General features: G+C 65.3%; 48 protein-coding genes (1 of these 48 only partly in view). 26 read left to right on the top strand and 22 right to left on the bottom strand.

What is annotated here, in order from left to right; all coding sequences use genetic code 11:
* From eno to B447_RS08695, 7 genes are all read left to right on the top strand, one after another.
* Positions 1-1,108: the 3' portion of a phosphopyruvate hydratase gene (gene eno, locus B447_RS08725; protein ID WP_002938814.1), read on the top strand. It extends 176 nt beyond the left edge of the window; the window shows 1,108 of its 1,284 coding nt (coding positions 177-1,284); the start codon falls outside the window, past its left edge; it ends in the stop codon at positions 1,106-1,108.
* Between the two features lie 126 nt (positions 1,109-1,234).
* Positions 1,235-2,560, top strand: coding sequence for an NAD(P)/FAD-dependent oxidoreductase (locus tag B447_RS08720; protein ID WP_002938810.1), 1,326 nt, complete (start codon positions 1,235-1,237; stop codon positions 2,558-2,560).
* Positions 2,561-2,781: 221 nt separating this feature from the next.
* Positions 2,782-4,026 (top strand): ROK family transcriptional regulator, encoded by a 1,245-nt coding sequence (locus B447_RS08715; protein WP_002938807.1) that lies wholly within the window; start codon positions 2,782-2,784, stop codon positions 4,024-4,026.
* Complete coding sequence (locus tag B447_RS08710; protein ID WP_002938804.1) at positions 4,019-5,584, top strand: sugar ABC transporter ATP-binding protein; 1,566 nt, start codon at positions 4,019-4,021, stop codon at positions 5,582-5,584. Before B447_RS08715 ends, B447_RS08710 begins: the two co-directional genes overlap by 8 nt.
* 59 nt (positions 5,585-5,643) lie before the next feature.
* Positions 5,644-6,627, top strand: coding sequence for an ABC transporter permease subunit (locus tag B447_RS08705; RefSeq protein WP_002938803.1), 984 nt, complete (start codon positions 5,644-5,646; stop codon positions 6,625-6,627).
* Between the two features lie 103 nt (positions 6,628-6,730).
* On the top strand, positions 6,731-7,663 hold the full coding sequence (locus tag B447_RS08700; protein ID WP_002938802.1) for an ABC transporter substrate-binding protein: 933 nt from the start codon (positions 6,731-6,733) through the stop codon (positions 7,661-7,663).
* A gap of 143 nt (positions 7,664-7,806) precedes the next feature.
* Complete coding sequence (locus tag B447_RS08695) at positions 7,807-8,739, top strand: carbohydrate kinase family protein (protein WP_002938800.1); 933 nt, start codon at positions 7,807-7,809, stop codon at positions 8,737-8,739.
* A 101-nt stretch (positions 8,740-8,840) separates the two neighbouring features.
* On the opposite strand, the gene B447_RS08690 is transcribed toward B447_RS08695, so the two are convergent.
* The gene (locus B447_RS08690) at positions 8,841-9,908 is read right to left on the bottom strand and encodes an oxidoreductase (RefSeq protein WP_002938799.1); all 1,068 of its coding nucleotides are present in this window, start codon (positions 9,906-9,908) and stop codon (positions 8,841-8,843) included.
* Entirely contained in the window at positions 9,901-10,500 is a 600-nt protein-coding gene (locus B447_RS08685) for a hypothetical protein (protein WP_002938796.1), read from the bottom strand. Before B447_RS08685 ends, B447_RS08690 begins: the two co-directional genes overlap by 8 nt.
* Before the next feature lie 592 nt (positions 10,501-11,092).
* Between B447_RS08685 and B447_RS22525 the strand changes: the two genes are divergently transcribed.
* Together B447_RS22525 and B447_RS08675 are read left to right on the top strand one after the other, a co-directional pair.
* Complete coding sequence (locus B447_RS22525) at positions 11,093-11,398, top strand: hypothetical protein (protein WP_002938795.1); 306 nt, start codon at positions 11,093-11,095, stop codon at positions 11,396-11,398.
* A 435-nt stretch (positions 11,399-11,833) separates the two neighbouring features.
* Positions 11,834-12,298, top strand: a complete 465-nt coding sequence (locus B447_RS08675; RefSeq protein ID WP_002938794.1) for a DUF1178 family protein — start codon at positions 11,834-11,836, stop codon at positions 12,296-12,298.
* Positions 12,299-12,317: 19 nt separating this feature from the next.
* On the opposite strand, the gene B447_RS08670 is transcribed toward B447_RS08675, so the two are convergent.
* From B447_RS08670 to azu, 12 genes are all read right to left on the bottom strand, one after another.
* Positions 12,318-13,481 (bottom strand): alkaline phosphatase family protein, encoded by a 1,164-nt coding sequence (locus B447_RS08670; protein WP_083491434.1) that lies wholly within the window; start codon positions 13,479-13,481, stop codon positions 12,318-12,320.
* Positions 13,482-13,620: 139 nt separating this feature from the next.
* Complete coding sequence (locus B447_RS08665; RefSeq protein WP_002938792.1) at positions 13,621-16,716, bottom strand: efflux RND transporter permease subunit; 3,096 nt, start codon at positions 16,714-16,716, stop codon at positions 13,621-13,623.
* Positions 16,713-19,865, bottom strand: a complete 3,153-nt coding sequence (locus B447_RS08660) for an efflux RND transporter permease subunit (protein ID WP_002938791.1) — start codon at positions 19,863-19,865, stop codon at positions 16,713-16,715. Before B447_RS08660 ends, B447_RS08665 begins: the two co-directional genes overlap by 4 nt.
* On the bottom strand, positions 19,862-21,007 hold the full coding sequence (locus tag B447_RS08655; RefSeq protein ID WP_002938788.1) for an efflux RND transporter periplasmic adaptor subunit: 1,146 nt from the start codon (positions 21,005-21,007) through the stop codon (positions 19,862-19,864). The genes B447_RS08660 and B447_RS08655 overlap by 4 nt, the downstream gene beginning before the upstream one ends.
* A 20-nt stretch (positions 21,008-21,027) precedes the next feature.
* Positions 21,028-21,618, bottom strand: coding sequence for a Fur family transcriptional regulator (locus tag B447_RS21795; RefSeq protein ID WP_002938786.1), 591 nt, complete (start codon positions 21,616-21,618; stop codon positions 21,028-21,030).
* Positions 21,619-21,644: 26 nt separating this feature from the next.
* A complete protein-coding gene (locus B447_RS08645; protein WP_002938784.1) occupies positions 21,645-22,475 on the bottom strand; it encodes a DUF3325 domain-containing protein in 831 nt (276 codons plus the stop codon).
* Positions 22,475-22,774, bottom strand: coding sequence for a DUF3649 domain-containing protein (locus B447_RS08640; RefSeq protein WP_002938781.1), 300 nt, complete (start codon positions 22,772-22,774; stop codon positions 22,475-22,477). Before B447_RS08640 ends, B447_RS08645 begins: the two co-directional genes overlap by 1 nt.
* A complete protein-coding gene (locus B447_RS08635) occupies positions 22,771-24,375 on the bottom strand; it encodes a PepSY-associated TM helix domain-containing protein (protein WP_002938775.1) in 1,605 nt (534 codons plus the stop codon). The genes B447_RS08640 and B447_RS08635 overlap by 4 nt, the downstream gene beginning before the upstream one ends.
* A gap of 256 nt (positions 24,376-24,631) precedes the next feature.
* Positions 24,632-27,085: a TonB-dependent receptor gene (locus tag B447_RS08630; RefSeq protein WP_002938772.1), complete on the bottom strand. Its 2,454-nt coding sequence runs from the start codon at positions 27,083-27,085 to the stop codon at positions 24,632-24,634.
* Positions 27,086-27,154: 69 nt separating this feature from the next.
* Positions 27,155-28,213: a FecR family protein gene (locus B447_RS08625; protein ID WP_002938771.1), complete on the bottom strand. Its 1,059-nt coding sequence runs from the start codon at positions 28,211-28,213 to the stop codon at positions 27,155-27,157.
* A complete protein-coding gene (locus B447_RS08620) occupies positions 28,206-28,763 on the bottom strand; it encodes a sigma-70 family RNA polymerase sigma factor (RefSeq protein ID WP_232431591.1) in 558 nt (185 codons plus the stop codon). Before B447_RS08620 ends, B447_RS08625 begins: the two co-directional genes overlap by 8 nt.
* Positions 28,764-28,924: 161 nt before the next feature.
* On the bottom strand, positions 28,925-29,368 hold the full coding sequence (azu, locus tag B447_RS08615; RefSeq protein WP_002938767.1) for an azurin: 444 nt from the start codon (positions 29,366-29,368) through the stop codon (positions 28,925-28,927).
* A gap of 151 nt (positions 29,369-29,519) precedes the next feature.
* Here azu and B447_RS08610 point away from each other — a divergent pair, with 151 nt between their 5' ends.
* The 16 genes from B447_RS08610 (at position 29,520) to B447_RS08530 (ending at position 50,065) form a co-directional block, all read left to right on the top strand.
* The gene (locus tag B447_RS08610; RefSeq protein WP_002938766.1) at positions 29,520-29,912 is read left to right on the top strand and encodes a DUF423 domain-containing protein; all 393 of its coding nucleotides are present in this window, start codon (positions 29,520-29,522) and stop codon (positions 29,910-29,912) included.
* 187 nt (positions 29,913-30,099) lie between these two features.
* Positions 30,100-30,597, top strand: coding sequence for a sigma-70 family RNA polymerase sigma factor (locus tag B447_RS08605; RefSeq protein ID WP_002938765.1), 498 nt, complete (start codon positions 30,100-30,102; stop codon positions 30,595-30,597).
* Complete coding sequence (locus B447_RS08600; RefSeq protein WP_002938760.1) at positions 30,598-31,647, top strand: FecR domain-containing protein; 1,050 nt, start codon at positions 30,598-30,600, stop codon at positions 31,645-31,647.
* Between the two features lie 91 nt (positions 31,648-31,738).
* Positions 31,739-34,000 (top strand): TonB-dependent receptor, encoded by a 2,262-nt coding sequence (locus B447_RS08595; RefSeq protein ID WP_037982565.1) that lies wholly within the window; start codon positions 31,739-31,741, stop codon positions 33,998-34,000.
* 225 nt (positions 34,001-34,225) lie between these two features.
* Positions 34,226-34,735 carry a sigma-70 family RNA polymerase sigma factor gene (locus tag B447_RS08590; protein WP_002938750.1) on the top strand — a complete coding sequence of 170 codons (510 nt, stop codon included), beginning with the start codon at positions 34,226-34,228 and terminating at the stop codon, positions 34,733-34,735.
* Complete coding sequence (locus tag B447_RS08585; RefSeq protein ID WP_002938745.1) at positions 34,732-35,757, top strand: FecR domain-containing protein; 1,026 nt, start codon at positions 34,732-34,734, stop codon at positions 35,755-35,757. Before B447_RS08590 ends, B447_RS08585 begins: the two co-directional genes overlap by 4 nt.
* 116 nt (positions 35,758-35,873) lie before the next feature.
* The gene (locus tag B447_RS08580) at positions 35,874-38,300 is read left to right on the top strand and encodes a TonB-dependent siderophore receptor (RefSeq protein WP_002938744.1); all 2,427 of its coding nucleotides are present in this window, start codon (positions 35,874-35,876) and stop codon (positions 38,298-38,300) included.
* 195 nt (positions 38,301-38,495) lie between these two features.
* On the top strand, positions 38,496-39,038 hold the full coding sequence (locus B447_RS08575; protein ID WP_037982563.1) for a sigma-70 family RNA polymerase sigma factor: 543 nt from the start codon (positions 38,496-38,498) through the stop codon (positions 39,036-39,038).
* On the top strand, positions 39,035-40,036 hold the full coding sequence (locus B447_RS08570; protein ID WP_002938740.1) for a FecR family protein: 1,002 nt from the start codon (positions 39,035-39,037) through the stop codon (positions 40,034-40,036). The genes B447_RS08575 and B447_RS08570 overlap by 4 nt, the downstream gene beginning before the upstream one ends.
* 292 nt (positions 40,037-40,328) lie before the next feature.
* Positions 40,329-42,758, top strand: coding sequence for a TonB-dependent siderophore receptor (locus tag B447_RS08565; protein ID WP_002938738.1), 2,430 nt, complete (start codon positions 40,329-40,331; stop codon positions 42,756-42,758).
* Positions 42,759-43,410: 652 nt separating this feature from the next.
* Positions 43,411-43,932, top strand: coding sequence for a sigma-70 family RNA polymerase sigma factor (locus B447_RS08555; RefSeq protein ID WP_002938735.1), 522 nt, complete (start codon positions 43,411-43,413; stop codon positions 43,930-43,932).
* Positions 43,933-43,948: 16 nt separating this feature from the next.
* Complete coding sequence (locus B447_RS08550) at positions 43,949-44,959, top strand: FecR domain-containing protein (protein WP_037982585.1); 1,011 nt, start codon at positions 43,949-43,951, stop codon at positions 44,957-44,959.
* A 144-nt stretch (positions 44,960-45,103) separates the two neighbouring features.
* Positions 45,104-47,497: a TonB-dependent siderophore receptor gene (locus B447_RS08545; RefSeq protein WP_232431590.1), complete on the top strand. Its 2,394-nt coding sequence runs from the start codon at positions 45,104-45,106 to the stop codon at positions 47,495-47,497.
* Positions 47,498-47,800: 303 nt separating this feature from the next.
* The gene (locus tag B447_RS22965; RefSeq protein ID WP_051018777.1) at positions 47,801-48,697 is read left to right on the top strand and encodes an energy transducer TonB; all 897 of its coding nucleotides are present in this window, start codon (positions 47,801-47,803) and stop codon (positions 48,695-48,697) included.
* A 130-nt stretch (positions 48,698-48,827) separates the two neighbouring features.
* Positions 48,828-49,649: a MotA/TolQ/ExbB proton channel family protein gene (locus tag B447_RS08535; protein ID WP_269745243.1), complete on the top strand. Its 822-nt coding sequence runs from the start codon at positions 48,828-48,830 to the stop codon at positions 49,647-49,649.
* On the top strand, positions 49,649-50,065 hold the full coding sequence (locus tag B447_RS08530; protein ID WP_002938730.1) for an ExbD/TolR family protein: 417 nt from the start codon (positions 49,649-49,651) through the stop codon (positions 50,063-50,065). The genes B447_RS08535 and B447_RS08530 overlap by 1 nt, the downstream gene beginning before the upstream one ends.
* A gap of 65 nt (positions 50,066-50,130) precedes the next feature.
* Here the strand turns inward: B447_RS08530 and B447_RS08525 are convergent, their stop codons facing one another.
* The 8 genes from B447_RS08525 to B447_RS08490 form a co-directional block, all read right to left on the bottom strand.
* Entirely contained in the window at positions 50,131-51,018 is an 888-nt protein-coding gene (locus B447_RS08525; protein ID WP_002938728.1) for a metal ABC transporter solute-binding protein, Zn/Mn family, read from the bottom strand.
* On the bottom strand, positions 51,015-51,914 hold the full coding sequence (locus B447_RS08520; RefSeq protein WP_002938727.1) for a metal ABC transporter permease: 900 nt from the start codon (positions 51,912-51,914) through the stop codon (positions 51,015-51,017). The genes B447_RS08525 and B447_RS08520 overlap by 4 nt, the downstream gene beginning before the upstream one ends.
* Entirely contained in the window at positions 51,911-52,663 is a 753-nt protein-coding gene (locus B447_RS08515; RefSeq protein WP_002938722.1) for a metal ABC transporter ATP-binding protein, read from the bottom strand. The genes B447_RS08520 and B447_RS08515 overlap by 4 nt, the downstream gene beginning before the upstream one ends.
* Positions 52,660-53,604, bottom strand: a complete 945-nt coding sequence (locus tag B447_RS08510; protein ID WP_002938721.1) for a metal ABC transporter solute-binding protein, Zn/Mn family — start codon at positions 53,602-53,604, stop codon at positions 52,660-52,662. The genes B447_RS08515 and B447_RS08510 overlap by 4 nt, the downstream gene beginning before the upstream one ends.
* Positions 53,605-53,680: 76 nt before the next feature.
* A complete protein-coding gene (locus B447_RS08505) occupies positions 53,681-54,250 on the bottom strand; it encodes a DUF6162 family protein (RefSeq protein WP_002938720.1) in 570 nt (189 codons plus the stop codon).
* A complete protein-coding gene (locus B447_RS08500; protein ID WP_002938719.1) occupies positions 54,250-54,576 on the bottom strand; it encodes a hypothetical protein in 327 nt (108 codons plus the stop codon). The genes B447_RS08505 and B447_RS08500 overlap by 1 nt, the downstream gene beginning before the upstream one ends.
* The gene (locus tag B447_RS08495; protein WP_002938718.1) at positions 54,573-55,127 is read right to left on the bottom strand and encodes a hypothetical protein; all 555 of its coding nucleotides are present in this window, start codon (positions 55,125-55,127) and stop codon (positions 54,573-54,575) included. Before B447_RS08495 ends, B447_RS08500 begins: the two co-directional genes overlap by 4 nt.
* On the bottom strand, positions 55,124-56,332 hold the full coding sequence (locus B447_RS08490; protein ID WP_198291762.1) for a PepSY-associated TM helix domain-containing protein: 1,209 nt from the start codon (positions 56,330-56,332) through the stop codon (positions 55,124-55,126). The genes B447_RS08495 and B447_RS08490 overlap by 4 nt, the downstream gene beginning before the upstream one ends.
* 336 nt (positions 56,333-56,668) lie before the next feature.
* Between B447_RS08490 and B447_RS08485 the strand changes: the two genes are divergently transcribed.
* A complete protein-coding gene (locus B447_RS08485; RefSeq protein WP_002938716.1) occupies positions 56,669-57,667 on the top strand; it encodes an SGNH/GDSL hydrolase family protein in 999 nt (332 codons plus the stop codon).
* The last annotated feature ends 4 nt before the right edge of the window (positions 57,668-57,671 follow it).

Raw genomic sequence — 57,671 nt, 5'->3', positions numbered from 1 at the left:
CGGCGGCAAGGGCGTGCTGAAGGCGCTCGGCCACATCGAAGGGCCCATCGCCGCTGCGCTCAAGGGCCGCGACGCCAGCGACCAGGCCGCCATCGACCGCCTATTGTGCGAGCTCGACGGCAGCGCCGACAAGTCCGCCCTCGGCGCCAACGCGCTGCTCGCGGTGTCGATGGCGAGCGCCCACGCCGGTGCCGCCGCGCGCGGCCTGCCGCTCTACCGTCACGTCGGCCACGCCGAGCGCGGCTTCGTGCTGCCTGTGCCGCTGATGAACGTGATGAATGGCGGCGCGCACGCCAACAACAGCCTGGACGTGCAGGAATGCATGATCGTGCCGCACGGTTTCGCGCGCTTCGGCGACGCGCTGCGCGCCGGCGTCGGCGTCTTCCATGCCCTGCGCAAGCTACTCGACGGCCGTGGCCTGCCCACCTCGGTGGGCGACGAGGGCGGCTTTGCCCCCAACGTCGCCGGGACCCGGGAGGCCCTCGACCTGATCCTCGCCGCGATCGAACTCGCCGGCTACAAGGCGGGCGGCGAGATCTCGCTCGCGCTCGACTGTGCCGCGTCCGAGTTCCACCACGACGGCCGCTACCGCCTCGACGGCGAGGGTGCCAACTACAGTCGCGCCGAGTTCGTCGGCTATCTCGCCGAGCTGGTCAACGACTATCCGATCATCAGCATCGAGGATGGCATGGCCGAGGACGACTGGACCGGCTGGGGCTGCCTCACCGACCGCCTCGGCCGCCGCACCCAGCTCGTCGGCGACGATCTCTTCGTCACCAACACCGCGATCCTGGCCGAAGGGATCGACAAGGGCATCGCCAACGCCATTCTGATCAAGCCGAACCAGATCGGTACGCTCAGCGAGACCCTGGCGGCGATGGAGATGGCGCGCAAGGCGGGCTATGCCTCGATCGTGTCGCACCGCTCGGGCGAGACCGGCGACACCACCATCGCCGACCTCGCGGTGGCCACCGCCTGCGGCCAGATCAAGACCGGCTCGGCCAGCCGCTCGGACCGCGTCGAGAAGTACAACCGCCTGCTCGCGATCGAACGCGAGCTCGGCGCCGACGCCCGCTTCGCCGGCTCGCAGGCCTTCGTCGCGCGCTGAACGCGCACAACCGTTTCCTCCCTTGGTCCGGCCCCGCCTGGTCTCCCTTCCCAATCCCCGGGGCCGGACCTTCTTTTTGCACCCCCAGACGGCGTACGCTGAACGCCGTTCAAGGATCCAGGCACCATGGCGCACCCGACCCCAGACCGACCCCATCGCATCGTCATCGTCGGCGGCGGTGCCGGCGGCCTCGAACTCGCCACCCGACTCGGGCGCAGGCACGGCAGCAAGGGCGAGATCGAGGTTGTGCTCGTCGACCGCACCCGTACCCACATGTGGAAGCCGCTGCTGCATGCGGTCGCCGCCGGCAGCCTCAACATCCACGAAGAGCAGATCGACTTCCTCTACCAGGCGCGCTGGAACGGCTTCACCTACTGCCGCGGGCCGATGACCGGTCTCGACCGCGCAGCGCGCCAGATCGTCGTCGGCGAGGTGCGCGGCGACGACGGCGACCTGGTGCTGCCCGAGCGTCGGCTGGCCTACGACACGCTGGTGCTCGCCGTGGGCTCGCTGTCCAATGACTTCGGCACGCCCGGCGTCGCCGAGCATGCCTACAAGCTCGACGCGGCCTGGGAGGCCCACCTCTTCCACCGCAAGCTGGTCAACGCCTGCTTTGCCGCCGACCACAGCCTGCCCGGCGCCGACGGCCGGCTCGACATCGTCATCGTCGGCGCCGGTGCCACCGGCGTCGAGCTGGCGGCCGAGCTGCACAACACCACCCGCATGCTGGCCGGCTACGGCCTGCGCAACATCGACCCCGAGCGCCATATCCGCATCCGCCTGATCGAGGCCGGCCCGCGCATCCTGCCCGGACTGTCGGAGCCGCTGTCGGCCGCCGTCGCCGGTGTGCTGAGCGACCTCGGCGTGAGCATCGATACCGGGGTCAAGGTCACCGCGGTGACGCCCACCACCGTGCACACCGCCGATGGCGCAGAGTTTCCCGCCAACCTGGTCGTGTGGGCAGCCGGCATCCGCGCGCCCGCCTTTCTGCACGCGCTCGACGGCCTGGAATGCGACCGCATCGACCGCCTGGTGGTCGACGACTGCCTGCGTACGACCGTGGACAAGAACATCTTCGCCTTCGGCGACTGCGCCGCCGCACCCTGGAACGGCGGCCCCACCTGCCTGCCGCCACGTGCCCAGGTCGCCCACCAGCAGGCCGGCCACCTCGCCCGCGTGCTGCCCCCGCGCTTGCACGGCAAAGCCCCCCTGCCCTTTCGCTATCGCGACCAAGGCTCGCTGGTCTCGCTCGGCCGTCACCACACGCTGGGCAACCTGATGGGCTTCATCCGCGGCAAGGGCATCCGCATCGAGGGCATGGTGGCGAGCCTGATGTACTGGTCGCTGTATCGCAGCCACCTGATCGCCCTGCACGGTTTCTGGAAGACCGCAGTCGACACCCTCACCGGCTGGCTGCGCCGCCAGACCGACCCCCATGTGAAGCTGCACTAACGCCAACATCAGGGGGATAGGTCCATTCCCGGCCGGCCCACAATCCCGGCGTCCCCGCGCACCACCTGGCCACCTCACACCGACGCCAACTCCGTCCTAAAGCATTTAAATCCAGTTTCTTTACTAAACCTTCTTGACAGTCTAATCGAAAGACACTTTAATAAACCTAGTTGATTTATTAATAGACAAGCAAGAGCCTTTCGGGGTCGGGAGGAGTCAGGATGGACACGAACCAAGACGGACGCGGCGCGGGTACGATGGGTCTGCGCCGCCCGAACGACCGCCGCCTGTTCCAGCTGCTGCACCGCCTGGGCGAAGCCTCGAAGGCCGAGCTCGCGCGCCGCACCCAGCTCACCAGCACGGCAGTCGGCACCATCATCCAGGTGCTCGAGCAGGAAGGCCTGGTCACACCCACCGGGCGCCGCATCGAGGGCCAGCGCGGCCAGCCCGCCACCCTGGTGAGCATCAACTCAAAGGGCGCCTTCGGCATCGGCGTGCGCCTCGACCGCGACGCGATCGAGACCATCCTGGTCGACCTCGGCGGCGACATCATCGGCCGCCGGGTGCACGACTGCCTGCTGCCCGCCCCCGCCGATGCGCTCGCGCTGGTGGTGAAGGACATCACCGCCCTGCTCTCCCCGCTCGGGGCCGAGGAGCGAGCCCGCGTCGCCGGCGTCGGTGTCGCCCAGCCCTACAACCTCGGCGCCTGGCTCGGCGAACTCGGCCTCGACAACCCAAGCTTCGCCGAGTGGGACCGCTTCGACTTCGGCGCCGCACTCGAGCACGCCGCCGGCCTGCCAGTGTATGCCGAGAACGACGGCAACGCCGCCGCGATCGCCGAGCTGTTCTATGGCTGCGGCCGCAAGTACGACGACTTCCTGTACGTATTCATGGGCCCGGCGATCGGTGCCGGCATCGCCCTCGGCGGCACCTGCGTGCGCGGCGTCAGCGGCAACGCCGGCGACATCGCAGTGATGCCGGTGCCGGCGAGCCGCCTGCCCTCGGCGCCTGCGCCGACGGGCAAATGGACGATGCTGCTGGCACGTGCTTCGCTCAATGCGCTGGTACGCCACCTGCGCTGGCACGGCGAGCAGCTCGACACCCATGTCGATCTCGGCCCCTTCATCCGCGACGGCCATCCGGCGGTGGATGAATGGCTGCAGGACTGCGTCGATGCGCTCGCGCCAGCCGTGCGCTCCGCGCACGCCATGCTCGACGTGCCGGTGGTAGTGCTCGATGCCGACGTCGATTTCGGCCTGATCGAGCGCCTGCGCGAGGCGCTCGCCCGCGAACTGCGCGACACCGCTCCCGAGGCGCGCGGCGTGCCCGACATCGTGCGCGGCACCTTCGGCAGCGACGCCGGCGCGATCGGTGCCGCCAGCCTACCGATGTTCTTCAATTTCTCGCCACGCTCCGAGGTGCTGAACAGCGGCAACCGCGTAAACGAGGAGGCGCAACATGCCTGAGCATAAGGACAAGGCCCCAGTGCTGGAGATGCGCGGCATCTCCAAGACCTTCCCTGGCGTGCGCGCACTGAACGAGGTATCGCTGACGCTGTATCCGGGCGAAGTGCATTCGCTTATGGGCGAGAACGGCGCCGGCAAATCGACGCTGATGAAGATCCTGTCGGGCGCCTACACCGCCGACGCCGGCGGCGAGATCCGCATCGGCGGCCAAGCGTTCACCATCGCCGGCCCGCAGTCGGCACGCGAGCAGGGCGTCGCGGTGATCTACCAGGAGCTCGCGCTGTGCCCCAGCCTCACCGTGGCCGAGAACATCTACCTCGGTCGCGAGCTGCGCCACGGCCTTCGCGTGGCGCGGCGCGAGATGGAAACCGCGTGCACCGGCATCCTCGAACGCCTGGGCGCCGGATTCCGCGCCACCACCCTAGTCGACACGCTGTCGATCGCCGAGCGCCAGCTGGTCGAGATCGCCCGCGCACTCGAGGCGAAAGCACGCATACTGGTGATGGACGAGCCAACCACGCCGCTATCGTCTCGCGAGACCGACCGCCTGTTCGCGCTCATCCGCCAGCTGCGCGCCGAGGGCATGGCGATTGTCTACGTCAGCCACCGCATGGCAGAGATCTACGAGCTGTCCGACCGCGTCAGCGTGCTGCGCGACGGCACCTACGTCGGTACGCTCGAGCGCGCCGAGCTGTCCGCCGACCGCTTGGTGCAGATGATGGTGGGACGCGACATCTCCGGCTTTTACAGGAAGGAACACGCGCCCTACGACCCCGGCCACGTGGTGCTGTCGGTGCGCGAAATGCGCGACCGCCACGACGGCGGTCGGGTCAAGGGATGCGGCTTCGACCTGCACGCGGGCGAGGTGCTCGGCATCGCTGGCCTGGTCGGCGCCGGCCGGACCGAACTGGCGCGCCTGATCTTCGGCGCCGACGAGCGCGTCGCCGGTGCGGTTTGCATCGAGGGCACGCCGGTGGCGATCCGCACGCCGCTCGACGCGATCCAGGCCGGCATGGCTTACCTCACCGAGGACCGCAAGGGCCGCGGCCTCTTCCTCGACATGAGCGTGGGCGACAACATCAACACCTGCGCCTGCTCGAGCGACGCCCGCGGCTTCGGCGTGCTCGACCTGGTGCGCGGTCGCAGGCGCGCCGTCGACGCGATCCGCGAGCTGGCGATCAAGGTGCCCAGCCCCAAGGTCAATGTCGGCGCGCTGTCGGGCGGCAACCAGCAGAAGGTGCTGCTGTCGCGCCTGCTCGAGATCCACCCCAAGGTACTGATCCTCGACGAACCCACGCGTGGGGTGGACATCGGTGCCAAGTCCGAGATCTACCGCATCATCAACGCGCTCGCCCGCCGTGGCGTGGGCGTCATCGTGATCTCGAGCGAGCTGCCCGAGGTGGTCGGCACCGCCGACCGCGTGCTGGTGATGCGCGAAGGCGAGATTGTCGGCGAGCTCGGCGGCCGCTCCGGCCGCAGCATCACCCAGGAATCCATCATCGAACTTGCCACCGGCGCCGGAAGCGGCACGGCAGACCCCCTGCGCGTAGCAGCCTGAGCCGCGCCCACGCCCACGAACACGAACACGAACACGAAAAGAGAACCAGGAGACCCATCATGACTTCAACCGCCCTGGGCGCAACCGCCGCCAACCCCCGCGAGCAGTTCCAGTCCCTGATGCGCGCGGTCGGCATGCTGCCCGTGCTGATCCTGCTGATGATCGGTTTCGGGCTGATCGCCGAGTCCTTCTTCACCGTGCAGAACTTCTCGATCATCGCCCAGCAGGCCTCGATCAACATCGTGCTCGCGGCCGGCATGACCTTCGTCATTCTCACCGGAGGCATCGACCTGTCGGTGGGCTCCATCCTCGCCGCGGCCGCGGTGGTGGCGCTGATCGTGTCCGGCATCCCCGACATCGGCATGCTCGGCATTGCCGCCGCGCTGCTCACCGGCCTGATCTTCGGCCTCATCAATGGCGGCCTGATCGCCTTCCTGAAGCTGCCGCCCTTCATCGTCACCCTCGGCGCGCTCACCGCGGTGCGCGGCGTCGCCCGACTGATTGGCGACGACAAGACCGTGTTCAACCCTGACCTGCCCTTTGCCTTCATCGGCAACGACAGCATCCTGGGCGTACCCTGGCTGGTGGTGATCGCCGCCACGGTGATCATCGGTTCCTGGTTCATCCTGCGCCGCACCGTGCTCGGCCTGCATATCTACTCGGTGGGCAGCAACCCCGAAGCCGCCCGCCTGTCCGGCATCAAGGTGTGGAAGGTGCTGCTGACCGTATATGCGATCTCGGGCCTGCTCGCCGGCCTAGGCGCAGTGATGACCTCGTCCCGCCTGATGGCCGCCAACGGCCTGCAGTTGGGCCAGTCCTACGAGCTCGACGCGATCGCTGCGGTCATCCTCGGCGGCACCAGCTTCGTCGGCGGCGTCGGCACCATCGTCGGCACCCTGATCGGTGCGCTGATCATCGCCGTGCTCACCAACGGCCTGGTGCTCGTCGGCGTGTCCGACATCTGGCAATACATCATCAAGGGACTTGTGATCATCGGCGCCGTCGCCCTCGACCGCTACCGCCAGTCCGGCGCCCGCACCTGACCCGACCGCTGCCCGACCCGCACTCCAAGTGCTTTCCCACACCATGCGCCCGGCTGCTGGTCGCCGGGCGCAGCCGACATCCACGACCAGCGAGGAGACCCCCATGCTCAACAAGAAACTCGCCGCCGCCGGCCTCGCCCTGGTGCTCGCCAGCGGCTTCGCCCAAGCCCGTGACATCAAGTCCATAGGCATCACTGTCGGTTCGCTCGGCAACCCTTTCTTCGTCACCATCGCCAAGGGCGCGGAGGCGAAGGCGAAGGCGCTGAATCCGGACGTGAAGGTGCTGGCGGTGTCGGCCGACTACGACCTCAACAAGCAGTTCACTCAGATCGACAACTTCATCGCCGCCGGCGTCGACATGATCCTGCTCAACGCCGCCGATGCGCGCGCGATCGAACCGGCGGTGAAGAAGGCCCAAAAGGCAGGCATCGTCGTGGTCGGTGTCGACGTCGCGGCGGCCGGCGCGGATGCGGTGGTGCAAACCGACAACGTGCAGGCGGGCGAGATCGCCTGCCAGTACATCGTCGATCGGCTCGGAGGCAAGGGCAACGTGATCATCCAGAACGGGCCGCAGGTGTCGGCGGTGATCGACCGCGTCAATGGCTGCAAGGCAAAGCTCGCCGCCGCACCCGACATCAAGGTGCTTTCCGACGACCAGGACGGCAAGGGATCGCGCGAAGGTGGTCTGAATGTGATGCTCGGCCACCTGACCCGCTTCCAGAAGGTCGATGCGGTGTTCACGATCAACGATCCGCAGGCCATCGGCTCGGATCTGGCCGCCCGCCAGCTCAAGCGTAGCGGGATCGTCATCGCGTCAGTGGACGGCGCCCCCGACATCGAGGACGCGATCCGCAACAAAACCCTGGTCGAGGCCTCGGCCAGCCAGGACCCGTGGCTGATGGCGCAGCGCGCGGTGGAGATCGGTCACGGCATCCTGAACGGCAAGACACCCGAACAGCCGATGGTGCTGATCCGCTCAGAACTGATCACGCGGGACAACGTCGCCGACTACAAGGGCTGGTCGGCGCCGCGCTGAGCACACGCCCGGCCCGAGGCCGAGCGGTGCACGGAGGCGTCCCCCTTCCGCCGCCGCTTGCGTCGCTTCACGGACGGCTCCGCACTCCCTCTCCTCGCGTAGTCGTCCGTCTTTCTTCCGAACCTGCACCTGCGGAAACCCCTATGTTCATCGTCTGTGGCGAAGCGCTTTTCGACGTCTTCATCGGTGCCGAGTCCGGCCGCTCCCTGCACCTCGAAACCCACCCGGGCGGTTCGCCCTTCAACGTCGCGATCGGTCTCGCCCGCCTCGGTCAGTCGGTCTCCTTCCTCGGCGGTGTTGCCTGCGACATGCTCGGTGACCGCCTGCACAAGGTGCTCGAGGCCGAAGGTGTGGGCACCGCCACCGTGCAGCGCTTCGACGCGCCAACCACGCTGGGCATGGTCGAAGTGGCCGCCGACGGCGTGCCACGTTACGCTTTCTACGGCAACGGCGCCGCCGACCGCCTGCTCACCGCCGAAGCCTTGCCCGTACTCGACGAAGCGGTGCGCGCGATCCATCTGGGCTCCTTCGCCACCGTGGTGGAACCCGTCGCGAGCGCGCTCGAAGCGCTGATACGGCGCGAGCGGGACCGCCGCCTGATCGCCTACGACCCCAACATCCGTCTCAACGTGGAACCCTCGGTGGAGCGCTGGCAGGACAAGGTCGAAACGGTCGCCGGCCTGGCCCATTTCGTGAAGATCAGCGACGAGGACGCCCACCTGCTCTACGCTGGCACCGCCGACGATACACTCGCCGAGCGCTGGCTGGCCGCCGGGGCGAAGCTTGTGGTGATGACCCGCGGAGGCGCGGGTGCCAGCGCCTGGAACGCGACCGGCCGGGTGGACATTGCCGCCCCACGGGTGAGCGTGATTGATACCGTCGGCGCCGGCGACACCTTCCAGGCCGCCAGCCTGACCTGGCTGGCCGAGAACGAGTTCCTGAATGCGGACTCGCTCGCCGGTCTCGATGCCGACCGGGTGGGCGCGCTGCTACGGTTCGCGGCGCAGAGCGCGGCGATCACCTGCTCGCGCCGCGGTGCCGACCTGCCCCGGCGCGCCGAGGTGGGTGCGACCTGAGGCGGACACGGCGGCGCGAACGCCCTGCCGCCCTCCGCTGCCCCCTGCCCGCCGGGTGGCGTGGCGCAGCCGACCGCCATGCAGGAGGCGCTGCGCGCCGCTCAGCCGGCGAAGGCTGCACACTCCGCCTCAGTGAGCGGCAGGGGCAGCATGCGGCCGAGACCTGCCGCCGCCACCACCGTTTCCAGCACCGCCATCGTCGCCACCGCCTGTGCCGGTGGCACCGGATTGGCGCCGTGACCGCAGATGGCCTCGGCGACCGCGCCGTAGAAGACCTCATAGCGGCCGCGCGCGACCGGCAGCTCGATGATCTCGCCCTCGCCGCGATGCAGGCGGACCGGCCGGGCATCCTTCGCCCACTCGGTATCACCCGGCGCGACACCGGCCTTGAGTTGCTCCTCCTGCACGTCGAGGCCGTGGCGGACCCAGCTTCCCGCCGTGCCGTGTGCGGCAAAGCGCGGCAGCCCGCCGCCGACCAGCATCGACGCCGACAAGCTCACCTTCAGGTTGCCATATTCGAGCCAGGCCTCGAAGCCATCGTCGGCAACGGCGCCGTCGCGCTGCCGGCTCAGCCGCCCGCCCACCCGCGCGGGCAGGCCGAAGAGCTGCAGCGCCTGGTCGATCAGATGCGGGCCGAGATCGAGCCAGATCCCGCCCCCCTCGTTCGCGCGCTCGCGCCAGCGATCCTGCACCTGCGGCCGGAAGCGGTCGAAGCGCGATTCCAGCCAGGTGAGGCGGCCAATCTGCCCGCTCGCCAACACCTCGCGCAGGGCAAGAAAATCGCCGTCCCAGCGCCGGTTCTGAAACACCGCCAGCAGGCGGCCAGTCGACGCCGCGAGTGCCGCCAGCCGGCGCGCGTCGGCCAAGCTCAGCGTGAATGGCTTGTCCACGACGACGTGCCTACCGGCGCGCAATGCGGCCTCGGCGAGCGGTGCATGGGTCGCGTTCGGGCTTGCAATCGCCACCAGGTCGATGTCGGGGCGCAGGACCGCCTCCTCCGGCAGCTCAACCACCTCGACACCGGGTAGCGCATGCGCCAGCTCGTCACGCCGGCGACTCACCACCAGCGCCAGCTCGAGACCAGGGGCGTGGCGGATCAGCGGCGCATGAAAGATGCGGCCAGCAGCGCCGTAGCCGATCAGCGCAACGCGCAGCGGGGCCTCAGCCATGGCCGGCCGCTTTAGTCCGGGGCCAGCCCATAGCGTCGGTCACCACGACGAGCGGCTGCATGGCCGCCTCGAACCGCACACCGCAGCGGAAACTGCGCGCGGCTCCGGGCGGCAGGCTGATCGCGACCTCGCAGTCGGCACGATTGAAGGCATCGGTCATGGTCTCGACCGGCTCGATGGTTACCGAACGCCATGCGCCCCGTTCCAGCGTGTCGCCAGTAAACAGATGAACGAGCCCGCCCTGCTGCCACACGGTCAGGCCGCAACCGCGCACCGGATCGCGCAGCCGGCTGTGGATCAGCTCATCCTCATCGGCCATCAGTCCGGCCAGGCAGGCGTCAATCACCGCCCGACCGAGCACGCCCCCGGCGCAGAAAGTCAGCCCCGGCCGGGCCTCCAGCGGGGCGTAGGCGCCCTCCTCCTCGTCACACAGCACTACGCCTTCGATGTCGCCGAAGTGGCTGGCCTTGACCCGGAAACGCGGTTGGCGGCCCCTCTCGCACTCGGTGACATCACCGCACGCAGGAGTTCCACCTGCGGAGGCGGGTGTCGTCGATGGCCGGGGCTTCCTTTCGCTGAGCGACAAGCGCATTACGGCTCCAATTATTAAATCAAGTTTTATTATTTAAATGTCAGGCCGGTTGACTGTCAAGTCCGCAACCTGTGAGACAACCCGGACGAACCCGCTTCCGCTGCTGCGACGAACGATTTCTGTCCAGATTCAGTGGGGACCTCGCGGCCCGGCATGCGATGCGACCGCCGCAGCCGCCGAGCGCCGACCGCCTCCACTCGGCCGTGGCGCGCAGTAATCTCCGCAACCTTCTCACTTCGTCACGTTGCCCGATCAGGGTCCGCGCATGGCTCACGGTCCGAACTGCGACCGAAGCGCCACCGACGAACCGTATTGCCTGGATCTCCTTTAGCGAAGGTATCCGTTTCGTCACGCACCTCCTTGGCGCCTAACGAAACCGGACAGCTCACGTTCCACCAGTCTGGGGCGTTCATGCGCACCCTGAACTCGGCTTCTGCCCCGTCGATGCAATTACCCCACACCTGCATCTTCGGTGCGCGGTACTCTAGTATCTCACCCCGCTGATAAGCGGCCTCCACGGGACTGGGAGTCTGCGCGGCAGAGCGCTGGAGAGGGGCGTAGTGGGGGTGAATCAGCGAACGGAGCGTCGCGCATGGAAGTCGTGGGCTGCCGTGCCCAGATTGGCGAGGGTGGAATGGCGGTGTTTTCGTGGGCAAGTCGGTGCGCCGGCCAGCGGCCGCACAGCGACATGGCGATTCGGATAGCCCGCCAGGCCCGCGGCTGGAGCAATGGCGATCCCGTACCGGGCGCCACCCAGGGTCATCGCCACATTGAATGTCTCGACCGTTTGCTCCCGCTCTTGCAGCCCGCCATCAAACGCTCGATGCACAGAGTGATGAGCCATGGTTCATGGGTCGTCGACTACGAGCAGATCACGGACTGCTTAAGCACTTTCTAGTACGGCACGTCGCGATAGGCCGACGGATCGGAGCGCTTGGTCATGGAGGCCGCCAGCGTGTCATGAATCACCAGCTCACTGCCGAGCTGCTGAATCCGCTCGATGGGCGAAGGATATACTGGCTAAATGTCGGCTCGTGGTGACCGCCACCCCGGCCCTGAGGTAACCTTCAGTTCCCAGAGGCCATCGCGCCACCTGTCCGGCGGGAGCTTCTCGGGGCGGCGAAGAGGTCACGCTGACGCGCTTGCTCAGGGGCGGTCAGCACGCAAGAGGGTAACCTTGACGGTATATCAGAAATCGAATCGCACCCAGATCTCGCAGAATATGAGCTTCATTACAAGATTCGAGGTCCGCTCCGGCACCATTTACCAAAGCTGAAGTCCATGCACTGCGGCCCGGATAGGGCCTGCGCCCTCTTTTCGCTGGACGCCCGCCTTGATCGTACTGAATCTGTCCTGTCCCGATGAACACGTATTCGAAGGCTGGTTCGCCTCCAGCGCAGCCTTTGAGGATCAGCTTGCCCGCGGTCTGGTGAGCTGTCCGATCTGTGGCAGCAGCGGCATCCGCCGCCTGCCCAGCGCCCCCTACGTGCAGACCCGCACGTCCATGCCCGGCACACGCAAGTCAGTTGGCGCGGATGAACATGCTGGCCAACCCGCAAGCGCTGCCTCCTCGCCACCCTCACAAGTGATTGCGCAGGTTGTCCATGCCCTGCGCAATCTGGCGCGCGACGCCGAGGACGTGGGCGAGCGCCTGCCGGAGGAGGCGCGGCGCATCCACTACGGCGAAGCCGAGGCACGCAACATCCGCGGAGCCGCATCACGCGACGACGTCGAGGCGTTGCTCGACGAAGGCATCATGGTGCTACCCGTACCCGTCAAGGACGACGATCTGCACTGAAGCGCAGTCGCCGCTGCACTCAGGTGCAGGCGACAATTCGCGGCACTCGCATCTCGTCCGCTGTCAGGCCACCGTGGACACCAATGAGCGCATAAGGCGTCTCGCCTTCGACCTGATCGACGATGGTGCATCCGGGTTCCATCAGCAACACGTGCGTCCCCACCCGCTCCAGCAGCCGAGAGTGCGCCTCACCCGGCCCGAGCAGGCCGGCGGCGAGGCAGTCGTGGGCGCGAATCGCAACCGCCTTGCCGGCCAGCGCCGTGCCTGCCCAAGCCTCGAACTCGTCGCCAGCCCCTTCCCGAACCTTGCAGAAAGCCAGGCGGCGCTCGCCAAACAAGGGTGCGGCGAGCATCGCCGCAGGCTCGCTGCCCGGCTCGATATCCACCCGACCAGCGGCAGGCGCGTCGATGAAGCCATGGTCAGCCGTCACCACCAGATGCACGCCACGCCCCGACAGGCGATCGAGCAAGCTTGCGAACAGTGCATCGAGCTGCCAGAAACAGGCTTGCACATGCGCAGACCGACAGCCATGGAGATGGCTCAAGGCGTCGAAGCCCGGGTAGTAGGCGTGGACGAGGCCACCACTGAAGGCCAGGGCATCGACCATGTCGATGATGCGCTGGCCGAAATCCTCGATGCCATCGTAGGGCTCGATATGGGCGCCGCGGCCGTGATGCAGCGAGAAACGCGAGTAGGCAATCTCGGCAGGCGACACCAGATTGACGGGGCGGCACGCGTGGTGCCACATCGGCGCCGCCGGACACAGGCGTGGCAGCAGGCGGAACGCAGAAATCTCAGGCCCGCCCCGGTGCAGCAGCGGCAGCGGCGCGATCACCCCCCCGAAGCGACGGTCGTGGATGAACCAGCCGTTCAGCCCATGGACCGCCGGCGCGACCCCAGTAAGCAGCGTGGTAAGCGCGCTCGCAGTCGTGCTCGGAAAGACCGAGCTCATGCTGCCACGCCGATACGCGAGCAGCGTCGAGCCCGCGCCCACGGTGTTGAGAAAGCCGTCGCCCAAGCCATCGATGACGATCACCACCACCGTGCTGCTCGCGCCGGGCTCGACACCACCGTGGTGCCAACCGGCACGGAGGTCATGCAGCCAGGTGCGCAAGCCGGCGGCGAAGCCGTACAAGCCTTCGTCGCCGTAGTCGGGAAGAACGGCCGCGGTAGGCAGGGGCAAGTCACCAGGGGCAGACGGCTGCAGACCCTGCCCATCCTCCCTTGCATGCTGAAATCCGCCGCTCATCATCAACGGGCTGCTCCAGATCGAGTGGGCTAGACAGCGCATTCTATCCGCCTCCGGCATGCCGAACACGGCATCAACGCATGGCGGCAGCGGGGCCACCACGCGCAGTCGTGAAACCCGTGCGCATCCGGTCGAGCACGAGATAGACGACTGGCGTCGTGTACAGGGTCAGCAACTGGCTGACCGCCAGCCCGCCAACGATGGCGATGCCGAGCGGACGTCTCAACTCGGCGCCCTCGCCCACCCCGAACGCGAGCGGCAGCGCAGCCAGCACCGCAGCGAGATTGGTCATCAGGATCGGCCGCAAGCGCAGGCTAGCGGCGCGCCGGATCGACGATCTCGGCTCGAGCCCGAGCCGACGTTCGCCGTCGAGCGCAAAATCGATCATCAGGATGGCGTTCTTCATGACAACGCCGATGAGCAGGAAGAGCCCCAGGAGGGCGATCAGACTGAACTCGATACCTGCCAGATGCAGCGCTGCGAGTGCGCCGACCCCGGCAGGCGGCAGCGTCGACAGGATGGTCAGGGGATGCAGCGTGCTCTCGTAGAGTACGCCGAGCACCACGTACACCGCCACCACCACCCAAAGTATGAGCCAGGGCTGCGCCTGCATGGTCTGCTGAAGGCGGCTGCCATCGCCCCCCGGCTTGGCAATGATGTCGTTCGGCAGCATCAGTCCTGCCAACAAGCCGTTGATCGCCTGCTGCGCCTCCGATGCGGTCACACCGGGCGCAAGGTCATACTCCACCCCCACCACGGCAAACTGATCGGCTCGAAAAACTCGATCGGAGGACAGTTCATACCGATAGCTCACGAAGGCCGACAGCGGCACCCGCTGCCCATCACGCGTCACCACCTGGAGGCGATCTAGCACGCTGGCGTCGACCGTGTGGCCTGGCTCGAGCTCCATGACGACGCGGTACTGGTTGAGCCGGCCGAACAGCGTGGCCACCTGGCGCTGCGAAAAGGCGTTGTTCATCAGGCTGGTGACCAGCTCCGCGTCAACGCCAAGACGAGCAGCGGCCTCGCGGTCGATGTCGATGACGACGATCTGCGTCGCGTCGTTGCCGAAATCATCGACGTCTGCGACCTCGGGCAGGGTGCGCATGCCGTCAGCAACCTTTCGCATCCACTGCGTGAGCCTGGCAAGATCATCGCCGAGCAGGAGCAACTCCTCGCCGCGTCCGCCAAAGGGCGCCGACAACTGAAGATCCTGGTCGATGTTGAGCAGCAGGATTGCCCCCGGCTCCCGCGGCGCATTGCGCCGGATGCGCTCGAGCGCGGCACGAGCGCTCTCGCCGCGCAGGGCCAGTGGCTTGAGCCTCACCATTAGCCAGCCGTTGCTCATCCCGCCACCACTTCCGCCACTGGTGACGACGACATCGGCCACTGCGGGATCGGCCAGCAGGTACTCCCGGAAGCGCTCGATCTTGGGCTGCATGACCTGAAACGAGAAACCGTCGTCGCCGCGTACGAGCCCGCGCAACTGCCCCGTATCCTGCTCCGGCAGCATGGTCTTGGGTACGAGCAGATAGAGCCAGACCGTAAGACCGACAGCAACCGCGAGCACGAGCAGAACGACCCACGTGTGCGCGAGCACCCAGTCCAGAGTCCTCGCATAGACGGCCTCAAGACGCCCGAAGACAAGGCTTGCGAGCCGGCCGAGCAGGCTGGGAGGGTGCTCCGAGGGCCGCAGCAGCATCTGTCCGGACAGGGCGGGGGCGAGGGTGAGCGAGACCATCAGCGACACCGTCATGGCCATCACAAGGGTGAGCGAGAACTCACGAAAAAGACGCTCGATCACGCCGCCCATGAAGAGGATGGAAGCGAATACCGCAATCAGCGCCAGATTCATCGCGAGCAGTGTGAAGCCCACCTCGCCGAGCCCCACGATCGCGGCGCGATACGGCCGCATGCCCGCGGCGATGTGGCGTTCGATGTTCTCGAGCACCACGATCGCATCATCGACCACGAGTCCGGCAGCGACGATCAGCGCCATCAGGCTCAGGTTGTTGAGCGAGAAGCCGGCGAGGTACATGAGTGCGCAAGCCCCCACCAGGGACACCGGCACCGCAAGCGCAGGAATCAACGCTGCGCGCAGGCTACCCAGAAAGGCCCATACCACCAGGACGACCAGTGTCCCCGCTATCCACAGGGTGGCCCAGGCCTCATCAAGCGACGCACGGATTCCCGGCGAGCGGTCAACGACCACGTCCAGCGTGGTGTCAGCCGGTAGCAGCGCGGTCAGCGTCGGCATCTGGCTGCGAATGGTGTCGATGGTGGCGACGATGTTCGCCCCTGGTTGGCGACCGACGGTGAGCAGCACCGCCGGATCACGGTTGTGGTGCCCACTGGCGTAGCGATTCTCGACACCATCGGAGACCCGGGCGACATCACCCAGGCGCAACATCGCACCATGGTCGTGACGAAGCACGAGTTGTTCGAAGTCAGCTGCCACGCGCAGATCGGGCCCCGCCCCGACCTGCCAGCGCAGCCCCCCGTCTTCGATGGCACCGAGTGGCAGTTGGGCGTCTGCGTCGCCGATCGCGCGCCGAACCTCGTCGAGCGCAATCCCGTGCGACTCGAGGCTGGCCGGATCCAGTTGCACGCGCACGGCCGGCAGCGCACTGCCACCGACAGTCACCTCTCCCACACCGGGCATCTGCGCGATCTTCTGCGCGAGGATGGTCGACGCCAGATCGTACAGCCTGCCGGGCGCCAGATTGGCCGAAGATAGCGCCAGAACCATGATCGGCGCCTGTGCCGAATTCACCTTCCGATACACGGGTGCCCCCGGCATACCTGCAGGTAGATCACCTATGGCTGCATTGATCGCCGCCTGGACATCGCGGGCCGCATCATCGATGTCGCGATCGAACTCGAAGGTCAGCCGAACGCGCGCCGCGCCCTGGGACGTCGAGGCGCTCATCTCGGCGACTCCCGCAACGCTGCCGAGCGCGCGCTCGAGCGGCGCCGAGACCATGCGCGCCATGGTCTCGGGACTACCGCCGGGCAGTGCTGCCGAAACCTCGATCACTGGCATGTCCACCTGCGGCAGCGGCGCGACCGGCATCAGGCGCAGTGCCAGGGCACCGCACAGCAACCAGGCCAGGGCCAGCAGCGACGCTGCAACCGGCCGCCGCACGAACAGCCGTGCCAGCGCCCTCACACCGCATGCTCCTGCACCATTGTGCGCCGCCGCCAACCGACGGCCAGGCGGTCGAAGAACAGGAACACTACGGGGGTAGTGAAGACTGTCAGCACCTGGCTCACCAGCAAGCCACCGACCATCACAACGCCAAGCGGCTGACGCAGCTCGGCGCCTGAACCGGATGCAAACATGAGCGGCAACGCGCCGACCAGGGCGGCAAGCGTGGTCATGAGAATCGGCCGGAAGCGGAGCATGGCCGCGCGGCGGATCGCATCAAGCGCGGACATCTTATGGCGCCGCTGCGCATCGAGTGCGAAGTCCACCATCATGATGCCGTTCTTCTTCACCAGACCGATGAGGAGCACGATGCCGATCACTGCGATGAGATCCAGCGGCCGGCCGGAAAGGTGGAGCGCCCCCAGCGCGCCCACCGTTGCCGACGGCAGCGTAGACAGGATTGTCAGCGGATGAATCGTGCTCTCGTAGAGCACGCCGAGCACGATGTACATCGTGACCACCGCTGCCAGCATCAACCACAGGGTGCCGGAGAGCGAGGTCTGGAAGGCCTCCGCTGCCCCCTGAAGGCGCATGTCCACCGAAGGCGGCAAACCGATCCTCGCAAGCGCCTGCTCGATCGCCTCGATCGCATCGCCCAGCGACACACCTGGACCAAGGTTGAACGACAAGGTGGCGGCGGGGAACTGTCCCTGCTGGTGGACAGCGAGCGCAACCGCTCGCTGTTCAAAACGCGCAAGCGACGCCAGTGGCACCGGCGTACCGTCGCCTGCAGCAACATGGATCGCATCGAGTGCAGCCAGACCACCAATGCGCTCGGTGTTCGCCTCGAGGACAACTCGGTACTGGTTGGCCTGTGTAAACAAGGTCGCGATCTGGCGCTGGCCGAAGGCCGAATGCAACGCCTCGACGATGGCAGAAGTACGCACCCCGAGACGCTCGGCTGCGTCGCGATCAATCGTAACGAAAACCTGCCGGCCTTCGCGCTGGTGATCGGCCGCGACATCGGTCAGCTCGGTAAGGCCACCCAGTGCCTCTATCGTGCGGCCCACCCAGTCGGCAAGCTCGGACTCGTCGGGGGACGAGAGCGTGAACTGGTATTGCGTACGACTCACACGATCCTCGATGGACAACTCCTGAACCGGCTGCAACCATGCGCGGATACCCTCCACCTCACGCATCGCGGTCGCCAGGCGGCGCCCGATCTCTACTGCACCAGCTGAGCGCTCTCCGTGCGGGCGCAGATTGATGAGCATGCGTCCGCTGTTGAGCGTCGCATTGCTACCGTCGATGCCGATGAAGGACGACAGGCCCGCCACGTCGGGATCTGCCAGCGCAATCTCAGCCAATGCCTGCTGACGTTCGGCCATGGCGCGAAACGAAACCGTTTGCGGTGCATCGGTGACGACCTGGATGACACCACTGTCCTGGACGGGGAAAAAGCCCTTCGGAACTGCGACGTAGAGCAGCGCCGTCAGGCACAGCGTGCCAAGCAGGACCAGAAGGGTGATCGTCTGATGCGCTAGAACACGCTCGAGCATGACTCCATAGGCGCGCAGCAGGCGGTCGAACAGACCCAAGCCGGCACCGCCGCGTTCGGTATGCCCCCCTCCTTGCGTGCTTCCAAGCATCCTTGCGGCCATCATCGGCGTCAGGGTGAGGGACACGAGCAGCGAGATCAGAATCGCCACCGCAAGGGTAATGGCAAACTCGCGGAAAATGCGCCCCACCACATCACCCATGAACAGCAAGGGAATCAGCACTGCGACAAGCGAGAAGGTGAGCGACACAAGCGTGAAACCAATCTCGGCTGCCCCCTTGAGCGCAGCCTGCAGTGCGGACTCGCCCGACTCGCGGTGGCGTGCAATGTTCTCGAGCATGACGATCGCATCATCAACAACGAATCCGGTCGCGATGGTCAGTGCCATCAGGCTGAGGTTGTTCACCGAGAAGCCTGCGAGGTACATGAAGCCGAAGGTTCCGACCAGCGACAAGGGCACGACGACGCTCGGAATGAGAGTGGCCGAAGCGCGCCGCAGGAACAGGAAGGTGACCAGCACCACCAGCATTACCGCGAACAGGAGCTCCTTCTGCACGCCCCACACCGAGGCTCGGATGGACTCGGTGCGGTCCGTCAGCACCGCAACATCGGCCGCAGCCGGAAGGGTTGCGGTCAGGCTCGGCAGCAGGTCGCGAACGCGATCGGCCACCTCGATGACGTTGGCGCCGGGCTGTCGATAGACGTTCACCAGAACTGCAGGCACCTGGCGCGTCTGTCCAGGCGCACAGGTAGCGACTGCGCCCTCTTCGGGCGCCCAGCAGACTCCGGCCCACGCTGCCTGGAAGCGATCCTCAGCACCACGTTCAATGCTAGCCAGGTCGCCAAGGCGCAATGGGGCGCCGTCACGCCATGCCACGACCAGTGTCCGGTAATCGTCAAGCGAGCGAATCTGGTCGTTGGCTTCGATCATCACGAAGCGGTAGGGGCCATCCAGGCTGCCCTTGGGCTGGTTCGAATTGGCTGCCGAGACGGCCGAGCGCAGGGACTCGAGCGTCATTCCGTGCGCAGCAAGCGTACGAGGATCAGCCTGGATCCGCACGGCCGGGCGCTGGCCACCAGCCAGGTTGACCATCCCGACCCCGGAGAGCTGCGCCAGCTTCTGCGCGACGCGGGTATCCACGAGATCGTAGAGTTCGACAAGTGCGATGCTGGAAGACGACACCGCCAATGTCAGGATGGGGGTGTCGGCAGGGTTGACCTTGCGGTAAACGGGCGGAGTGGGCAGATCGCGCGGCAACAGGCTGGCCGCCGTAGTGATCGCGGCCTGGACCTCCTGCTCGGCCACGGCCATATCGACTTCCAGTGCGAACTGCAGTGTGATTGACGAGGCGCCCGCGGAACTCGTCGAAGACATTCTTCGCAACCCAGGGATCTGCCCGAGCCTGCGCTCGAGCGGCGCTGTGACCGTGCGCGCCACCAGATCTGCCGATGCCCCGGTACGGAAGGTCATGACCTGGATGACCGGATAGTCAACGCTCGGCAACGCAGCAACCGGCAGCAGGCGCCAGGCAAGCAAGCCGCTGGCAAGCATGGCCAGCGTTAGCAGCACGGTCGCCACCGGCCGCAGGATAAAGGGCCGCGACAGGTTCATTTCGGCGCGCTGACCGCGACCTCGCCTTGCAGCGACACCTCGCGACCGTCGCGCAATCGGTCTACCCCCTCGAGGACGACCATCTCGTCGGCCGCAAGTCCATCGACGATGGCGACCAGTCCATCGGCCACCCTGCCCGTCTCGACCGGGCGCAACCTCGCCCGGTTGTCCTCGATGACGTAGACGTATGCGCCCCGTGCCCCGTACTGGACGGCATCAGCGGGGATCGTGACCGCCTCGCGATCCACACCAACGCGCAGACGGACGTTGACGAACTGATTCGGAAACAGCGCCTCATCCTCGTTGGCGAACTCGGCACGCAGGCGCACCGTGCCCGTACGCGGATCGATACGGTTGTCCAGTGTCGCAAGAACACCGCGTGCGAGCAGGCTGCTGCCGTCACGCGCATAGACATCCACCGCCAGCGTCCGCCCGTCCCGCATGGCCGCGCGCACCGCATGCAGTTCGTGCCCCGGTACGCCGAAGGTGACGCCGATGGGTTTCATCTGCACGATCGTGACCAGCTCCGTGCTGCCCGCAACGACCAGATTGCCGGCATCGAGCCCGCGCAATCCGAGGCGACCGGCAATCGGCGCCGTGATGCGGGTCCAGTCCAACTGCAGGCGCGCATCGGCCACGCGCGCCTCGGCAGTCGAAACTGCGGCGCGTAACTCGGCGATGTTCGACTCCGCTGCCTCAACGACCTGTCGCTCGATCGCATCCTCTCGCAACAGTGCCTTCGAACGGGTCAGTTCGCGCTCGGCATGACGAAGGCGTGCCATGACCTGGCTATGTTCGCCCTGCGCTTGGGCCAGCCTCGCCCGGTAGGGCGCGGAATCGATCTCGGCCAGTGCGGCACCCGCCTCGACCGTACCGCCATCGACGAAAAGCAGGCGCTGCAGCGGCCCTCCCACGCGCGCGTTGACGGTCACCGCCGCGAGCGGCGTCACGTCGCCGACTGCCTGCAGGCTCACCTCCAGCACACCCGCTTCGGACTGTACCGTTCGCACGGGCACCGCACCGGCCCATGGACTGAAAGGCGGCGCACCGGCGGCAGACTCATCCTCGCCTGCGGCCCACCACGCCAGGCCGCCCGCAGCAAGCACGGCCACGACCAAGCCAATACGGCGCAGAGAGCGCATTCGTCTCACAGTTGGATCACTCATACGTAACTTGAGCCTGCGACGGCGACCCCGCCGACGCCCAGTGCCGATCCCGTATCCGGCTGGGCCGACATGCGCGCCTCGCCGCAGCACTCGGGGCAACCCGCGCTGCATGAGGCACGCACCACCAGGGTGTAGTCGCCCAGGCTAAAGCCCGCATCACCGACTGCCCTGCGCACGACCACGTCCAGTTCCGAATCTCGCAGGATGCGTTCGGTCCCGCAGGTATCGCAAACCACGCGCGCCGGCGGCAAACCACCGCATGGCTCGAACACCCGCCGACCGTCCTCGTAGCGACTCACGATCAGCCTGGCCTCATCGAGCTGGCGCAAGGCCGAGTAGACGGTCGAGGGCGACATCGCATCCCCGCGCTCGAACAAGGCTCTGAGTACCTGGTCCACGGACATGGCCTCCACCCGGCTTGCAAGAAACAGGCTCAGGACCAGAAGGCGTGGAAGCGTGACGCGCAGGCCGGCGCTCACCAGCGCAGATTGCGCGGCCTCCAGGCGTGGCTCGAGCTTGGCTGCCTGCCGCGCCGATTGCGCCGCCCTGTAGTCAGCACCCCTCTCGTTCTTCTTGCGGATGAACATGCTCGCTCCTGAATCCAGTCCGAACCTCACTGCCTCCCCGTCAGCGCCGACAGGTAACGCGCGGTGGCGGGCGACACGCGGGCTAGGTCGATCTCGACGGCGTGCACGCTGCCATCCATACCCTCCACGGTGAGCCACAAGCCGTCCTCGATCCGCGCAGTCGGTGCAATCTGGATGTCAGCCCTGCGGTTCCACGACGGTCCCTGAAAGACCATCCCCGCGCCGCGCAAGGAGCGCGGCTGGCGGATCTTCAAATAGGCCGATCGAATCTGGGTGTCGCAGCCTGTGCAGAAGCGAACCTGAAACGCCTTCATCGCCGTACCCAGCGCCGAGGGCTCGGGCGGCTTGCGGGTGACATCGGCGATGACGAAGGTCCACGGCCCCACGCGGCCGGCAAGGGCGTCATCTCGCTGAACAGGACTTGGCGGAACATTAACGAAGGCCCATGCGATCCCAGCAGGCAAAGCAACGAGTACCAGCACCCGCACGCCTCTCCATAGCCTGGCGGTCAAACTGCGGCGGGCTGCCACGAGCTCGCCGAACTCGGGTCCAGAGGCAGGCATGGCGGGCGCTGGGCTGCGCCTGTGCCTACGCGAGTAGTACGGCAGCACCAGCATGACCAGCGGCACGGTCGCGACCGTCATCGCGCCTGTCCATTCGACGACACCTACCGTGGCCCCCCAGCCCAGCATGCCGATTGCCATTGCCACGGCCAGCAGCACCCATCCGGCAATGCGAAGCCCCAGGCGCCTGCGTGGAGCAGGAACAACGCCAAGCACGTCCTTCGCGTGGCGCTCCATGCCAAGCGCAAACGCGGCAAAGGCAAATGTCGTGACAACCAGCAGAGCAATCGCCATCACGTCGCCGCCCCCTGCATCAACCACCAGCCGAGCGCTGCGAACAGCGCAGTCCAAGCAACGATTCCAGCCCAGGCACGCCAGGCCGAACGCGTGGCGAAGACCCACATCGCGACTGCTGCATAGATGAGGAAGCCCAGCATCGTGGCCAGGCCGACGGCCTGGGCGCGCGGCAACGGCCAGAGCAACGCCAGAAGCACAATGGCCGCCCACGTGAAGGCATAGCCCCCAAGCGACGCTGCAAGCACCCGCGACAAGACCGCCCAGCGATAACGGGCGGACGCAGACAAGACCTTCATGCAGTCACCTCCCCTTTGGTCCAACGGCGATCGAGCTTGCGCAGGATGTAGATGAACACGGCAGCAAGACCAATCATGGTGAGATCGAAGCCGGCCAAGACCCAGTCTCCATGTGGCAGCGTCACACCGAGATGGCGATCGGTGGTGGCAGCGTTGAGCACTGGCAGCAAGGCATAGGCCAGCGCCGCGAGCCACAGAATCTCGACCCAAGCTCGCCGTAGCGGCCTCAGCGAGGCATAGATGAAGAGCCAGCCCCACACGGCAAACATCATGTGGGCCTCCCACTGTGCCCGATCCGCCATGTCCAGCGGCAGCAGCCGATTGGCCCAGAAGTACGCCGCCACGGCCACTGGCAGGCCGGCGATCGTACCGGCGTTGAGCACCTCGACCAGCCGCAACCCCGCTGCGTCGAAAGCGGAGGCGTTTGCACCCTGCTTGTGGTGGCGCTTGCGTCGCTTGACCGTCCACAACACCAGTCCTGTCGCGATCATGGCGCAACCCAGCAAGCCCGACCCGAAGTAGACCCAACGCAACCAGGGGCCGGCAAACAGTCCCTCGTGCAAGGCATAGAGAACGTTGCGTGTCTGTCCGACCGCATGTCTGGGCTCGAGTGCTGCCAAGGGCTCTCCAGTGTGGGCGGCAAAACGGAGCGACTCCGGCTCTCGGAAATCGATCTTGCTGCCATGCCGCCGTTGCGCGGTCACCGTCGCAACCGCATCGACCGGGTGACTCAACTCCAGCGCCGCAACCTGTCCATCCCCCCACTGGGCTTCGGCCTGGGCAACGATCGCGTCCAAGGCGACGTGCGGGCGCTGTAGAGGCTCGTAGGATCGGTCGCGCTCGACCTCGAAGAACTGATCGGAGAACGCCCTCACCCCCTGCTCGGAACCGCCGTAGACGGTGTAGATCGCGCCGGGCATGTATTGCACCGGGAACAGGATGAGACCGCTGTAAGTAATCATGAGAAAGAACGGCAAGGCCATCACGCTCACCACGTTGTGCGCGTCGAGCCAGGAACGCTGCCCCTTGCCAGGCCGGAAAGTGAAGAAATCCTTGAAGATCTGCTTGTGGGTGACCACCCCCGACAGGATGGCGATCAGCATCATCATCGTGCACACGCCAACCAGCAGGATGCCCACAGTGGTCGGCATGTAGTGCAGCAGGTAATGCATGCGGTACAGCAGCTGCCCTCCCCTGGTCGCGCGCGGCTCCACATCGGGTACGGGCTCCCCGCTCTCGGCGTCGAGTCCTTCGCTGCCACGGCGCCCCTGGTCGCGACCGAACTCGGGCATTTCCTCCCAGCGCACGGCAAGTCCGCGCGCCCCACGCGGCACGACGGCTTCGCCCGGAAGGAGGATCGTCCACTCCTTCGCGCCTGGCGCCACGGACTCAAGGCGGTCAAGCGCGCGCTCGAGCATTGCGGCGCGATCGCCCACCTCCACCCTCGCCGACAGCGGCAGTTCGGGCTTCATCCAGCGGTCAATCTCGTCGTCGAAGTATCCGGCCGTGCCGGTCACGAACACAAAGAACAACACCCAGCCGGCAACCAGGCCAACCCAGGTGTGGAGCCAGGCCATGCACTGGCGAAATCCATCCTTCATCAATTCCTCTCGGGGAGCGTCGTTTGTTGTCGCACCGTGGCAACTACGCTGGCGACCGATGACTTCATGGCGGAGGCATCGGCTTCAGGTGCGCCAACGGTTTGCTGTGCCTTACTGTCGATGTCGTTCAAGCGCCCCAAAACGGTCACTAATTCACATGTTGTTACATTTAACCCTGACTCGACCATGACGTGCCCTTGACCCGGCGCGTCATGGTCAGCGTCGCTACGGCAGCGGAGCCTCGCGCCCCATCCGCTCAGAACCGACTCGTCAAGCTCAGGAAAGCATTCCGGCCTTTGCCGACGCGTGTCGTCGTTTCCACGTTCAAGGCGTTGATGTAAGGCTGGTCGAACAGATTGTTGACGCCGGCCGAGATCTCTATCTCCTTGCCCAATAGTGACCCATCAACCAGCCTTGGCGCCCACCGCACGCCGACGTTCACCTGAGTGAAGTCATCGCGCACATACCAGAGCGTCCGCCCCCCGGACACCACGGTCTCGGGATTCTGATCCGGCTTGCGCCAATGGCTGACGTCCACGTTCACCCGCATGCGTTCGAACGGGCTGAAATGGACGCCCACACGCACACGGTCGGCATAGGCCTGAGGCGTGAAGCGCCCGGTCGCCTTGTCGCGCTGCTTCAGGTGCTCGTAGGACAGATCGACTCCGGCACGGCGGGTGCTGTAGGCCGTCGTCAGCTCGTAGCCGCGACGCTCCACCTTGTCTACGTTCTCGTAGGTCGCGTAGTGATTGCTCTCCGGCGGCTTGGGCCCGGTGAGGTCGGGCTGCAGCTTGATCAGGTTGTCGATGGTGCCGTCGAAGTACGTCGACTTCATGCGCAGTCGGTCACCATCAACGAACATGGATCGACGGTCAAAGGACACGCCCCATTCGAACTCCCGCACGGTCTCCGGCTTGAGATCGGGGTTCGGAAGGTAGTAGTAGTGCGGATTGAGTGGTCCGCTCGAGGAGGTCTCGTGCGGCGTCGGTGCGCGGAAGGATTCCGAATAGTTTCCCAGCAGATGCCAGCCCTGCCCCGCAGCCACGCTGACGCCCACGCGCGGCGAGAAGTGACTGTTGCTGTACTCCCCTTCGTTCGCATTCACCTTGCGCTGAAAGCGGTCGTAGCGACCACCTAGATGCACGACCAACCTGTCATCGAGGAAACTTGCCTCTTCCTGCAGGAAGAGGCCCAGATCATCGTAGGTATTCGGAATCGAGCCGAACACCGTCGTCACGCCATCGAGCACATAGCTGGCATCCTCGTTACGGCGCTCGTAATCGACACCCACGATCAGGCGATGACGAGCGCCCAGGGCATCGAAGTACATCTGGTTGTTCAGGCGCAATCCACGGCGTGTGTCCTTGTTCTCGTAGTCGAGCTTGCGTTGAGCGCCGCTGCTCAGGACATACTCGTAGCCGCGGTCATAACTGCCAACCGCGTGGTACGCCATCGCCGAGACATTCAGCCACGGCGATCCCGGCTGCAGGGTGTAGCTCGCCACCATGTCGCGCTGGCGCAGGGTTCCTCGCACCGGTCCCGTTGTCGTACTGTAGCCCGAGTGGAAAAGCGTCTGCCAAGTCACTTCGGTGTCCTCGGCAAAGTCGTAGTAGGAAAGCGCAGCGCGCTGGCCATGGGGGAGGTTCCATGCAGCCTTGATGAAGCCGACCTCGAGATCCTCGCGATTATCGACGTCACGGTTGAACACGCCGCTGCCCTTGTCCACCGTGCGCGAAAGCCGCAGATCGCCAACCCGCCCCCGCTTGCCGTAGACCAGCAGTTCGTAAGGCTTATCGGCCGGAGCGAGCGCACCCGCCAGATACACCTCACGATAGTTGTTGGTCTGATAAGCAAGCTTGGCGGCCACACCCCGTTCCTCGCCAGCAGCGAGGAAGTCACCGGCATCCTTGGTGGTCATCCCGATAACCCCCCCGATCGCCCCGCCGCCGTGCGAGACCGACGATGCGCCCTTCACCACTTCAACGCGCTTGAGCAGGTCGTTGTCCGACCGGAAGGTCGAAACATGGTTGGAATAAAGCGAGGACGACCGTCTCACGCCGTCCTGCAACACGATCACACGGTCCTCGGAACCATAGCCGAACCCTCGCACCGTGAACTGCGAACCAATGCTGCGCCCACTGTCGCTGCCCGAAGCGACGCCGGGCACACGGCCAAGGGCCTCGATCACATTGACCGTACCATCGAGCGCGGTGTCATCTAGCACCGCAACCGAGCCTGGATACTTCATTACGTCCAGCGCCAGCCTGGTCCCTAGAACCGTCACCTCGGACAGCGTGGCATGTTCAGCCGCAGCCACCGATGCTGCATCTGGCACCTGGGGGCGCCTGCGCACGATGCGCCCCTCTGGCACCACCAGCACCTCGAGCCCGGTACCGGCGAGCAGCATAGCCAAGCCTTCGTCGAGACTGAACTCGCCATCGAGTCCGCGAGCCGGCTTGGCGATGGCTTCGAGTTGCCCGTCATAGGCGATTGACACCCTGGCCTGGCGAGCCAGCGAGTCGAGTGCCTGCGCCAGCGTGCCCGGAGGCACCAGGAAACGCTGGACGGGGCCCTGGGCCACCTCAACCGCAGGCGCTGCGACGGTCGGCGACCCTGTCAGCACCAGCCCGGCACCCAACAAGGCTCGGTACAGAGCCTGCTTCAACGGATTCGTGCGGAGAACGAACCCGGGCATATATACGGGGGACATACTAATGACTCCTCAGTTGGACAGGAAAAACTCGCTTTCCCTGTTTGCCGGACGAGCCGAAAAAATCCCTCACATTTTTATCCTTCTTGCCGGCGCGCCGGTATCGCGGGCGAGCAGGCGCACCGGCATTCGCGACCAGGAGGCCAAGCCGGCGACGCGCACCGGGAGCATGCGGGTGAGCAGTTTCAGCGCCGCCGCCACATCGCCAACCTGAAACACACCGGAGACGGCGAGATCGCGGATCTCGGGCGCCACGCTCACCGATGCGTGGCGGTAGCGGGACAACTCCGCGGCGAAGCTCTCCAGGCTCATGTCGCGTGCCGCCAGCACGCGATCGACCCACCCAAGCGGATCAAGCCGGGCAGCTTGCGGCGCAGGCACGACGCCACCACTGGCGAGTTCGTAGCAACCCCCTGCAGGTGCAGCCAACCCATCAACATGCGGACCGGCAGCCATCCCGTGCAAATGGACCTCGCCCGCCTCGACATGCACCAGGGCTCGCCCAGCGTCGAGCCGGACTGCGAAGACGGCAGCGCCCTCGCAAGCCACAGAGCCGAAGGGGCACAACACCTGCAGGGCAAGCATGTTCGCCGCGCCCCGCAGCGTCGCGTCGACGTAAATTTCTCCACGCAGGAGTTCGACATGCTCCGTCCGGTCCTCAAGACTCAACCTGACGGCCGTATTGGTATTCAGCCGCAAGGTGCCTCCGCCGCCGAGAGACACCGTTCGATAGCCACCCGGTGCAGTGCTTGCATACACGGCCTGGCTACCCGCCTCATCGCCCCAGCGGCGTCCCGCAAGCATGGGCAGCACAGCGGCAACCGCAAGCATGGCGACAAACTGGCGCCGACGCCTACGGCGGCCACCCGCGACGGCGAACGCATCGACAACACCCGTCGAGGCCTCGCCCGGCGGCAAGGCGCATAGTGCGCCACACATCCACTGCACACGCTGCCATGCCAATTCATGACTGGGGTGGACCGCACGCCACCGTTCGCAGGCGGCACTGTCCGCATCACCCGAGCGCATGCGAATCGACCACTGGATGGCCGACTCGACCACCTCGGCGCTCGGCTCCACCGCCGCGAGGGGATTGACGACACCAAGCCCCACCGTCATCTCAGCCATGAACCGGTTCGCCAAGCGGCACGTTTTCGAACACCTGCTGGTAACAGTGGCGCATCGCCGCCGCCAGGTCGCGCTCCACGGTCGCCCTCGACAACGAGAGTCGCTCGGCGACCTCAGCCAGGGTGCAGTTGTCGATATGGACCAGGATGAACACCTCGCGCATCCGCGGCTTGAGTCGTCCGAGCAAGGCATCGAGCCTCAAGAGCACCTCAAGCACCATAAGGCGATGCTCCGGGGACGGCTCGAAACCCTCCGGGCGCGACGCCAGGGCCTCGGCGTAAGCGCGCTCCAGATCCGCACGCCGCCAGTGATCCACCATCAAACCATGCGCAATCACTCTCAGATAGGCGCGCGGCGCCTTGAGCTTGACCGCCTCGGTCGCCCCCTGCCTCGCCTGAATCAAACGCACGAAGGTGTCTTGCGCCAGATCAGCGGCATACTGGGGGCAACCCAGCCGCACGCGAAGCCAGTCCTTCAACCAGGCTCTGTGTTCTCGATACAGCAGTTCTATCGATTTCTGACGGGGAAGAGAGAGCATCGAAACAGTCAATCAACCGTGATAGGGCCAATTCTGACCAACTTGCCAGAAAGGCCTCGTCCACTCGCAAGGCGCCCTGGCGGCTCGCAGAAGCATCCCGCGCAAGCTGCCAACATCGGGGGCCTTCAACGAGCACAGGTCGAAGACGGCACCCCGGCGCCAGCAAGGAGCGCTCAGAACTTCACCACCCCCTTCATGACGCCCCAATGCCCGGGGAACGAGCAGAAGAAGCTGTAATCCCCCCCGTCACCTAGCCGTTCGACATCGAAGGTCACGGAGTCCGACTCGCCGCCGCCGATCATGGCGGTATGCGCGATCACCCGAGGATCGTCGGGAACCAGATAGCCATTCGCCGGCCCAGCCTTGGCGCCATCGGTGGCGACCGCCTGAAGATCGGCGGTCTTCGCCAGTACCCAGTTGTGCCCCATCGACACCTTGGCAAGCTTGCCGACGTGTTTGAGATGAACCGTGAACTGCTTGCAACTGCGATCGATCGTGATTTCCTTCAGATTGAACTGCATCGCATCGTTGCTTTCGACCGTCACTTCGCAGGTCGCAGCAGACAACGGGGCCGCGCCTGCCAACAAGGCGAGCGCTAGCATCAGGTGTCGCTTCATCGAGTATCTCCTTATCAGGAATTTGGACAGGGCAGACGAGCCATGCTGAGCCGCCAAAATAGTAATGATTCTCAATCGTAACAAATTACGGTAAAACGGTGTCGACCAACACTCTCCTGCCCCCACACACCATCGTCTGACGAGGAAGAACATGTACCGCCTTTGGATCACCCTGACTGGGCTGCTCGGCGCCATCGGCGTCGCCGTCGCCGCCTGGAGCACGCACGGCCTGCCGGCCTATGTCATGGCGGAAGACCTACCGCTTGCGCTGGAACGCGCCCGCAGCGCCAGCCTTCATCACATGCTGCACACCCTCGCCCTCTTTGGTGTTGCCCTTTGGTACCGCTGGCAACCCAGCCTGTGGCTGAACGTTGCAGGTGCCCTGTTCACCGTCGGCATCGCAGGCTTCGCTGGTGGCATCTATCTCATCCGCATCATCGGCGGTATCGACTACGGGGCACTTGCCGAGGTCATCCCCTTGGGAGGCTTCTGCCTGATCTTTGGCTGGCTGGCGCTGGCGGCAGCGGGGTGGCGAAGGGGGTAAAGAGTGTACTCTTGGGGCGGCACGGGACCTTGACGGGAGCGCTCTGGAACACGCCAGTCTCGCGGGCGGGCCGTAACGCGAATTGACGCCCTCCGAGGAAACCTACAAAATAAGAACCATTCTCGATAGCCAGCCACCCTGACATCAGGCAGCCAGCCAGCGCTTTCCTCCCCGCCCGGAGTCGCCCGTGCCCGCTGCCCACCCCATCACCGACCTGTATGCAGACCACCACCGGTGGCTGCATGCCTGGTTGCGCAAGAAGCTCGGTTGCACGCACCGCGCGGCGGATCTCGTGCACGACACCTACATGCGCCTGCTCAACCGCGAGGAGATGCCCGTCCTCGACGAGCCCCGTGCATTCCTGGTCACCGTTGCCCAGCGAGTGCTCTCCAACCACTGGCGCCATGAACGCGTGGAACGCGCCTTCCTGGAGACGCTGGCGCAGTGGCCCGAGGCAGTAGCGCCTTCGGCGGAGGAAAAGGCCTGCCTGCTGGAGACGCTGGTGGAGATCGACCGCCTGCTCGACGGCCTGCCCGCCGTCGTCAAGCGCGCCTTTCTGCATGCGCAGCTCGACGGCATGAGCCACACCGAGATCGCGGCAACGCTGGGCATCTCGATCAGCTCGGTCAAGCGCTACCTGATCAAGGCCGGTACGCAATGCTACTTTGCCCTGGCGTTGGACTGAATGTTCGGCCTGTCACCCGCATCGCCGGCCAACACTGACAACTCGCCACCGCTGGCGGGGAGTGAGGGCAGGATTGACGGCGTCTCCGCCGATGTCGCCCGCCAGGCGGTCACCTGGCTGGTCGAACTGCAATCTGCCAAGCCGGGATCGGACATCGAACGGGCAATCCTGGACTGGCGGGCGCGCGATCCAGCACATGAGCGCGCCTGGCAGCGCATCGAGGCGGTCAATGCCCGGCTGGGCGGGCTCGCCTCACCGCTCGGTTCGGCGCTGGCGCAGGCGGCACTGACGCGACCGGCCTCGCGCGGACGGCGCCAGGCCGTCAAAATGCTCGCTGCGGCCCTGTTCGTCGGTGGTGTGACGCTGGCGACGCACGACCACGCACCTTGGCGCCCCTGGATCGCCGACGCACGCAGCAGGACAGGAGAACGGCGTACGCTGCAACTGGCCGATGGCAGCCGCGTGCTGTTGAACAGCGACAGCGCGCTCAACATCGCCTTTTCGGATCACGCCCGCAGGCTGCAACTGGTGCGCGGCGAGATCCTCATCGACACCGGGCGTGACGAAGCCTTCCCAAGGCCCCGACCGTTCCAGGTGCTCACCCCGCACGGCGTGTTGCAGCCACTGGGCACGCGTTTTTCCGTTCGACTGTACGACGACAGGACGCGACTTGACGTTTTCGCGGGAGCGGTCCAGATCCGTCCCGCGGGCACCGCCGCCCCCAGCCTTACGGTCGGTACGGGGAACAGCGCGGAGTTCGCCGGGCACACCATTCTTGCCAGCGGCACTGCCGACGATGACCGCATTGCCTGGCAGGACGGCATGATCGTCGCCAGCCGCATGCGTCTGGCCGATTTCCTGGCCGAACTCGACCGCCATCGCCCGGGCCGCCTGAACTGCGATCCGGCCGTGGCAGCGCTGCGCCTGTCGGGCTCCTACCCACTGGCCGAACCGGACAGAATCCTCGATGCGCTACGCCGCACGCTGCCGGTCGAGATTCACTACCTCACCCGCTACTGGGCAACGGTGCGGGCAGCACGCCGCGGTTGATCTATTTTCGATCAGGCTGAGCTGTTTTCGAATCTCGCGAGACATGGAAGGCAAGCCTCGACGCTTGCCCACCCTTATCAAGGATTCGATGATGCGCCCACGACACAGCAACACCCCCATAGTCCAACGCACCCTGCTCAGCCTCGCCGTTGCAATGGTCGTCACCGGAGTCTTCCCGGAGTCCGTCCACGCCGACGTGACGGCCAGCAGCGCCGCCACGGCCCGAAAGAAGTATGACATCGGCCCCGGCTCGCTCGAGAGCACGCTCAACCGCTTCGGGCGGGAAGCCGGCATCCTGCTGGCCTTTCCGAGCGACCTCGTCGCCGACCTGAACAGCGCCGGGCTGCGCGGTACCTACTCCCCGCAAGAGGGCCTCGACCGCCTGCTGGAAGGCAGCGGACTGGAGGGCTTTCGCGACAGTGGCGGCAAGTACGGGCTTCGCCGTACTGCCCGCGCGCAGCGAGCGGGCGGCACCGAGGCCACCCTGGAGGCCGTGCGTGTAACCGCCGGGTTCGCAGACAGCACCGCCACCCCTGGACGGGTCAGTGCCCGTACGCTTGAGCGTTATGCGGCAAACGACCTGGAAGACATCCTGGCCGGCCAGCCTGAGGTCTCCGTCGGCGGCGGACATGGAATCGCACAAAAGATCTTCGTGCGCGGGGTCGAGGACACTCTGGTCAGTGTCTCGATCGACGGCACCGTCCAAGGCAACCGCGCCTTTCATCACGCTGGCCGCCTGCAGCTCGAACCCGAGCTGATCAGCCGTGTCGAGATCATGCCCGGTGTCGTGGACGCCACGGCCGGCCCGGGCGCCCTAGGTGGCGCCATCCGCTTCATCACCAAGGACCCGGAAGAGCTGCTGCGCCGGGACGAAAAAGCCGGTGCACTCGTGAAGGGCGAATACACCGGCAACGCCGAAGGCTACAAGGCCCACACCACGGTCTTCGGCCGCCTCGGCGGCAACTGGTCGGCCATGGCCTCGATGACCCGCCTGGACCAGAGTGACTACGAGGACGGTAGCGGCGAACGCGTCCATAGCACCGGCTCACAGCAAGAGTCGAGCTTCTTCAAGGTGGTCGGCAAGCTGACCCCCGAGCAGACCCTGCGCCTGACCTACGACCGGCATGACAACGAGGGCATGCGCAACCAGCGCCCGCAATGGATCCGCAGTTCATGGAACCCGGCCTATCCGATGAGCAGCGAGCGCAGGACCTGGAATGCGGGCTACACTTGGAAGTCCGACAACCCGCTGCTCGATCTCGCCGCCAACCTTTACCAGACGCAAACCGACTTCGAGCAGAATGTGATCGGCCGCTGGGGCGTCTATGTCGCACAGATGGAGTCGACAGGCTTCGATATGCGCAACACCAGTGTCCTTGGCCGGCATCGCGTAACCTATGGCTTCGACTACCGCCGCGACAAGGTCAACGCAGGCTCGCTCTCCAACCTCAATGAGGAAACTGGAAACGGCGATGTCCGCGGTTTCTTCGTGCAGGACCGTATCCAGCTGGCTGACCCTCTGCATATGGACATCGGCGTCCGTCACGACCGCTACGAGGTCACCGACGACAGCGGCACTACCATGAAGGCCAGCGGCTTCAGCCCGAACGTCGGCTTCACCTACGCTCTGACGCCGGAACTCATTCTGCTCGCGGCTCACTCACGCGCGCTACGCGGCCCGGGCAACATGGACGCCTTCAAGATGTCGGTGGCCACAAACGCTCCCGGACTCAAGGCGGAAAAGGCCCGCTCGTCCGAGCTTGGGGCCGAATACGAGCGTGATCGACTTCGGCTCGGCGCCAAGGTGTACGAGACCCTCATCGACAACGCCATTGCCGACCCTCTCGGCCGCCCCAACCGCTACGAGAACGTCGGCCAACTGAAATCGCGCGGGCTCCTGCTGACGGCAGGCTACCAGTGGAATCGCCTGACCATGGCGGTTAACTTCCATCGCAACCTGCTTACGCTGAACGACGAAGTACCCAACGGTTACGCCCACAACGGACTCGGCATCAGCCAGGGCAACACCGTGACCGCAAGCCTCGACTACACGCCCAACGACCGCCTCGAAATGGGCTGGCAAGGCCGTTTCGTGCGCGGCATCGACAGTCAATCCACCGTCGTCGGCACGATTGACAAACCGGGCTACGGCGTCCATGACCTCTATGCACGCTGGCACCCGAGCGGTCGCGACAACTACACGGTGAGCCTGAGTGTCAGGAACGTGTTCGACAAGAGCTACCTCGACCACGCCACCACGGAGGACTTCCAGCACATTCCGGGCTACGAAGGCGTCGTCGGCTCGCGTGAACCGGGGCGCGAACTGCGCATCGGCCTGAGCGCACGCTTCTGACCATCCGGTACGAGCCAGCCCCTGCTCCCTGGCGATGGTTCAAGTACGGAACATCGCCAGGAGCGCAAACGACGTGCATCGAGCGCAGCGATTTGGGCGCTCCGCACCTCCCATGACCGCTTGAGCAGCGACGACACAAGTGCCATAATGAGAACCATTCGCATAACAGATTAGCCAGCCAACCCACTCCGGGCCAGCCAGCAAGACCGCCTCCCGGAGACCCACGTGAGTACCGCTGCGACTTGTCGGGCAGCCATCGGCAGCCTCTATCGCGAACACCATGGCTGGCTGCACGGCTGGCTGCGGCGTCGCCTCAACTGCAACCAACAGGCGGCGGATCTTGCGCAGGACACCTTCTTGCGGCTGCTTGCCAAGGACGAGATGGTCGATCTTCGCGAGCCGCGTGCCTACCTCACCACCATCGCGCACGGGCTCGTCGTAAACCACTGGCGTCGCAAGGCGCTCGAGCAGGCCTACCTCGAAGAGCTGGCCAGCCGCCCCGAGGCCTTCGCACCGTCGCCCGAAGAGCGTGCACTGGCAATTGAAGCGCTGGTCGAGATCGCCCGCGTGCTCGATGGCCTGCCGCCCCGCGTGCGGGATATCTTCCTGCTGTCGCAGATCGAAGGCCTCACCTATAGCGCCATCGGCAGCGAGCTCGGCGTCAGCATCAACGTGGTCCAGAAGGCCATGATCCGAGCCATGGCGCATTGCTACAAAGCGCTCTACCCCGCATGACCCATTCCTTGGACCAACTGCACGATCCCCGTACGCCACCGGCTGACGATGGCCGCCCGATCGCTGAGGCAGTCGTCGATCGGGCCATACACTGGTTCGTGCTGCAGTCCTCCGGCCACATCTCCGCTGCGGACCGACGTGCACTCCAGGCCTGGCGCGAGGCGCATCCCGACCACGCCCACGCCCTCGCACGGCTGGAGCACATGGGACAGATCATGCAGGGTCACAACGCCGGAGCCCCGGACCTGGCGCGCGCGACACTGACACGTGCCGGGCGCATGGGGCGGCGACGCATGCTCGGCCACCTGCTCTGCGCCGGCGCAGCGGGCGCGCTACTGTGGTGCGGCCGTGACGAACTCCACGCGCTTGCTGCACCGGCGGACCTTAGCACCGCGGCCGGTGAGCTTCGCCGCATAGCCCTCGCGGACGGTACTCAGTTGCGCCTCAACAGTGCGACCGCTGTTGATCTTCGTTACGACGACAAGGCAAGGCGCATCGTGCTGCGCGAGGGCGAGATCGAGGTGGTCACCGCCCCCGACCCCGCAGGCAGGCCACTGTCGATCGACACCAGGGATGCACGCCTTGTGCCGGTCGGCACCCGTTTCCATGTCCTGCAACTGGCAGACCATAGCCGACTCGGCGTACGTGAAGGCGCTGTAGACATTCTCTTTCGCAACCGCGGCCCAAGCGCACGCATCGAAGCCGGTCAGCAGGCACAGTTCGACCACGATCGGCTGCTCGCCCGCACTGGGCTCAATGAAAGCACGCATGCGTGGACCGAAGGCATGCTGGTAGCGGCCAACCGCCGCCTCGATGACTTCCTCGCAGAGATCGCACGCCATCGCGCTGGACACCTCCAGTGGAGCCCGGAGGTCGCTGCCCTGCGCATCACCGGCAGCTGGCCACTGCACGGCGACCAGCCCACCGATACCGTGCTCGCCTCGCTCGAAAGACGGTTGCCGGTGCGCATCCAGACCCTCACCCGCTACTGGGTGCGCGTGCTACCTCGTGCCGAAGGCTGACCCCAAGCATCAAAAAAGTTGGCAGGTTCTTCGGTCTCGTTGGGCATATCAGGCTGAGGCCTCGCGGAAATCGCGTCCGCACCGGCCCGATCACTGTTCGACCACAGGAAATTTCGATGAACCCGAACCGCAGTCACCAGCCAACCCACCATCGTATGGCTCCAATTGCACGTGCGCTGTTGCTCACCTTCCTGGGCAGCGGCATTGCGCTAACCTCTGTATCGGCACTGGCGCAATCGGGCGCCGAGCATACCGTACGCCAGTTCGATGTCCCCGCGGGCAGCCTGGACCAAGCCCTGAGCCGCTTCGGTCAGCAGGCGGGCGTACAGCTCGCAGTCGATGCGCAACTCACCGCCGGTCTGTCCACCCCCGGCGTCAGCGGCCAACTGTCTGCCACCGACGCGCTGCAACGCCTGCTGCGCGGGACAGGCCTCGAGGCGGTACGCGACAGCAGCGGTGAGATCACCCTCCGCAAGCGGCCCACCGGCCCGACCACGCTGCAGGCGGTTCAGGTCAGCGCCAACCAGCTCGGCGAGATCACCGAAGGCACTGCCACCTATTCTCCCGGAGCCATCGCCACTGCCACCCGTCTGGTGCTCTCGCCCCGCGAGACGCCGCAGTCGATCAGCGTGATCACGCGCAATGAGATGGATGACTTCCAACTCACCAACATCGACAAGGTCATGCACCACACGCCGGGCATCAGCATCCTGACCTATGACAGCGAGCGCACCGTGTATTACGCGCGCGGCTTCGCGATCAACAATTTCCAGTACGACGGCATTCCGATGGAGCGCAACTCCGGCTACTCAGCCGGCAATACGCTCAGCGACATGGCGATCTACGACCGTGTCGAGGTGCTCAAGGGCGCCACAGGCCTGCTCACCGGCAGTGGTGACCCGGGCGCCACCATCAATCTGGTTCGCAAGAAGCCGACGCGCGAGTTTCAGGGCCACGCAAGCCTCGGCGCGGGCTCGTGGAACAACTACCGCACCGAGGTCGATCTGTCCGGCCCGCTCAATGCAGAGGGTACGGTGCGCGGACGTGCCGTCGCCGCCTATCAGGACCGCGAATCGCACCTGGATGGCTACCGCCGCAAGACACCGGTGTTCTACGCCATCCTCGAGGCCGATCTCGGCACCAGCACGCTGCTGACTGTCGGCGCCGACTACCAGGACAACAAGCCAACGCGCTCGACCTGGGGCGGCATCCCGATCTACGACACCACAGGCAACTTCAACAAGCGCCCGCGCTCTTTCAACAACGGCGCCACCTGGAGCAGTTGGGAACAGTACACGCGTACAGTGTTCGCCACACTCGAACACTACTTCGACAACGACTGGGTGGTGAAGCTTCAGCTCAATCACCAGATCAACGGCTACGACGCGCCGTTGGGCGCGGTCGGTGGCGGCAACCCGAACCCGGCAGACGGCTCCGGTACGCGCATGTGGGTCGGTCGGTACATTGGCAAGACACGTGCAGACGCCGCCGACTTCTACGCCAGCGGCCCGTTTGAGCTGTTCGGCCGCAAACACGAGTTGGTTCTTGGCGGCGGCGCCAGCGACCGCCGCTGGACCAACAAGGGCGACGGACCGCAGGTCGGCTACCCAACCAGCGTAGCCGACTATTACGGTTGGAACGGCAGGGTGCCGGAACCCAACTGGAACGACCCCGCAGCATGGCATGGTCAGAACGACGAGACCACGCGCGAGAAGGGGCTCTACAGCACCGTGCGCTGGAACCTGCGCGACGACCTCAAGCTCATCACCGGCGCACGCGTTTCCAGCTACGACCGCGGCAGCATGAACGAGTCCGGTGTCGTCGTCCCCTACCTCGGCGTCGTGTACGACCTGAACGGCACCCACTCCGTATATGCCAGCCACACCGGCATCTTCAAACCGCAATCGCGGCGCGACGAGTCCGGCAAGGCCCTCGATCCGCTTGAAGGCACCAACCTCGAACTCGGTCTCAAGAGTGCGTTCCTGGGCGGTCGGCTCAACACCAGCGCAGCCATCTTCCAGCTCGAACAAGACAACTTCGCACAAGCCACGGGCGGTCTGACACCCGACGGCGGCACCGCTTACCGCGCTATCAGCGGCGTCAAGACCAAGGGTTACGAACTGGAACTGTCCGGCCGGCTCGATGCGCACTGGAATCTCCACGCTGGCTACAGCCACAGTGTGTCGCGTCGGCAGGGTGAGAAGGTGTCCACCCTGGCGCCAGCCAACCAACTCTCGATCTTCGCAACCTACAAACCGGGAGGCGAAGATGGCCATCTGACGCTCGGCGGTGGCGCACGTTGGCAGGACGAGACCTGGGGCGACGTGTTCAACCCCGCGGCCGGCGGCATGGTCAAGCACACGGTGGCCGACTACTGGGTCGTCGACGCGATGGCCAGCTATCGCTTCAACAAGCAGCTGACCGGCACCCTCAACGTCAGCAACCTGCTCGACAAGAAGTACTACACGATCTTCAATGCATACAGCACCTACACTTGGGGCGAGCCACGCAGCGTGAACGTGTCGATGAAGTACGCCTTCTGACAAGCGCGTAACCCGACGCCACCCGGCTCGCCCTGACGTGCCGGGTGGCAACGCGGCCGACGGTCCTCGCCGCTCCCGACTGCCTGACCGACTTGGCCGAGCGTACTCGGTGCTGCATTTGCGTCTCCCCACCGTCGCATGGATAATTGCGAATCATTGCTATTACGCACTCTATCCATACACTCCGGGCCGGTTGTGAGTTCATCTGCTTACGCATCATCCTCATCGGTAGAGCTTGTCTACCGCGACAACCACAACTGGCTGCAAGGCTGGTTGCGTCGGCGCCTCGGCAATGCGTCGGAGGCGGCCGACCTGGCCCACGACACCTTCATCCGGCTGCTCCGCTCACCGCAGCAGTTCGACAGCCAGCCGGCGGCACGTGCCTACCTGCGGGTCGTCGCAAATGGCCTGTGCATCGACTTGTGGCGCCACCGGGAAATCGAACGCGCCTGGCTCGACACCCTGGCAGTGTTGCCCGAGGCCCAGGCGCCGTCGCCCGAGGATCAGCACATCGTCCTGCAGGCCCTGCGCGAGATCGACACCATGCTGCGCAGTCTTTCGGCCAAGGCTGCCCGGGCCTTCGTGCTGTCCGCCGCCTGCGGCATGACGCACCAGGAGATTGCGTGCGAACTGGGTGTCAGCTCGCGCACGGTGCGTACCTACATCACCCAGGCCATGCTGCACTGCATGAGGCTTGAGGCCGCCAGTGTGGTCGGCGGGGGCGTCAAGCAAGAATGAGCGCCCTCCCGCCCGGCCTGCGTGCGCCCAGCCACGAGGCCATGGAACAGGCCGCCACCTGGTTCTCACTGCTTAACTCGGGTCATGCCACGCCCGCTGACCGCGAGCGCTGGCAGGTCTGGCTCGCTAGCGGTGGCGAGAACCATGCCGCCTGGACCTTCGTCGAGCGCGTCAGCCAACGCTTCGCCCCCTTGCAAACCACCCCCACACCACGCCTGGCCGCCGATGTCCTGCAGACGGCCAACCAACGGCTGGTCAAGCGCCGCGCACTGCTGGGCGTCGCCGCCATGGCAGGCACCGGCGGCCTGCTCGGCTGGGCCGCCTGGCAGCAGGCGGGCTGGGTCGATCCGCTGCTCGCCCATTTTGCCGATCACCACACCGCCACCGGAGAACGGCGCGACGTCGTCCTTGCCGACGGCACCCAGGTCTGGCTCGCCAGCGCCAGTGCCTTCGATCAGGACTACCGCGCCGACCGGCGCCACCTGCGCCTGCGCAGCGGCGAAATCCTGATCCAGACCGCTGCCGACAGCGGCCGACCCTTCTTCGTCGACACCGCCCACGGGCGCCTGCGCGCCCTCGGCACCCGCTTCAACGTCCGCCTGGACGAAGCCGGCGGCACCCAGCTTGCCGTCTATGAAGGCGCAGTGGAAATCACGCTGGCCCACAGCGGGCACAGCACCGTCGTCGCCGCCGGCCAACAGGTCCGCTTCACCGCCGACCGCCGGGACGATACAACGGCGGCCGACCCCGCCCGCGAAGCCTGGTCGCGCGGCATCCTGCTGGCGCAGGACATGCCCCTGGCGCAAGTCGTCGCCGAACTCGCCCGTTACCGTCGCGGCCACATCGCCGTGGCGCCGGAAGTCGCCGATCTCACGGTGCTCGGCAGCTATCCGCTGGACGATTTCAACGGCACCCTGACCATGCTCCAGCAGGCCTTGCCCATCCAGGTGCGCCAGCCGCTGCCCTGGTGGACCACCATCGAAGCCCGCGCCCGCTGAACACCCTGGCGGGCGTTCGAAGAAATTTCGCCGAAAACTTCCACATTTTTCGCCCCCATCCGGTTTACCCCACAGGGACACACAAGTCGCCATGTGCGCGCCCCCGTTTTTGCGGGGAGCAAACATGTAGCCACTGCCACCCGCCCTGGCATCCAGCCCGCCAGGGCAGTCAGGCACCAGCCAAGCCCGTGACGAGACCTGCACCGCCGCTGGCGGGCAGGTTCCGGCATGCGGGCGCTGACGCGTTCCGGTCCGCTACGTGAACCAATCCGACCGAAAAGGGATAAACCACATGTCTCGTCACCCAACATCGCAAGCCACGCGCCGCAAGCCGTCGCCGCGCTTCGCCCTGCGCCCCACGGCTGTCGCCGTCCACCTGCTGCTGGCCGGCGCTGCCATCGGCGGCTGGGTCGGCGCCGCCCAGGCGCAACCAGCCACTGCCGCCAGCACCCGCAGCTACAACATCCCCGCCGGCCCGCTGAACGTGGTGCTGACCCGCTTCCTCGGCGAATCGGGTGTATTGCTCTCCGGCAGCACCGAGCTGGCTCAGGGCAAGCAAAGCCCCGGCGTCCAGGGCAATCTGACGCCCAAGGCTGGGCTGGCGGCGCTGCTGGCTGGCACCGGTTTGCAGGCGGTTGCGGATGCACAGGGGCGGTATGTGCTGCGGGTTGCGCCAGTGGATGACAAGCGAGGGGAAGCGACGTTGCCGACTGTAACAGTGAAGGGGGACATCTCTACCCAACATTCTCATCTTGCCTATTTGTCTAAGCGTGCCGCCTCGGGCGCATTGGGTACCAAGTCGGTTCTGGACACTCCGTTCTCCATCACCGTCGTAGACAACAATGAAATAATCGAGCGCGGAGCCAAGTCAATTGGCCAGATATTCTTCAGCGATCCGTCGGTCTACACGCCCACTCCCTCTTTCAACGTTGACTGGTGGGGAACACGGATACGCGGACTGCCGGTGCGCAATACCTACGTGGACGACATTTCCATGGTGCTGTCCTGGGGAGGCGACTTTCCCACTGAGGTAATTGATAGTGTCTCGGCGCTCAAGGGCTTGACTGGATTCATGTACGGTTTCGGCACCCCAGGCGGTGCATTGAGCTACCAGTTGAAGCGCCCGAGCCAAACACCCGAAACCTCTCTGAGCGTCGGTTACCGCAACCCCAAACTATTCACTGCACACGTAGACACCAGTCATAACATAGATGGTGATCTCGCCATACGCGCGAACTTTGCAACCGAACAGGGTACGGCCTATAACACCAGCGAAATCAACCGTAACGTGGTATCGCTAGCCGTGGATAAACAGCTCGGAGGCTCACTGCTATGGCAGACCACACTGGTTTATGAGGACAGCAAGATCAAGGGAGAGCCATTCCAGTTTTACCTGAGCGAGTACGATGTCGCCGGAAGTGGCGGTCGCATGCCAACCCCTACATACGACTATCGCAATATCAACATTAACAATGCCTACTATAAGACCGAAACACTGCTGGCTTCCACCGGTGTTAAATGGCAGATCGACGATCAATGGAAGTTGGATTACCAACTCGGCTTCTCGCGCAAGAATCACCGCTCGAACAAGGCATTTGCCGATCTTTTGAACTCCGCAGGCGACTACAGCGGGGGGATCTACAATTTCGCTGGTCGGCACGACACATTATTCACCCAAGCGATGTTGCAGGGCACAGTATCAGCGTTTGGTATGAAGCATGAGCTCGTCGCGGGCCTTGGTTTGCAGAAGACCGAAACGAGCTACAGCAACTTCAGATATCCGGACAATGATTTCCAAGGCAACATCCATGTGTCTCAGCCCTACCGAGTGAGCCACACTCTTGATTTTTCGCTGAACCCCGCAAGTCCCGAAGTCGTCCAGAAGAATGTTTTCCTCAGTGACACCGTCCATTTCAACGAGCGCTGGCAGGCAATTGCGGGTCTGCGCTTCACCGATTATCACAACAAGGCCGGCTACCGAACTCGCGAGACGACGCCAACACTGGCATTGATCTACAAGCCCGATGCTCAGACCAGTCTCTACGGCAGCTATGTCGAGGGCCTTGAGCCCGGCAGCCGTGTGGGTGACATTTACGCCAATGCTGGAGAGTTGCTGCCTGCGACGATTTCCAAGCAAGCCGAGGTCGGCATCAAAGGCCAGGCAAACACGTTTGACTACAGTGCAGCGATCTTCCGGATCGAAAGAGCCAATCAAATTGACGTAGTCAGGGGTGGTGAGCGCTATCGAACACAGGATGGGCTGGTGCTGTATCAAGGCGCTGAACTGTCAGGCGCCTATCAATTCACCAGGAACCTGAATCTGGGCATGGGCGCAACCTATCTCGATGCCACGATTGACAAAGTCTCCGCTGCCAGTGCCGCGATTGAAGGGAATACGCCCGCGAATGCACCCAAATGGCAGGTCGTCGGCCATGCTCAGTATAAGGTGCCGAACATCTCGGGCCTGTCTATCCACGGTGCAGCGCGCTACTTTGGCGCCACCTACAACGACAACAAGAATCTGCTGACAGTACCAAGCCGTACCATAGTCAACGCTGGTTTTAGCTACGATTTCGACGTGCAAGGCCATGCCTTGACACTGATTGGCAACATCAACAACGTGTTCAATAAGAAGTACTGGGCCAGCGGCGGATGGGAGGAGGGATCAAGCAATATCGGCGAGGCACGCAACGTTTCGTTAGTGCTGAGGGCGCAGTTTTGAACCTCGTCGAGGACAAAGGACGGATAGGGGCAGGGCTCCCGCAGCTACGCACTCATCATTCATCGTCATCCTCGTCAGGCGCTTCGAAGCCCAGCAAAGGCGTACGGCTTAGAGATCAAGGCCGCGGGCCGCGTTGGCTCAGATACCAATCTCACAGCTGGCTTCACCTCGCTTCAGCTGAAGGGACCGGACAGCCGAAACATCTACGAGTGGGTACCACGCCGTACGCTGAAACTGCGCGCCGACACGCACGTACCGATGTTGCCGAAGCTGCAGGTTGGTACGGGTGTGCTCCGGCAGTCCGACGTTTCGAAAAGCGGCGGTGCGTGGCAAGACGTGTATGTCCTGGCTGACCTCATTGCGGCTTATGAGCTTTCCGAGGCAGCCATCATACGGCTGAACGTCAGCAACATGTTCGAGAAGAAGTACCTGCGGACAGCCGAGTACGGAGCCACCTACGGTACCCCCGCACCGCTTCGATCACGCTGGAATATAAGCTGTGAAGGCTGTAGCAAAGTCATCTTGAGACTTCCGCACGGCATGGTTTGACGGCGCAACCTCCGATCCGCGACAATGCGAACAATTCTTACTCTGAAGTAAGCCAGCCAACCCTACCCGGGCCAGCCAGCGCTCCCGCCTTCCGGAGACACACGTGAGCACCGCTGCCCGTCGCGCCGATCCCATCGCCAATCTTTACAGCGATCACCACGGCTGGCTGCAGGGATGGCTGCGCGGCAAGCTCGGTTGTTCGCAGCAGGCCGCCGACCTCGCCCAGGACACCTTCGTGCGACTGCTCGCCGGACGGCGCGAACAGGTGGAAGCACTGCGCGAACCGCGCGCCTACCTCACCACCGTCGCCCGCGGCCTGCTCATCGACCACTACCGCCGACGCGAACTGGAACGCGCCTGGCTGGAAGCACTTGCACACATGCCGGAAGCCGAGACGCCCTCGCCCGAGGCGCGTCATCTCGTCATCGAGTCACTGCTGGAAGTCGACCGCATGCTGGACGGGCTGGCGCCCAGGATGCGGGCCGCCTGGCTGTACAGCCGGCTCGACGGCCTGCCCCACGCCGAGATCGCCGCACGGCTCGGCGTATCGGTTTCCAGCGTGCGCCAATACCTTGCCGAGGCGGCGCGGCATTGCTACCGGCTACGTTTCGGTAGCCCTGCGTAAAGCCATGCCAAGCAACGTGAGCGCCCGTTCGACGGACGACCGTCCGGTCTCCGACCGGGTGCTGGACGAAGCCATTGCCTGGCAAGTCCTGCTCGACTCGGGCGACGCCTCAGACGAACACCGCGCCTGCCTCATCCGCTGGCTGGAGGCCGATGCCGACCACGCCCGCGCCTGGCGCCAGCTCGGCCTGCTGGACCATGGCCTGCACGACCTGCCACGAGACGCTGCGGCACCGCTGCGCGAAACATTGATCACACCGCACCGTCGCGGCGGTACGCGAGCGGCCGCCGGTCTGCTGTCGCTGGCGCTGCTGGTCGCCGTTGCGGCGGGTGTGCTCGACCGCCACCACCCGCTCGCCGGCCTGCTCGCCGACCACCGCAGCGGCACGGGCGAGCAGCGCAGCGTCGTGCTCCCGGACGGCACCATCGTCGTCCTCAATACCCGCAGCGCGATCGACCTCGCCTTCGACGCCGATCGGCGCGCCATCGTCCTGCGCCAAGGCGAGATCCATGTGCGCAGCGCACCCGCGAGTGAGGCGGAGTTGCGCCCGCTGATGGTGCTGACGCCGCAAGGCAGTCTGCGCGCACTCGGCACCCGCTTCATCGTCCGCCACGAAGCCGACCTGACCACGCTTACCGTCACCGAATCCGCGGTAATGGCACGCCCCACCGCATGCGACCCTGCACCCGCTCAGGCCTGCCCGGCCGAGCGCCGGGTCTCCGCCGGCCACGGCGTTTGGCTGCGTGCCGACGCAGTCGGCGAACCCACGCCCGTGCGGCCGGACGCCGACGCCTGGATCGACGGCATGCTGGTGGTCGAGAACGCCACGCTCGGCGAAGTCGTCGCCGAACTCGCCCGCCATCGAGCCGCACCGCTCACCATCGCGGCCGACGCGGCCAGCCTGCGCGTCACCGGCACCGTTCCGCTGGCCGATACCGAGCGCGCCCTGACCGCACTCACTCACGCCCTGCCAGTGCGTCTGGTGAAGCGCGGCGGCGTGTGGCTGCACGTCGAGCGCGAGCGCTGAAGCCGGAGGTGCCACACCGGCGACACGAAACCTGCACCTGCCAGAAAAATTCTTCCGATTCGACTGTCACTTTCGCAACTTCGTCCGGCAGACGGGGAAAGCATCTCGTTCTCCCTTTTCAACGTCTTCGCTGGAGCTTCGCCCGTGCCTCCCCATTCCCCTGTCCTTCACCTTCGCCCTGTCGCCCTGGCCATTGCGTTCGCACTGTTGGGCACCGTACCGACCGCGGTCATGGCCCAGAGCCAGACCGCATCACCGCATGTCGCGCAGACGGTGCGCGACTACGACCTGCCCGCCGGCCCGCTCGCCGCCACCCTCAACCGCATCAGTCGCGAAGCCGGCATCGCCCTCACCGCAGGCGCCGCAACACTCGAGAACCGCAACGCCGCCGCGGTCCGTGGCCGCATGCGTGCCGAACAGGCACTGGAGCGTGCGCTGACCGGCAGCGGCCTGGAACTGGTACCCACTGGACCGGGCAGTTACACCTTGCAGCTAGCCGCGCCGTCGCCCGACGCTGCCATGCTGTCGGCGGTCACCGTCTCGGCCGCGATCGGTACTGCGACTGAGCGCACCGGCAGCTATGTCGCACGTTCAACCTCCACCGCCACGCGACTGGAGCTCTCCCAACGCGAGACACCGCAGTCGGTCAGCGTCGTCACCCGCGCGATGATGGACGACTTCAGCTTGACCAGTGTGAACGACATGCTCGCCTCGGTAACAGGCGTGAATGTCGAACTGGTGGAGTCCGACCGCACCTACTTTTCGATCCGCGGCTTCGAAGTCAGCAACTTCCTGGTCGACGGCATCGGCCTGCCCTTCGCCACCGGCGATCAACTCGGCGACATCGACACCGCCCCGTACGACCGCGTCGAGGTCCTGCGCGGCGCCAACGGGCTGCTTGCCTCCATCGGCAATCCCGCGGGTACCGTCAACTTCGTGCGCAAGCGCCCCACCCGCGAACTGCAGGCCTCGGCGGCCGTAACGTTTGGCTCTTGGCAGAACCGCCGCATTGACGGTGACTTCTCCTCTGCACTCGATGAGGATGGGCGCTGGCGAGGCCGGCTGATCGTCGCCGCGCAAGAGAAGGACTCACATCTGGACCGCTACTCCCTCGACAAAAAGCTGTTCTCTGCGATCGTCGAGCACGATATCGGCACTGACACGCTGCTGGCCATCGGCCACTCACAACAGCGCAACCGGCCGAAGGGTACGCTGTGGGGCGCCCTGCCACTCAGATACAGTGACGGCACACCCACCCACTACGAACGCTCGGCCAGCAGCGCAGCAAAATGGGCCTACTGGAACAGCGACGACACCCAGACCTTCGCCGAACTGAACCACCGCCTGAACGACCGCTGGCAGGCCAAGGCCACGCTGCTGCGCCGCAGCCTTGAATCGGACGGTGAGCTCTTCTATGTGTATGGCACACCCGATCGCGAGACCGGCACCGGCTTGTTCAGTTGGCCTTCGAAGTACGGCCATACCGAACGCCAATGGACAGCTGACGTGAACCTCACCGGCACCGTGGCCCTGGGCGGACACGAGCACGAGCTGGTGTTCGGCATCAGCCGCAGCAAGAGCGATAACTGGCTGCATTCGCGCGACGACGACACACACCTGCCACTGACCGAGAGCGAAATGCTCGCCGGCAGCTTCCCCCGCCCCGCGTTCGACGTCGGATTGAGCGACCATGCCGACTTCGTCAACCGCCGCGACAGCGTCTACGCGGCCGGACGCTTCAGCCTCACCTCCGACCTCAAGCTACTCGCCGGCGCCAACCTGAGCCGCGTCACCAGTTCGGGCGTGCAGTACGGCGCAGTACACGACTACCGCGAGACGCGCACCACTCCCTACCTCGGTGTCGTGTACGACATCGACCGCCATCACAGCGCCTACGCGAGCTACGCCGAGATCTTCAACCCCCAGCACCAGATCACCCAGTCGGGCAGCGTACTCGAACCGATCGAAGGCAGGAACCTCGAGGCAGGCATAAAGGGCGAATGGTTCGAGCGCAGACTGAACGGTAGCTTGGCGGTGTTCCGTACCGACCAGAAGAACACGGCAGAATATGATGGTTTCAGTGCCGGACGCTCCTATTACCGCGGCGTGAACGCCAGCTCCCAGGGCTTCGAGATCGATATGGCTGGACGCATCGGATCGACTTGGGACATCAATGCGGGTTACACGCAGTTCAGCCTGAAAGATGAAGACGGCCGCGACGTACGTACCCATGTCCCGCGCAGAACCTTGCGCCTGAGCACCGTGGCCCGTGTGCCGGGCCTGCATGGATTCAAGGTTGGAGCAACAGTCAAGTGGCAGAGCGAGATCCACCGTGCAGAAGCAAGCGCCATCACCAGCCGTCAGGACGCCTACGCGCTGCTCGACCTGATGGCCAGCTACGACATCTCTCCAACGCTTAACGTTACCGCCAAACTCAACAACGCCACGGACCGCAAGTACCTCAGCAGCCTGTTCTGGTCCCAGAGCTTCTACGGCGCGCCACGCAACGCCAGCTTGACCCTGAACTGGAAGTACTGATCGCAATGGGGGGTGGTGCGTCACTCAAGAGCGCTGCCCATGGCTGACCTTGACGTCCACCCTATGGCGACCGAGCCAAGGCCTCGCCTGCGGCGGCCTGCAATATGTAACACCATGTATCAAGTTGCACTTTTTGGGCATGTCAAACGACATGGCTAATAGAGACGTCCGCTACGCGGAGCGTCATCGGGCACATGCCGCAAGCGCTTCGAACGCGCTCGCATAGGGGCCACTGCGACCGACACAAGTGATCCAGCCAAGCGAACCGAAACCGGTTTTGCGCCTTCCCGCTGGTTCGATTGGATGTTCGCCGGAGGCAAGGTCCCACGAGGCAGTTTTTCGCAGCGCCTGCGGGCGCTGCATTTTTTTCGACAGGATTACAGAACCAGCAATGCGATATGGCTGCTCCCTTTTCCGCAGGAACTCTTTGGTGCCCTCCCCAAGGCAGGGGAGCCGGCGCTCAGGCGCACCGCGATGAAGACCGCCGAACGCGGGTCAACCTTCGTTCTGGTCTTGGCGCTGCATGTCGGCGCCGTGGCGTGGGCAACGCACGCCCTCGACCAGAGCCGCTCCGAACTCGTGCAGCCAACCATGCAGGGCGTGCTCGTACCGTCTGACGCCGTCGTGCCCCCAACACCGGCCCCCCTCGCACCGCCGCCTCCCGTGCCCGATCCGGAGCCACCAAAGCCTGAACCACCGAAGCCCTCGCCGCCCAAGCCCAAGCCCGAGCCGAAGCGCAAGCCACTTCCACCGCCACCACCGCTGCCGCCATCGGAGACTGCCATCGAGATTCCGATGGACGAAGCCGAGCCGCCGCCAGCGCCGCAGGCGAGCAAAGCGCCGTCGGAGGACGCGCCGCCACAGCCGCATCGCCCTCCTCCGCCTGGGCAGGCAGGCCCAACGACCGAAACGCCGCTTACGCCTCCACGCGTCGATGCCTCGCATCTGAACAACCCTGCTCCGACCTACCCTCCGCTATCGCGGCGCATGCGGGAAGAGGGGCGAGTGCTGCTCGACGTACACATCATGCCGGACGGCTCCGTGGCGGAGGTGAAGCTGCGTGAATCCAGCGGCCACCGCCGGCTGGACGACTCCGCGATTGCGGCAGTGGAACGCTGGCGCTACGTCCCGGCAACACGGGGCGGCAAGCCGATCGCGTTCTGGTATGTGCAGCCGGTCATCTTCTCATTGCTCAACTGAATCCAGGCCCAACTCTCACGCCTCCCGGGCGCACCCTTCAAGCAAGGAAACACAGATGGAAAACGAATCCGAGAACCTCCGTTCCATACCGGCTTCCGCCGACGTAGCAGACAGCGCATCGACTGCCGGCGTGGAGACCGGCACCACGCCGACGACCGACGCCCTGCCTACTGCGGGCGAACCGCTCGGTACAGCCACACCACCGATACCGGATACCGGCGCCGTGGATACGCTGGCCAACCCCTACGGCATCGAGGCGCTCTGGGCCCAGGGCGATCTCGTCATCAAATCCGTGGCAATCATGCTCTTCATTATGTCCATCGCATCCTGGTATGTGATCGCCACTCGCGGCATCCAGGCCATGCGCCTCAGACGCGCTGCCCGGCGCGCGCAGCTGTTCTGGCACGCGCAGAGCATCGAAGAGGGATTGAATCTGATAGGTGGCGAAACAGCCACGAACCCGTTTCGCCGTCTGGTGGACGAGGGTGGGCGGGCTTGCGACCATCACGCCGCGCATCGCGAGGAGCTCCACGGACAATTGAGCCTGGCCGACTGGCTGACCGCATGCCTGCGCACCGCCATCGACGAGAGCGCAGAACGCATGCAGAGCGGCCTCTCCGTGCTCGCCTCGGTTGGCTCCGTGGCCCCCTTCGTCGGCCTGTTCGGCACGGTTTGGGGGATCTACCACGCGCTCGTCGGTATCGGCGTATCGGGCAACGCCGGAATCGACAAGGTCGCCGGGCCCGTCGGCGAAGCATTGATCATGACCGCATTCGGCCTCGCCGTTGCGATCCCCGCCGTGCTCGGCTACAACGCGCTGGTACGCACCAACAAGGGCGTCCTCGGACAACTCAACCGCTTCGCCCATCACCTTCACGCATTCCTCGTCACCGGAGCGCCTGTGAAGGTCGCCAAGCTGCATGTCGCCAACAAGACGCGTGAGGCCTCCTGATGGCTTTCGGCAACGGACTGGAGGACACGGGCGACACCGAGATGAGCGAGATCAACATGATCCCCTTGGTCGACATCATGCTGGTGCTGCTCATCATCTTCATCATCACGGTGCCGGTGATGACCCACTCGGTGAAGCTCGATCTGCCCCGCGCGGCCAACCAGCCGAACGTCGTCGAACCGCGTACGGTGACGATCGCCGTCACTGCCGCGGGCGGCCTGCACTGGAACGAAGACCGGATCGACTACGAGACACTCGAGGCGCGTCTCATCCAGATCGCCAGTGAAGAACCACAACCCGAGATCCACGTTCGTGGCGATCGCAGCGTCGAGTACGAGCAGGTAGTCAAGGTCATGGCCGCGGCGCAACGCGCTGGCATGCAGAAGCTGGGCTTTGTGACCGACCCCCAGCCGTAACCCCCTTTCTGGCCGCGGCGAACAAGCCCGCCCCGGAGAGGGGCGGGCGCTCGACCTGCCGGACTTCAGTTCGCGCCCAGGATGGCGGTAACGTTGTCGCGCAAGGCCTGCAAGGGATCGTTGCCTGCGCTTTCGAGCACCGCGACACGCACGCCAGCCCGCTGCAGCGCCAGGGCCAACGCCTCGGGCGGCGCACGATGATGCAGTACGATGCCGACGTCGGCCGCGTGCAGGCGCTCAAGCAGGGCGGATACGGCTTGCGGCGACCACTCGTCATCGGCGCGCAGGTCGCGCCCTTCCAGATCGAGGTTGAAGCCGGTGATGAAGTAGTCGAGCCGATCGGACAGGCTGAACACCACCGGATTGTCGAGCGCGGCAAAGCGCCGACCGGCCTCGGCCGCGAGGCGCACCACTTCGCGCTTGAACGCTGCCAGACGCTGTGCCACGGCTGCGGCATCGGCCGGTGCAAGACGTGCGAGGTCATGCGCCACGATGTCGGCCATGCGACCGAGATTGGTCGGATCGAGCCAGGCGTTCAGCCCATCGGCATCACCGGCCCGCAGCGCCACGCCGGGCAGCGTGCCATCGACCGGGCGAGCTGCATCGATTTCGACGATCCGCAGGTTGGCGCGCCGGGCATGGGGGTAGAGCACGTCATCGGCCCACACGGCGCGCAACCCCACCACAGCATCGGCCTCGCGCGCGGCGCGCTCCAGCGCCGCAGCACCGCGTCCGTTGAAGTATGCCGCGTGACGCGTGGGCGGCAAGGTATCCGGCACCACGCGGCTGACGTAGATGCGCGTGCCTTCGGCCAACTCGCGCGTCAGCGCATACACAACGGGATGTGCCGCAAGCACGGTAGCGGCGAGTTCTGGCTGGGGGATTTCACCGGCCCAGACAGGCGTGCTGCACGCAAGCGCGCAGGCGACGACGAGCGTCTTCAAGGTAGTCATGCAACTTGCCCTTTGAGTGCAGGTAGGGTGCCGCGCGCGATGGCCGCGAGCGCAAACAGCGCACCGGAGAACAGGATGATTGCGGCACCCGAGGGCACCGGCAGTTCGAGCTCGATCGGTACCAGGATGCCGGCCAGCGTGCTTAGCGTGGCAAACAGCACCGACAACCAGAAGAACCCACGCAGCGAGCGGCTCAACAGGCGCGCAGCGGCCGCCGGGATGACCAGCAAGGCCCCCACCAGGATGGCGCCGATGACCTTCACGGAGGCCACCGTAACCACCGTCACCAGCGCAACGAAGAGATAGTCCAGCAGCTTCACGCGCACACCGCGTACGGTGGCGAGCTGTGGATTGAAGCTTGCCAGCATCATGTGGTTGTAGAGCGGCAGCGCCAGCACCGCCACCAGCACGGCCACCACCGCCAGGACTGCGAGGTCCTGGCCGTTGACCGTGAGCACCGAGCCGAACAGCACGTTCTCGAGGATGTGGACGTTCACCTTCCCGGACAACAGCAACAGCAGGCTGCCGCCAAGCGCCAGAGATACCGAGAGGAACACGCCGATCAGCGTATCGGGTGTGAGCCCGGTACGGTTGCGCAGGAAATTCAGCAGAATGCCAAACAGCAGGCAGTAGCCGAACAGGCTGCCATATGGGCCGGTGTAGGGTTCGCCCAGCAGAATGCCGATCGCAACGCCGGTGAGCGCCGCATGGCCGACCGCCTCGGAGAAGAAGGCAAAGCGCTTGACCACCACCAGGGTACCCAACCCGCCGAGCACGGGGCCGATGATGAGCCCGGCGAGCAACGCACTGACGACGAAGCCATAGCCCAGCGAGGGCGGCAGCCAACCCGCCGCGGCCCAACCCTGCACCAGCAGGCGGAAGGACTCGTAGCTCACGCCGCCACCCCCAGCCGGACGGGCGCCGGCGTGATGCGCGGACGTGCCGAGAACAGCGCGAGCAGTCGCTCGGGCGCCAGCATCTCGAGCGGCGCACCGTCGAACAGCAGGCTGCGGTTGAGCCCACTGACGCGGTCGGCAAGCCGGGCGACGGCGTCGATGTCGTGCTCGATCCACAGCACCGTGACGCCGTCGCGCCGCCAGTCGGCAAGCAGATGCTCAAACACTGCAATGCCGGCTTCGTCGAGCGCGGCCATCGGCTCATCGAGCACAAGCAGACCCGGTCTCGGAATCAGGCTCTGCGCCAGCAGCACGCGCTGGCGCTCACCGCCGGACAGCGCCCCCATGCGACGCAGGCGCTTGTCGCTCATGCCCACGCGTTCGAGCGCTGCATCGATACTCGCCATCTGGCCGCATGCGCGGCCCAGGAAGGCCGGTCGGCGCTGGGTGGTAGCGCGCATGAAGTCTTCCACCGTCATCGGCAGGCCACGGTCGAACTCCAGCGCCTGCGGTACGTAGCCGATCGTGCCAGGCTGCGCAGGCCAAGCGATCGACAGGCGGCCACGATGCGGCATCTGACCGAGCAGGGTCTTTACCAGCGAGCTCTTGCCGCCGCCGTTGGGGCCGACCAGCGCGTGCACACTGCCAGCCAGGACGCGCAATGAGACATCGCGCAGGATCTCGGTGCGCCCGAGCGTCAGCCCGACCGACTCAAAGCGGATCTCGGGACCTGCTGGCGAATGCGTCATTGCGCGGCCTCACGGATCGCACGCACGACGGTAGCAAGGTTGCGGGCCGTCTCGCGCTCGAACTTGTCAACCTCGTACTCGCCATAGGAGATGTGGGTGAGCGCGTACAGGCGCACGCCGGTTTCACGCTGGATGGTGTCGACATAGGCCGAGGGGAAGTCCATTTCCGAGAAGATGACCTTCACGTCCAGTCCGCGCAAACGGTCGATGGTGCCCTTGAGTTGCGCAGGACTTGGCTCGATGCCATGCGCCGGCTCCACCACCGCCGTGACTTCGATACCGAACTCGCGCAGCAGGTAGTCGTAGGCGCCGTGTATGGTCGCCACCCGGAACTCTGCGCCCGACATGTCGGCCAGTTCGGCCAGCGCATCGGCACGCAGCTGGCGCAGACGGCGGGCAAAGCCACGCGCGTTGGCCTGGAAGGTCGCGGCATTGGTAGGATCGAAACGCGCCAACTCACGCGCAATGGTGTTGACCTGCGCGATCGATGCGGTCACCGACAGGAAGGTATGCGGATTGACAACCGAGCCCGACCCGGCACGGCCCGCCATGCCGGTGGCAGCCAGCAAGGGCACGTCGGCGTTGGCCTCGATCACGGGCAGGTCGGGCTTCTCGCTGGCAGCGATCATGCGCTCGGCGAAGTCATCGTGACCAACACCATTGACCACCATCAGGTCGAGCGACCCGATGCGCTTGATGTCCTCGGCGCGCGGCTCGTAGGCGTGTGGATTGAAGCCGGCGGGAATCACCGGCACGACCTCGGCAAGGTCGCCGACGATGTTCTTCACATAGCTGTAGTAGGGGTGCAGCGTGACACCGATTCGCAGCGGGCGACTGCGCGCAGGCGCGCCTGCATGCGTAGCAGCGGGCAGCGCGCAGAGCGCCGCCAGCCCTGCAAGCAGACGTCGGCGCGAACGCGAGAAACGATAGGTATCGGACATGGAAACTCCATGAAGAAACAGTCGCGAACGGCTGTGGGATTGGACATCGGCGCGGGCGCCAGGCCCCGCGCTCAATTCAGTGCTTGTGGCGCGTCACACCCGCATCGAAACGGCTGACGATCTCGCGCCACCCTGCCTCGACAAGAAAGCCAGCATCGAACCGGGCAGGCGCTGCTGCATCGGACTCGCGGTGCAGCCAGATCTCTGGCTGCGAGTCAGCCTCTCCCACAAGTGGCAGCACCAGCAGGAACGAACCGGCCACTGCCGGTTCAGCACTCAGGCCCAGATAGGCACTCATCCCCGCGTGCTCGATCAGGGACCAACTGTGTGCTCCACGCCATGCCATGCCAAGGTCGGCGACGAAGGGCGGAACGAGCGCCGCGGCCAACTCAGCCACTGCAGGTGGCACGCCCCCCCACGCCGTCAGTTCTATGGGCACGAGGCGCAGATCGGCATACAGCCCCTGTTCGGCCGCACTCAGTCCGTCACGCGCGTCAAGCTGATGCGCCTCCACAACGGTCACGCCGACGTGCGCGGCACGCACCCCAACCACCGCCCCCGCCGCTGCCAGGATCACGCAGCAGGCCAGGGCCACGAACAAGGACTCGTGACCCGCACCAGCGGGTCGAACAAGGACAGCAGCCATCAGCGGATCTCGGTGTGATCGATCTCGACCACATGTCCCGGACCTGCATCGAAGAGCACGTAGAACTCCCCTTCGGGCCGCTTGAAACGCAGCGTGGAATCGTCGCCAAGCTTGCCCTGTATGAGGATGGTCTCATCGTAGGCGACGACATCGATGGTGACACCGGGCGCCTTGCTGCCATCCGAGAAACCGCCGGTGCAGACAACGGTATCGCCATCGGGTACGCAGACGCAAACCGGGTTGTGCGCGACGGCAAGGCCCGCAAGCCCTGAAAGCAGGCCCGCCAGAATGAGGTGCAGCGGTTTGCGTGGGAAGTCGAGACTCATGTGGGGTTTCCTTTCTTTACTAGCCATCCGGCAGTGACTGGCGAGACCTCGGCAAGCGGCAGCGCCACTTGGTGCGTGGAACCGTCCCAGCCCTCCAGCGTGATCCACACCTCGGAATCCGGGGTTGCTCTATCGGGAACATGCAGGTTCGCGAACTGGCGGTAGGGCGAGCCGAAGAAGATCGCGCCTGCCGCACGCAGACTGCGCGGCTTGCCGACGCGGATGTAGACCGCCTTCACCTGCGCTGTACACTGCGCACAAAGCGCCAGGCTGAAGGTCTTCATGTACCCCGCCTCACCATCGAGCGCGGGTGGCATGAGGTTCCACTCGGCAAGGCGGATCGACCAAGGGCCGACGGCGAACTCGCCCACCATGCGTTCGCCAAGGCCCTTGGCGCCGCGGTTCATCTCGATGCGATCGAAGTAACCCGGAAGATAGAAGAGGGGCAGCAACACCATCACGACGCTGATGCGGAACAGCCAGCGCTTGCGCGAGACGTTTTCGGGCTTCTTGCCCAGCTTGGGCGCCGCCAAGGTACTGGTCGGACTCATTCGCTCACCTCCTGCGCCATAACCGGCTGCGGCTGCGGTTGCCGGCGCAGCGCAGCGATGGTGGCCTGCGCCGTGCGCTTGGTCCAGATCAGCATGCCGCTCAGCACCATCATGGTGAGCAGCACACCGAACAGGAAGTACACCAGCTTCAGCCACAGACCGGCGAAGTCACCGGTATGCAGCGGCCGCATCGACTCGGTGAATAACTCCAGGCCGGAGCGATCCGAGACGCGACGCACATACACCACGTCGCCATCGTAGGGGTTGATGTGGAGACGTTCGAACAGCAGCGGATAGCCCCCGCGCCCCAGCACCATGATCGGATCGTAGGCAGTACCCGGCAGTCGCACGAACATCGGCTCCAGGCCAGGCAGATGCTCGCTCGCCTTGGCTGCGGCCCCGTCGAGCGAGATCATCGGTGCGCGCAGTCCATCTGCGGTATACGGCGCATCCTCGCGCGCCACCACGGGTGGAACGCCTTCGGTCGAGATCGAGATCGACAGGTCCGAAAGCGTTGCCTGCACCAGGAACCACAGCCCGGTCACCGACATGATGAGGATGAACGGGATAGACCAGATGCCAGCCAGTCGGTGGAAATCGCCCCAGAAGACGCGCGCGCCCTGCGCGAACCGCAAGCGCGGTCGCAAGAAGCCACGCCAGAACTTCTTGTAAACCACCAACCCAGTGACTAGCGATACCAGCATCGGCAAGGCAAGGGCGGAGACCGCATACCATCCGAGATTGAAGCCGTTGTCGAACGGCATCAACAGCCAGCCGTGCAGCGCACGGATGAACTGACGGAAATCGAACCCCGAGTGCGCGCCCTGTATCTCCCCAGTGTAGGGATTCACATGCAGCGTGCCACTGGTTCCATCGGCGTAGCCTACGCGCACGCTGAGCGCGAACTGCGACTTCACCGGTCGAGAGATGGACTGCACTACGGCGTCGGGCTGCGCCCCGTTTACTGCAGCCAGGATCTCGTCGTACCCAAGCACTTGCGCATCGTGTGCCGGAGCACGAGCGCGTACCGCCGGATCCGCCAACCACACGATCTCCTGGCTTACCGTCGCTATCGACCCGGTCAGACAGACGAAGAACATGAACATCCACAGCGGCAGTGCAGCCCAACTATGGACAAGGAACCAGACGCGTGCGCCATTCCTCCGTCCCTGCACACCATCGATCATAGGGACTGTGGACTTCATCGGCGCCACTCCCATCCATGCAGGGCTCTCCCGTTCCGAACCATGAAAACTCCACTGTGCAGGCAACGCACCAATCCAGAAAACAACAAAACCCGTGCCTCGCAATCGACAGGAACGGGACTCAAAGCAAATCAGGTGCTTTCATAGGACATGTCGTTTGAGCGCGCAAAATGGGCTAGTTTGTTACACGCAGTTACATTCAAGCCTTCAAACTGATTGATGCTTCTCCGAAGCAGGGAATCCCCTCGCTTGCCCGCGCCCCGGCGCTGGGTTAAAAGTGCCGCAGCCGGGCACGCCACCCGTGTCGGCTGACAAACAACAAAAGGAGACATCAAGATGCGCGCGTTCCTGTTGTCCTGCCTGCTCCTGGCCGGCCTGCCGGCCCAGGCTGCCTATAACGCCATGTTCGTGTTTGGTGACAGTCTCTCCGACGGCGGCAATGCCTATGCCCTGTCGTCCGCCGCCGGGGCGCCGTTCGCCCCTTGGCCGCCATCGCCGCCCTACGCCGAGCGATTCACGGATGGCCCGACAGCGGCCGAACACCTCGCGGCACAACTGGGCATCGCGCTTGCCCCATCGACCAGCGGCGGCAGCAACTTTGCGGTGGGCGGCGCGATGACCGGCCTGGGCAATTTCAACTACCTCACCGGCTCACCCTTCCCCCTGCCGCCCAGCCTTGAGCTGACCGGCGCCCAGGCGCAGGTCCTTCAGTTCATGGGCAGCCCGGCGGCGAGCTTCGACCCGGCAAGCAGCTTGTTCATGCTGTGGGCAGCGCCCAACGACTTCTTCTTCACGCTCGCAACCGGCGGCAACCTGCTTGCCGCCGCCGAGACGGCAGTGACCAATCTGGTAAGTTCGATCGGTCTGCTGGCGAGCATCGGCGCCACCGACTTCCTCATCCCCAACATGCCCAACCTGGCAAGCACCCCTCTGGGCCTGGGGCAGACCGACGAGGCACGCCAAGGCCTGGATCTCATCTCGACCGGCTTCAATAACGCGCTCGCCAGCACCTTGGCGCACATCCGTGCCGGGAGCATTCCCGGCCTCCCCGGCGGGCTCCGCCTGATGGAGTTCGACACCGCAGCCTTCCTCGACGAGGTCATCGGCGATCCCGGCACCTATGGCTTCAACAACGTGAGTGACGGGTGCATCTTCAGTGCAGTGTCGAACTGCGACGAGTATCTCTTCTTCGACGGCGTCCACCCGACAAGTGCAGCGCACCGGCTGCTCGGCGAGCGTTTCCATGCCACCGTTCCCGAGCCCGCGGTGCCAGCCCTGCTCGCCATCGGGCTACTGAGCCTGCTCGGCGTGCGCCGCTACACAAGGCATGCCTGAGGCA

The organism is Thauera sp. 27, assembly GCF_000310125.2.
GTDB classification, from domain to species: domain Bacteria; phylum Pseudomonadota; class Gammaproteobacteria; order Burkholderiales; family Rhodocyclaceae; genus Thauera; species Thauera mechernichensis.
This window is presented reverse-complemented; position numbering and strand designations above follow the sequence as displayed.

Excerpts from the sequence above, each read along its gene's own strand:
- B447_RS08695 (WP_002938800.1), top strand. The coding sequence starts at position 7,807 with ATGTTCATCGTCTGTGGCGAAGCGCTTTTCGACGTCTTCATCGGTGCC.
- B447_RS08510 (WP_002938721.1), bottom strand. The coding sequence starts at position 53,604 with ATGTCCGATACCTATCGTTTCTCGCGTTCGCGCCGACGTCTGCTTGCA.
- B447_RS08625 (WP_002938771.1), bottom strand. The coding sequence starts at position 28,213 with ATGGCTGAGATGACGGTGGGGCTTGGTGTCGTCAATCCCCTCGCGGCG.
- B447_RS08580 (WP_002938744.1), top strand. The coding sequence starts at position 35,874 with ATGAACCCGAACCGCAGTCACCAGCCAACCCACCATCGTATGGCTCCA.
- B447_RS08715 (WP_002938807.1), top strand. The coding sequence starts at position 2,782 with ATGGACACGAACCAAGACGGACGCGGCGCGGGTACGATGGGTCTGCGC.
- B447_RS08490 (WP_198291762.1), bottom strand. The coding sequence starts at position 56,332 with ATGAAGTCCACAGTCCCTATGATCGATGGTGTGCAGGGACGGAGGAAT.
- B447_RS08685 (WP_002938796.1), bottom strand. The coding sequence starts at position 10,500 with ATGCGCTTGTCGCTCAGCGAAAGGAAGCCCCGGCCATCGACGACACCC.
- B447_RS08525 (WP_002938728.1), bottom strand. The coding sequence starts at position 51,018 with ATGACTACCTTGAAGACGCTCGTCGTCGCCTGCGCGCTTGCGTGCAGC.
- B447_RS08630 (WP_002938772.1), bottom strand. The coding sequence starts at position 27,085 with ATGTCCCCCGTATATATGCCCGGGTTCGTTCTCCGCACGAATCCGTTG.
- B447_RS08485 (WP_002938716.1), top strand. The coding sequence starts at position 56,669 with ATGCGCGCGTTCCTGTTGTCCTGCCTGCTCCTGGCCGGCCTGCCGGCC.
- B447_RS08610 (WP_002938766.1), top strand. The coding sequence starts at position 29,520 with ATGTACCGCCTTTGGATCACCCTGACTGGGCTGCTCGGCGCCATCGGC.
- B447_RS08660 (WP_002938791.1), bottom strand. The coding sequence starts at position 19,865 with ATGAACCTGTCGCGGCCCTTTATCCTGCGGCCGGTGGCGACCGTGCTG.
- B447_RS08705 (WP_002938803.1), top strand. The coding sequence starts at position 5,644 with ATGACTTCAACCGCCCTGGGCGCAACCGCCGCCAACCCCCGCGAGCAG.
- B447_RS08595 (WP_037982565.1), top strand. The coding sequence starts at position 31,739 with ATGCGCCCACGACACAGCAACACCCCCATAGTCCAACGCACCCTGCTC.
- B447_RS08690 (WP_002938799.1), bottom strand. The coding sequence starts at position 9,908 with ATGGCTGAGGCCCCGCTGCGCGTTGCGCTGATCGGCTACGGCGCTGCT.
- B447_RS08495 (WP_002938718.1), bottom strand. The coding sequence starts at position 55,127 with ATGAGTCCGACCAGTACCTTGGCGGCGCCCAAGCTGGGCAAGAAGCCC.
- B447_RS08505 (WP_002938720.1), bottom strand. The coding sequence starts at position 54,250 with ATGGCTGCTGTCCTTGTTCGACCCGCTGGTGCGGGTCACGAGTCCTTG.
- B447_RS08585 (WP_002938745.1), top strand. The coding sequence starts at position 34,732 with ATGACCCATTCCTTGGACCAACTGCACGATCCCCGTACGCCACCGGCT.
- B447_RS22965 (WP_051018777.1), top strand. The coding sequence starts at position 47,801 with ATGTTCGCCGGAGGCAAGGTCCCACGAGGCAGTTTTTCGCAGCGCCTG.
- azu (WP_002938767.1), bottom strand. The coding sequence starts at position 29,368 with ATGAAGCGACACCTGATGCTAGCGCTCGCCTTGTTGGCAGGCGCGGCC.
- B447_RS08530 (WP_002938730.1), top strand. The coding sequence starts at position 49,649 with ATGGCTTTCGGCAACGGACTGGAGGACACGGGCGACACCGAGATGAGC.
- B447_RS08600 (WP_002938760.1), top strand. The coding sequence starts at position 30,598 with ATGTTCGGCCTGTCACCCGCATCGCCGGCCAACACTGACAACTCGCCA.
- B447_RS08645 (WP_002938784.1), bottom strand. The coding sequence starts at position 22,475 with ATGGCGATTGCTCTGCTGGTTGTCACGACATTTGCCTTTGCCGCGTTT.
- B447_RS08570 (WP_002938740.1), top strand. The coding sequence starts at position 39,035 with ATGAGCGCCCTCCCGCCCGGCCTGCGTGCGCCCAGCCACGAGGCCATG.
- B447_RS22525 (WP_002938795.1), top strand. The coding sequence starts at position 11,093 with ATGGAAGTCGTGGGCTGCCGTGCCCAGATTGGCGAGGGTGGAATGGCG.
- B447_RS21795 (WP_002938786.1), bottom strand. The coding sequence starts at position 21,618 with ATGTTCATCCGCAAGAAGAACGAGAGGGGTGCTGACTACAGGGCGGCG.
- B447_RS08500 (WP_002938719.1), bottom strand. The coding sequence starts at position 54,576 with ATGAGTCTCGACTTCCCACGCAAACCGCTGCACCTCATTCTGGCGGGC.
- B447_RS08710 (WP_002938804.1), top strand. The coding sequence starts at position 4,019 with ATGCCTGAGCATAAGGACAAGGCCCCAGTGCTGGAGATGCGCGGCATC.
- B447_RS08720 (WP_002938810.1), top strand. The coding sequence starts at position 1,235 with ATGGCGCACCCGACCCCAGACCGACCCCATCGCATCGTCATCGTCGGC.
- B447_RS08515 (WP_002938722.1), bottom strand. The coding sequence starts at position 52,663 with ATGACGCATTCGCCAGCAGGTCCCGAGATCCGCTTTGAGTCGGTCGGG.
- B447_RS08565 (WP_002938738.1), top strand. The coding sequence starts at position 40,329 with ATGTCTCGTCACCCAACATCGCAAGCCACGCGCCGCAAGCCGTCGCCG.
- B447_RS08635 (WP_002938775.1), bottom strand. The coding sequence starts at position 24,375 with ATGAAGGATGGATTTCGCCAGTGCATGGCCTGGCTCCACACCTGGGTT.
- B447_RS08700 (WP_002938802.1), top strand. The coding sequence starts at position 6,731 with ATGCTCAACAAGAAACTCGCCGCCGCCGGCCTCGCCCTGGTGCTCGCC.
- B447_RS08640 (WP_002938781.1), bottom strand. The coding sequence starts at position 22,774 with ATGAAGGTCTTGTCTGCGTCCGCCCGTTATCGCTGGGCGGTCTTGTCG.
- B447_RS08655 (WP_002938788.1), bottom strand. The coding sequence starts at position 21,007 with ATGCGCTCTCTGCGCCGTATTGGCTTGGTCGTGGCCGTGCTTGCTGCG.